The following is a 57,671-nucleotide window of genomic DNA, read 5'->3' as shown; positions in this document are numbered from 1 at the left end:
TCGAGAATGCGCAGGCCAAACTTGTCCTGCCATATCTGGCGCGTGCTCTCCTGCAGTTTTTCCGCGCCAGCCACCACATACCGCACACGATAAAAATCATACGGATTGGCGAAGCGCGCATAGTTCCCCAGGAAGGTTGAGGTCCCGAACAGAACGGTACAGTTACGGTCATACACCAGCTCCGGCACAATGCGGTAATGCAGCGGGCTCGGGTAGAGGAACACTTCTGCGCCGGTCAGGAGCGGCGTGAACAGCCCCACCGTCAGGCCAAAGGAGTGGAACAGCGGCAGCGCCGACATAAAGCGGTCGTTCGCGGTAAAGTCGGCGATGCTTTTAATCTGCTCAACGTTCGCCAGAATGCTCTTGTGGCTGTGGACGACGCCTTTCGGGTTGCCCTCTGAGCCTGACGTGAAGAGGATAATGGCGTCATCTTCCGGCTGCTGTTTGACTTGCGCCAGACGCGGCACCAGCAGATGCGCAAATATCCACAGCTTGTCGCCGGTGGTCACGTCCGCTTTCAGATCCTCCAGGAAGACCCAGCGCACCTGGGTGAGCTGCTCGGGAAGGTGCCAGAGTTTGCCTTTGTCCAGAAACTGACGGGAGGTAAAGACGGTATTAATCTGAGCGGCAGTAATGGCGCTGGTCAGCCCCTTCACGCCCGCCGTGTAGTTCATCATCGCCGGGATCCGGCCCCGGGAAACCGCGCCGAAAATGACCGCCGCGCTGATGCCCGCGTTAGGCAGCATCAGGCCAATCTTTTCGCCCTTTTTGCTGTACTTCTCCAGAATACGGCCCACAAACAGGGTCTTGGTCAGCAGTTTGCGATAGGTATCCGGGGTAAAGTTGATGTCTTCGATGCAGTTTTTCTTCGCGCCATAGCGGTACTGCGCGGAAAGCAGGGATTCGTACAGCGTTTCGCGCGGGCGCACGGCCATACGCGCTTCCATCATAATCTGATGCAGCATTTCCCCGGCGATTTTACGGCGATCGCGGGCACGCGGCGCGTCGGGCATCGGTAACGACGTTGGCGGCAGGATATGCAGCGTGATTTTGGGGAACAGACGCTGCTTCACCAGCCCCTTGAGACGGCTGAAATGGGTCAGCTCCGCGCCTTCAATACGCAGCGGCACCACGGTCGCTTTTGACTTCGCCGCGACAAACCCCGCGCCGTCGTAGATTTTCATCAGCGAACCGGTCACGGAGATACGCCCTTCCGGGAAAATGACCACCGGGCGCCCCTGCTCGACCAGGCGTACCAGATGTTTAATCATCATCGGTTTTGTCGGGTCGAGCGGGACAAAATCAATCAACGGCGTGAGCCAGCGCATGTACCACTGCTGGCTGATGGAGGTATACACCGCAAACACCGGGCGCACGGGCAAAAACAGCGCCAGCAGAATGCCGTCTATAAAGGAAACATGGTTTGGTGTGATGAGAACGCGTTCGCCGCGAAGCGCCCGGGCATCGCCGGTGATGCGGATGCGAAACAGAATACGGAAAAGCGTACGGAAGAACCCAAATAGCATCTCAACTCCCTTTGCCAGCCAGTGTGGAGGGTCGATAGTAAATGGTGGCAGATTACACGAGAAGTGGTAAGGGAGCGACAGCAAAAGTGGAGGCGAAAAAAAACCTGCGCATCCGCGCAGGTTGGTGCAAGAGATGAGTACGAAACCGTACTAAGAATTCTCACCAATCAATACCTCTGGGATCTCAACTGTATCAACCTCTTTAACACCCTTGCTATCGGACAATCGCAACAGCCTGAGGCAAAGTGTAACTAAAGGTTCAGATTCACATTCTTCAGACATGACTGGGCGTGTAACGATTACACCGCCAGGGGTGTGCTGCGTCACGTTTGTGGAGCGCGAAAATCCACTCCCCTTGAATGCACGCCGCTTTTCCGCAACACTATTTGGTGTGTAAACGCTTACCCCCAATAAGAAGGTAATGAATGGCGACAATAAAGGATGTGGCCCGTCTGGCAGGCGTGTCGGTGGCAACCGTCTCGCGCGTAATTAATGATTCACCAAAAGCCAGTGACGCATCACGTCAGGCGGTACAAAGCGCCATGGAATCCCTGAATTATCATCCCAATGCCAATGCCCGCGCGCTCGCCCAGCAGTCGACAGAAACCATCGGGCTGGTGGTGGGGGATGTTTCCGATCCCTTTTTCGGCGCCATGGTGAAAGCGGTTGAACAGGTTTCTTATCAGACAGGCAATTTTTTGCTGATCGGCAATGGCTATCATAACGAACAAAAGGAACGCCAGGCCATTGAACAGCTGATCCGCCACCGCTGTGCGGCGCTGGTGGTTCACGCCAAAATGATCCCGGATGCCGAACTGATTCATCTGATGAAGCAGATGCCGGGCATGGTGATTATCAACCGTATCATTCCCGGTTTTGAGAAACGCTGTGTGGCCCTCGACGACCGCTACGGCGCCTGGCTTGCCACGCGGCACCTGATTCAGCAGGGCCATACCCGAATTGGTTATCTCTGTTCCAATCACCCGATTTCCGATGCGGAGGATCGCCTGCAGGGCTACTACGACGCCCTGCGTGAAAACGGGCTGCCGTGTAATGACCGTCTGGTGGCCTACGGCGAACCGGATGAGAGCGGCGGAGAACAGGCCATGACCGAGCTGCTGGGTCGCGGAAGGAATTTCACGGCGGTTGCCAGCTATAACGACTCCATGGCCGCAGGGGCGATGGGGGTGTTGAATGACAACGGGATTGAGGTACCGGCCGAAATTTCGCTGATTGGCTTCGACGACGTGCTGGTCTCCCGCTACGTTCGCCCGCGGCTGACTACCGTGCGCTACCCTATCATCACCATGGCAACGCAGGCCGCCGAGCTGGCACTCGCGCTGGCTGAACAGCGTCAGCCGCCGGAAATAACGCATCTGTTTAGCCCGACGCTGGTCCGTCGTCACTCCGTTGCGTCGCCTGCAGAAGCGCAGAGCGAATAACGGTAGAGGTGAACCCGCGTGTTGGGGTATTCCAGCCCATCACCGATATACTGCCAGCCGTAACGTTCGTAGAAGTCGCGGCAGGCAGACCAGAGATGGAGTTCCTCATACCCGGACTGCGCGGCGTAAGCGATAACATGCCGCTGAAGTTCTCCCGCCAGCCCCTTGCCTCGCGCCGCGTCGTCAACGTACAGCGCCGCCAGCCACGGACAGAGATCCTGTCGGGTGATCAAATCGCAGCGCCAGAGCCCCACCGTACCAAGAAGCTTTTCGTCCTCAACGGCAATAAACGTCAGCGGTAATGCCCCCGGCGTCTGGCTGTGCTCAACAATACTGTGGAAAAATTCCCGGGGAAGCCCTTCGCCAAAGGCCTGCCAGATCCAGTCGGTAACCTGCTCAGCATACTGCGGTGCATCGTAGAGCGGGAGGATAACTGTCTTTTTCACGTTTCACCTGCGTATTCTCATTAATGGGCTGGCCTGACGTCTCCAGCTCGATTGGCGATTATTTTACCAGAGCCAGACTATTTAGTTTGACTTCAGGCAGGCCTGACGAATCGTTACCAAAAAGCGTGATCGTGGCGGAATTTTTGCGCTTCCCGCATCGCTTATACGGCGTAAGCTCTGTGTTAAACTGCAGATCATTACGTGGAAGCAGGAATGTAGAATGGCAACAATGCTGGATGTCTCACTGCGCGCGGGCGTGTCGAAGGCCACGGTATCGCGCGTGCTGAACGGCACGGGTCAGGTTAAAGAGAGTACGCGTCAGCAGGTGTTTGCTGCGATGGAAGAGCTGGGCTATCGGCCGAACTTTCTCGCACGCTCGCTGGCTAACCAGACCAGCAACAGCATTGGTCTGGTCGTCTCGACCTTCGACGGCTTTTACTTTGGCCGCCTTCTCCAGCAGGCGTCGCGGCAGACTGAAACCCACGGGAAACAGCTGATCGTCACCGACGGTCACGACGCGCCGGAACAGGAAGAACAGGCGGTGCAGATGCTGGCCGATCGCCAGTGCGATGCCATCGTGCTTTATACGCGCTATATGAGCGAAAAAGCGATCATCAAACTGATGAACACCGTAAAAACACCGCTGGTGGTCATTAACCGTGAAGTGAGCCAGGCGCCGGATCGCTGCGTGTTCTTCGAACAGCAGGATGCCGCATTTAAGGCTGTGGATTATCTGATCGAACAGGGGCATCGGGAGATCGCCTGTATCACCGTCCCTATCCATACCCCAACCGGGAAAGCGAGGCTGATGGGCTATCGCAAGGCGCTGGAAAAGCACGGCATCCGTCTGGACGAGCGTCGGATTAAGTACGGCGATGCGGGAATGACCGGGGGATATGAGCTTTGCAAGGAATTGATTGCCGACGGTGTATCGTTTAGCGCCCTGTTTGCCTGTAACGACGACATGGCGCTGGGCGCGTCCAAAGCGTTGCACCAGGCGGGGCTTAAAATACCGCAGGATATTTCACTGTTCGGCTTTGACGATGCCCCTAGCGCGAAATGGCTGGAGCCTGCGCTCTCATCGGTTTATCTGCCCATCGACAATATGATTGTCACCGCCATCGTTCAGGCGATCCGGCTGGCAAGAAACCAGCCGGTCGATGCCATCCCGCCGTTTACCGGCACGCTGGTATTACGCGATTCGGTCACCACCGGGCCCTACTTTACTCAGATGAGTTCTAAAGCCAGCAGTTCCTGAATGGTCTGGCGACGGCGGATCAGCCGCGCCTTGCCGTTATCAAACAGCACTTCCGGCAGCAGCGGGCGGCTATTGTAGTTAGAGGACATAGACGCCCCGTACGCGCCGGTGTCGTGCAGCACAAGGTAATCACCCGGCTTGACCTCTGGCAGCGCGCGGGTTTCTACTTTACCGCCCTCCTGCTGGGTAAACACGTCACCCGATTCGCACAGCGGCCCCGCAACGACCGTCTCAACGCGCGGCGCCTGCGTTAAATCGCGGCCGTCAGCAGCCAGGGCGGTAATGTGGTGATAGCTGCCGTACATGGACGGACGCATCAGGTCGTTAAAGCCCGCGTCAATCAGTACGAAGTGGCGAGACCCCATCTCCTTCACGCTGCGCACCTGCGAAACCAGCACACCGGCTTCCGCCACCAGGAAACGGCCCGGCTCAATTTCCAGTTTTACCGCGTGGCCAAGATGCGCGGCGATTTGATCGCGCGCGGCGCTCCACAGACCGTAATAGTGATCGGTATCGATCGCCTCTTCCCCTTCGCGATAAGGAATGGAGAGACCGCCGCCCGCAGAGATCGCCTCCAGATCCTGACCGAAGTCGACAACCTGACGCACCATCGCGCCGCACACCTGCCCCAGGTGGCCGTAATCCACCCCTGAGCCAATGTGCATATGAATGCCCACCAGCTTCAGGCTGTAGCGCTGTAACACCTCCAGCGCGGCAGGCATATCGGCATACCAGATCCCGTGCTTGCTGTTTTCGCCGCCGGTATTGGTTTTTTGGCTGTGGCCATGACCAAAGCCCGGGTTCACGCGCAGCCAGACGCGATGGCCGGGAGAAACCTGACCCAGCTGTTCCAGCATATCCACAGAACCGGCATTCACCGGGATCTGCAGCTCGTGAACGCGCTCAAGCGTCGCATCGTCGATCACATCGGCGGTAAAGACGATCGCGTCGCTGTCGGCTTTCGGATCGTATCCGGCCGCCAGCGCGCGCTCGATTTCGCCGAGTGACACGGAGTCCACCTTCACGCCCTGCTCGCGCATCAGGCGCAGAATATGAATATTGGAGCAGGCCTTCTGGGCAAAACGCACCACGTCGAACTGATGCAGGGCGGCGATCTTCTCGCGGACGATCTGCGCGTCGTAGACCCACACCGGGCAGCCAAACTCGGCAGGCAGGCGCAGCAGGTTGTCGGCGTTCAAATCTGTATCAGTCTGGTTCAGCGGGCGTGGCATGGTCTTCTCCGGATAAATGCGTTTTGATGATTACGCCACAGCGCAAAGAGAATAAAAAATATCGTTTTATCGCGAGTCTATGCAAAAATGATATGGATAGTTCTCTGCTTTCAGGTGCCCTATGCCCGCCGTCAATTTACGCCATATCGAGATTTTCCACGCCGTGATGACCACCGGCAATCTCACCGAAGCCGCACAGATGTTGCATACCTCGCAACCGACGGTAAGCCGCGAGCTGGCCCGCTTCGAGAAAGTGCTGGGGCTGAAGCTGTTCGAACGCACCCGGGGCAGGCTTCACCCGACGGTACAGGGGTTACGTCTGTTTGAGGAAGTCCAGCGCTCATGGTACGGGCTGGACAGAATAGTGAGTGCCGCGGAAAGCCTGCGCGAGTTTCGCCAGGGCGAGCTGTCGATTGTCTGCCTGCCCGTCTTCTCCCAATCCTTTTTGCCGATGTTGCTCCAGCCCTTTCTGGCCCGCTATCCGGAGGTCAGCCTCACCATCGTGCCGCAGGAGTCTCCCCTGCTTGAAGAGTGGCTTTCGGCTCAGCGTCATGATTTAGGGATAACCGAGACCCTCTCCTCCCCAGCGGGCACGACGCGCACGGAATTGCTCTTATTAGATGAAGTGTGCGTTCTGCCCGCCGGACATCGGCTTGCCGGTAAGGCGGTGCTCACGCCGGAAGATTTCCATGGGGAAAACTACATTAGCCTGTCGCAGACCGACAGTTATCGACAGCTGCTGGATACCCTGTTTGCCGAGCATCAGGTAAAACGGCGAATGGTGGTAGAAACGCACAGCGCGGCCTCGATTTGTGCGATGGTGCGCGCAGGCGTCGGCGTCGCGGTGGTGAATCCGCTTACGGCGCTGGACTATGCGGAAAGTGGAATTGTTGTGCGTCGGTTTAGCGTCTCGGTTCCTTTTACCGTGAGCCTAATCCGCCCATTGCATCGCCCGGCGTCGGCGCTGGTGGAGGCGTTCAGTGAGCATCTGCAAGGAGGGCTAAGTATGTTGACCGACCGGCTGAATAAGATGTTGAATCAGACGCCCCACTAAACAGCGGGCGCCTGAACACTCAGTTAAAACGTTTCGCAATAGCCGCTACACGCTCGCCGAATTTCACCGCGGTTTGCAGATCGCCGCTGGCAATGGCGCCAGCATCAGCATCTGAAGGAGACTGCACCAGTAAACCAACAGAACCGCCCAGATTATTAATGTCCTGACGGGTAGCGGCAAGCGTATTTGACGGCGGTAGCCCCAGACTCACCCAAATCCCACCGTGTTGAGAGGCCAGCGTTTGCAGGTATTGTAACGACACCTGCTTATCACCGTTCAGGCTGGCGCTGTTGCTGAAGCCCGCGAACACTTTGTCCTGCCAGCTACGCACGAACCAGGCTTTAGAGGTCGCATCAGCGAATTTCTTAAACTGCCACGGTACGCTTCCCATGTAGGTTGGCGCGCCAAAAATAATCGCTTTAGCATCGTTGAGTTTTTGCCAGTCGCTTTCCTGAATATCGCCATTGCTGTCAATGGCGATCAGCTCAGCCTGCGCGCCCTCGGCGACTGTTTCTGCAACGCGTTTAGTATGACCGTAGCCAGAATAATAGATAACTACAACGCTCATGATTTATCTCCTGATGCAATATTGCCTTGTGAGTCAAACGATTAAGACGATTTTAAAATTGCTCTGCGAGCCCGTTGCCATTTTCGGTTCCCTGGTATCAAATAGAAACCTTACGTCGTTTTATACACGCAAATATTCACGGGCGTAAGAAGGCACTTTTATCTCACCTGGTTACCTCGAGGGAACCACCATGACCCCTACAGCAGTATTGAAAAAGGAGATGCCTCCTTACAACGTGTTCGATGAGCGCTGCCCGACACGCGGCGTGCTGACGCGTATCGCCGATAAGTGGGCACTGTTAATCCTTGCGCGCCTTGAGAATGGACCGATGCGCTTTAATCATCTTCAACGCGATATTCAGCGAATCACCAAAAAGGTGCTGACCCAGTCTTTACGCAAGCTGGAACGAGATGGGCTGGTATCGCGAAAGATATTCGCCACGGTACCTGTCACAGTCGAGTACAGCCTGACACCGCTTGGCCAGACGTTAACTGAAACGGTGACGGTGCTGGCGCACTGGGTGGAAAATAATATTGATGCTATTGTGGCGGCGCAATCCGCTTATGACGCCGCCAACACGTAAACCAGAACCGGATGCTCAGGACAGCATAAACGCCACGGCATCCGCAGCATGGATAGCGGTGGTATCAAATACCGGAAGAGGGCTTCGCTCAACGGGTACCAGCAAACCGATCTCCGTGCAGCCAAAGATCACCCCTTCGGCCCCCTGCTGCGCAAGTTTTTCGATGACGCTGACGTAGAAGGCGCGAGAGCTTTCGCTGAAGGTGCCAAGGCAGAGCTCGTCAAAGATAATCTGATTGATGCGCGCCCGGTCTTCTTCTTCCGGGATCAGACTTTCGATCCCAAACTCGCTGCGCAAGCGCCCGCGGTAGAAATCCTGCTCCATGGTGTAGCGTGTGCCCAGCAGCGCTACGCGGCGCATCCCGGATGCCGCAATTGCGCGCCCGGTCGCGTCAGCGATATGCAGGAACGGCAGCGAGCAGCGGTTCTCAATATGCGACGCCACCTTGTGCATGGTATTGGTACACAGCACTATCCCCTCGGCGCCGCCCCGCTCAAGCCCGAGCGCCGCCTGGGCCAGGATCTCCCCGGCTTTATCCCACTCGCCGCTCGACTGGCAGGCTTCGATTTCATGGAAATCCACGCTGTGCAGGAGCAGGCTTGCGGAGTGCAGACCACCCAGACGCTGCTTCACCCCTTCGTTAATCAGGCGATAATAAGGGATTGTCGATTCCCAGCTCATTCCACCTAACAGGCCGATCGTTTTCATCATCCCTCCTTTTCGTTGATTTCTTCTTTTAACATAACCGATGCCAATAAAAAAAGGCGCTCTGTTCAGCGCCTTGTTAAACCAATATCGGTTATCGCCTGCATACGCTGGAATACGTAGACAGGCAATACGATCACACGCCGATGTTTCGCAGCTTCTCCCCGGCCATCAGCTTGCGCTCGATGTGTTCCAGCGTCACGCCTTTAGTCTCCGGGATCAGCCAGAACGTGATGCCAATAAACGCCACGTTCAGCACCGTATAGAGCCAGAACGTTCCCGCTGCACCAATCGCGTCCAGCAGCGTCAGGAACGTCGCGCCGATGATCATGTTCGACACCCAGTTGGTGGTCGTGGAGCAGGTGATGCCAAAGTCACGGCATTTAAGCGGCTGGATTTCGGAGCACAGGATCCACACTACGGGCGCGGCGCTCATCGCGTAGCCTGCGATACACATCATGGTCATCCCGACAGAAAGCCAGGAAAGTCCACTGGAGGCCGTGCCGTTATCAAACTGCATCAGGCAGTAACCGAGGATCAGCGTGCCGAGCGCCATCACGCTGAAGCCAATTTTCAGCGCCGGTTTGCGGCCCGCCTTGTCCACGGTGAATACGGCAATAAAGGTGGCGAACATGAAGGTCAGCCCGACCACCAGGGTGGCGATCATCTGCTGTTCCGTGGTGGTGAACCCGGCCATTTTGAATATGCGCGGCGCGTAGTACATGATGATGTTCATGCCGGTGAACTGCTGCATCGCCTGCAGCAGCATGCCGAGGAAGACCGCCCGGCGCACGTTGCGGTTGATTTTAAACAGCGCCCAGCCCCCCTGCTTGAGCTTCAGGCTTTCGCGGATCTCGTTCAGTTCTTCGCGGGCTTTTTCGGAGGTATCGCGCAGCATGCGCAGCACCTCTTCTGCCTCCACGTGGCGCCCTTTTTGCGCCAGCCAACGCGGGCTGTTCGGCAGGAAGATCACTAAGACAATCAGCACCACCGCTGGCAGCGCCAGCACACCGAGCATTGCGCGCCAGTTGCCGCTGTAGCTGAAGTACGTATCAGACAGGAACGCCAGCACAATACCCAGCGTGACCATCAGCTGATACATGCTGATCATCTTCCCGCGCACGTTCTCACTCGCCATTTCGGAGAGATAAAGCGGTGCCGTATAGGAGGCAATCCCCACCGCCACGCCCAGCAGCACGCGGGAAAGCAGCAGAACCTCAACGTTTGCGGCAAACGCGGAGCCAATGGAGCCGGCGACAAACAGAATCGCCCCGGCCATCAGGCTGTATTTGCGTCCCAGGCGAAACGAGAGCCAGCCGTTAAACAGCGCGCCGATGGCCGCGCCGAGCATCATGCTGCTCACCACCCACTCCTGCAGGCGGCTGCTCAGGGTAAAGTGATCGGTAATAAACGGTAATGCACCGGCAATGACGCCAATATCCAGTCCAAATAACAGGCCCGCCACGGCAGCGGCAATGGAGACAAACTGATTCATGCGCCGGGTATCGCGCAGCGCAGCGGGCATAAGGGTAGAGTCATTTATAGATGTCATATTTTTCCTGCCTCAACAGCAAAATTCGTTAAATGAAATTACGAGATAGTGAAGAAAAGTGTCAGGCGGGAATTCGTGAAGATATGGATTATTTCGCTATGGCATCACGATCTGTGATGGACATTACAATTTCAACTAATGCTGAAATCGCACCGTTTTTTATTAATTACCTAATATTTAAGCAATAAAACTGTGATACGCATCATTTATGAATTTTCAGTATGGATTTTTCATCTTATGTCATATGGATAATGGCAATTTTTAGCCAAAAAAAAACCTCCACCCGAGGGCAGAGGTTCGTCATGCAGGTGGAATTAACGTGCCAGCCAGCCGCCATCAACCGCCACGGTGTAGCCGTTGATATAGTCCGATGCCGACGAGGCCAGAAAGACCACCGGCCCCATCAGATCGCGCGGAAGCCCCCAGCGCCCCGCCGGAATGCGGTCGAGGATTTCCGCGCTGCGCTGCTCGTCTGCACGCAGCTGCTGGGTGTTGTTGGTCGCCATGTAACCCGGCGCAATGGCATTCACATTAATATTATGCTTCGCCCACTCGTTTGCCAGCAGGCGGGTCACGCCCATCACGGCGCTTTTAGACGCGGTGTAAGACGGCACGCGGATACCGCCCTGGAACGAGAGCATGGAGGCAATATTCACGATCTTGCCGCCGTTCCCCTGGGCGATAAAGTGCTTTGCCGCCGCCTGGGACATGAAAAATACGCTCTTGATGTTCAAATCCATCACGTCATCCCAGTCACGTTCGCTGAAGTTGATCGCATCTTCACGGCGAATCAGCCCGGCGTTGTTGACCAGAATGTCGATATGGCCGAATTCCGCCACCGCGCGATCCAGCAGTTCAGGAATGGCATCGATTTTACGCAGGTCGGCGGTCAGGCTCAGGAAACGGCGACCCAGCGCCGTCACGCGTTCGATGGTTTCCGTCGGTTCAACGATATTAATCCCGACGATATCGCAGCCCGCTTCCGCCAGGCCTAACGCCATCCCCTGACCCAGCCCGGTGTCACATCCGGAAACCACCGCCACTTTCCCCTGCAGAGAGAATGCATCCAGAATCATGTTTATTCCTTACTCTTTCAGAGCCTGTCACTCACAGGCAGGTTTATGCTTCACTGCCCGCGACTAGCGCAGATCGCTGACCGCAACATGGTCCATATCATCAAAGACCTGGTTTTCGCCCACCATTCCCCAGATAAAGGTGTAGGCTTTTGTCCCAACGCCGGAGTGAATAGACCAGCTCGGCGAAATAACCGCCTGCTCGTTGTGCATCACGATATGGCGCGTTTCCTGCGGCTGTCCCATCATGTGGAACACACAGGCGTCCTCATCCATGTTGAAGTAGAAGTAGACTTCCATGCGGCGCTCGTGGGTATGGCACGGCATGGTGTTCCACAGGTTCCCTGGCGCAAGCTCGGTCAACCCCATGCTGAGCTGACAGGTCTCCAGCACGTCCGGCACGAAGTATTTATTGATGGTGCGGCGGTTGCTGGTGAGGTTGTCGCCCAGCGTCACGGGCGCGACGTCTGCCGTGGTCACTTTTTTGGTTGGACAGGTGGTGTGAGCCGGCGCGCAGTTGTAGTAAAACTTCGCAGGCTTGCTGGCGTCGATGCTGGCAAAGACCACGTCTTTCGCCCCTTTACCTACGTACAGTGCCTCGCGATGGCCAATCTCATAGCACTGTCCGTCTACGGTGATGGTGCCCGGTCCGCCAATGTTAATCACCCCCAGCTCGCGACGCTCGAGGAAATAATTCACGCCCAGCTGTTTACCGACCTCGCCGCCCACGGAGACGGTTTTCGTGACGGGCATAATGCCACCCACAATAATGCGGTCGATATGGCTGTAAACCATGGTGTACCTGTCGGCCTCGAATATCTGCTCGACTAAAAATGCCTTGCGCAGCCCCTGAGTATCCAGCGTTTTGGCGTGCGCGCTGTGGATGCTTTCTCTGACGTCCACGGTAACCTCCAGATGTGGTCATGCCCGAAGGCGGGAAGTAAAACGAAACAGCGTTCCGTTTTTCATAATAAACACATACTATCGGCATAAAGTGAGCTTTTCAATTACATTTAAAACAACGTTTCATTTTTTATTTTTGTTTATAACGGAAATGATGTTCGGATCACAATTAAACCGACGGGAGAAAAAGGGCACAAAAAAACCTCCCGGAGGAGGTCTTTTCAATGAGGAAAAGGTTAGCGTTCGATGGCCAGCGCCACCCCTTGCCCGCCGCCGATACAGAGCGTGGCAATCCCCTTGCGGACATTGCGCTTTTTCATTTCGTGGACCAGCGAAACCAGGATGCGGCAGCCGGACGCCCCGATCGGGTGCCCCAGCGCGATCGCCCCACCGTTCACGTTAACCCGCAGCGGATCCCACTCCAGCATTTTTCCGACGGAGATCGCCTGTGCGGCATAGGCTTCGTTCACTTCGATCAGATCCACATCAGAAAGCTGCCACCCCGCACGCTCCAGACAGCGACGGGTGGCGTAGACCGGCGCGATCCCCATTAGCGCAGGATCAACCCCCACGCTGGCGAATGCCTTAATGCGGGCCAGCACTGGAAGATCGAGTTCGAGGGCTTTGCTTTCGCTCATCATCATGACGGCGGCAGCGCCGTCGTTGATGGAAGAGGCGTTTCCCGCCGTCACCGAGCCCTGCATTTCAAAAGCAGGATTCAGCCTGGCCAGCCCTTCAGCGCTGGCGTCGGTGCGCGGCTGTTCATCGGTATCCACAACCATCACCTCGCCGTTCTGACGCAGCGCGCTGACCGGGACAATTTCGTCGCGAAAACGACCGGAATCAATCGCCGCACGCGCTTTTTGCTGCGAGCTCAGCGCATAGGCATCCTGCACCTCACGGCTGATACCGTACTCGCGCGCCAGATTTTCCGCCGTCACGCCCATATGATAGTCATTGAAGGCATCCCACAGGCCGTCATGCACCAGGCTGTCGAGCAGCTGACTGTTGCCCAGCTGTGCGCCGGTGCGGCTGTCGGTCAACACGTGCGGCGCGCGGCTCATATTCTCCTGCCCGCCCGCAATGATCACGTCCGCCTCACCACACTGAATGGCCTGCGTCGCGAGATGCAGCGCTTTTAATCCTGAACCACAGACGTCGTTAATGGTGATAGCGGAGACGGTATTGGGCAGCCCGCCCTTCAGCGCCGCCTGACGCGCAGGGTTTTGCCCGGCACCGGCCGTGAGGACCTGTCCCAGAATCACCTCGTCAACTTCATGTGCTGCGATCCCGCTACGTTCCACCAGCGCTTTCACCACCACGCTCCCCAGGTCAACCGCCGAGTGACGCGCAAGCGCTCCCTGAAAACAGCCGATAGCTGTACGCAACGCACCCACTATTACGACATCTTTCATCACGACCTCTGTGTTAAATGACATGACGATAGTAGAGGATTGTTACTGGCAATTATCTTAATTGTTTAAAAATAGTGAGTTTAATCACAAGGATCAGCGTGCATCCTGCAGATACTGCCGCAGCCAGCTTCCGGCAACGCCGGGAGGGGATCGTTTATTCCACAGCAGATCGATGCCGATCGCCCGCGGCCAGCCGGGAACATTGAGCTGTACCAGGGATTTCGCGGCGGCAAACTCATCCACCAGCGCGCACGGCAAGACGCACCAGCCAAATCCCTGTACCGCCATACTCAAGAGTAACAGGTAATTCGGGGCTGACCAGACGGGCCCGCGCGCGATCTCCGCCTCGCGCTCAAGATAGGTGCTCAGCCGCAGCTCTCGCCAGCCGTGCAGCTCGTCACGCTGAACGTCATGTTGTCCGGCGAGCGGATGCGTAGTCGCGACATAGATCGCCATGCGGGTCTGCATCGGCAGCCGGATAGCGCCGATATCCGTAGGATAACCGTCTCGCGCCTCGGTGAGGCCAATCTGCGCGCGCTCCTTTTGCAGCAGATCGATCACGTCCTCCTCCTCGCCAATCAGACATTCGAATTCCGTATGGGGAAAGCGCGCGTCAAACTGTTTCATCATCTCTTCCAGCACGTCCGGGTTGAGGGTATCGGAAAGGACAAACGTCAGACGTGCCTCCGTTTGCGCCGATAGCGACACCGCCAGCTCATCCAGCCGCGTGCTGGCGGCGAGAATAGCCTGCACATAGCCCAGCACCTGTTCTCCCTGGGCCGTTAACACCGGCTGGCGTGCCGAGCGGTCAAACAGCTCGAAGCCCAGATCAGCTTCAAGATGGGCAATGGACGTGCTGACCGTCGACTGGCTTTTACGCAGCCGGCGTGCGGCCGCAGAGAAAGAGCCTGCCGCAACGGTCTCGACAAACGCGGTAAGGGCTTCGGGTGAATAGCGCATAACCTATCTACTTTAGCGATGGATACTATCTTTAATATATCAGCTTTAGCGATGAAAATAGGCCGCATCAACGCCCATACCGGCGAATTAACGAGGTCTATCGCTATGCAACATCAGGATGCACTCCAACGTAAACTGCCGGAGCGGATCTTTCATGCAGTCTGTTTTGAAGGAATTGCGACGGCGATCCTCGCCCCTACGGCGGCGTGGCTCATGCAGCGTTCCGTGGTGGAAATGGGTGGGTTGACCATTATTCTGGCGACCACCGCCATGCTGTGGAACATTATTTATAACTTCGGCTTCGACCGTTTCTGGCCCGTTCAGCGCGTCAAACGTACGGCAAAAGTGCGTGCATTGCATGCGCTGGGTTTCGAATGCGGGTTTATTGTGATTGGCGTGTCGATTGTCGCCGCCGTACTGGGCGTCACCCTGCTGCAGGCATTCACACTGGAAATAGGTTTCTTCCTGTTCTTCCTGCCGTACACCATGTTCTATAACTGGGCGTACGATTGCCTTCGCGAGAAATTTCTTAAGCGCCGCCAGCAACGACGCGCCCTGGCAGGCTGAACGCCTTCTGGCCGGACGTCCGTTCCGGCCAAACGCCTTCGAAGCAACTGCGCTCTCCGTGCATAACTATGGTAAATTGCACTCCATTCCGATGGTTTGATAGTTGATACGTTGCTCTAATGTCGAAAATTTGGTCAAAAGATGAGACTCTCTGGAGTTTCGCTCTCTACGGCACGGCCGTGGGCGCAGGAACGCTCTTCCTGCCCATTCAGCTGGGCTCCGCAGGCGCAATCGTCCTGTTTATTACTGCCCTCGTGGCCTACCCCTTAACCTACTGGCCGCACAAAGCGCTGGCGCAATTTATCCTCTCGTCGAAAACGAAAGGCAACGAAGGGATCACCGGCGCCGTTTCGCACTATTACGGCCGGAAGATCGGCAACCTGATCACCACGCTCTATTTCATCGCCTTCTTTGTGGTGGTGCAGATTTATGCGGTGGCCATCACCAACTCGTTAACCGAGCAGCTGGGAAAACACCTGACGGTGGATACCGCTGTTCGCGTGCTGGTCAGCCTTGGCGTGGTGCTGGTCCTGAATCTGATCTTCCTGATGGGACGGCATATCACGATAAAAGTGATGGGCTTCCTGGTGTTTCCGCTGATTGCCTATTTCCTGTTTGTCTCGCTCTATCTGATCGGCAGCTGGCAGCCCTCGCTGCTGACCAGCCAGATGGCCGTCGATCGCCACACGCTGCACCAGGTCTGGATTTCGATTCCGGTGATGGTGTTTGCGTTCAGCCATACGCCGATTATCTCCACGTTTGCCGTTGATCGTCGCGAGAAATTTGGCGACGGCGCCATGGATAAATGCAAGAAAATCATGAAGGTGGCGTACCTGATTATCTGCCTGAGCGTGCTGTTCTTTGTCTTCAGCTGCCTGCTCTCTATTCCGCCGTCGTACATTGTGGCCGCCAAAGAGGAAGGGGTGACGATCCTGTCCGCGCTGTCGATGATGCCCTCTTCACCGGCGTGGCTGGGAATTTCCGGGATTGTCGTGGCGATAATTGCGATGTCGAAATCGTTCCTCGGCACCTATTTTGGGGTGATTGAAGGGGCGACGGAGATCGTGAAGTCGTCGCTGAATCAGGTGGGCGTGAAAAAGAGCCGCGCCTTTAACCGCGCGATTTCCATTATGGGAGTGTCGTTAATCACCTTTGCCGTCTGCTGCATTAACCCGAACGCCATTTCGATGATTTACGCCATCAGCGGCCCGCTTATCGCCATGATCCTGTTTATCATGCCGACGCTGTCGACGTATCTGATCCCCTCCCTGAAACCGTACCGTTCCATTGGCAACCTGCTGACGCTGATCGTCGGGGTGCTGTGCGTGTCGGTAATGTTCGTCGGCTAACCCCTCTTTGATGCCCGGCGCTCTGCCGGGCATGTCATTCAGTCTCGTCCCGTAACGTCCAGCGGAAAAGGTCTGTCCTGCACCACCGTTTTCATGACAAGCGTTGAGCGAAGATGTTGCACGCCAGGCATGGCGGAAAGCTTCTCGTCATAGAGCTTCTGGAAAGCGGAGAGGTCGCGGGTCACAACGTGCATCAGATAATCGGGATCGCCAAACAGACGCTGCGCCAGCACGATCTGCGGGATTTCCTCCACCGCCTCTTCAAACGCGCTAACCGCCTTTCGGTCCCCTTCTTTCAGCGTCGCAAAGACGATTGCCAGGAAGTTAAACCCCATTTTGGCGGGATCCAGGCTGGCACGGTATCCCGTTATGGCCCCGCTTTGCTCCAGCGCCCGCACGCGACGATGGCAGGGCGAGAGGCTCAGATTGACCCGCTCAGCCAGCTCGGTAAGCGACAGGCGTCCATCAGACTGGAGCGCCGCAAGAATTTTTCGATCGATGCTGTCCATTTGGAAGATTTTCTCAATTTCACCGTGTTATGAGCATAACATTGAAAGCCTATTTCGCAGGGTTAACGATATTCTTTTTCGCAACGTTTAACGCACTGCGGGAGTTTTCAGAACGATGGAAATGAGTATTGTGGCCGGCTTTTGGGTGGTTTCGTTTCTGCTCATCATGACGCCAGGCGCCGACTGGGCCTACGCCATAAGCGCCGGGATTAACGGACGACGCGTGGTACCGGCGGTGCTGGGGCTGATGTCAGGGCATCTGTTAGCCACGCTCATTGTCGTGGCTGGCGTGGGGGTCGTGATTGCTCAACATCCGCTGGCGTTAACCGGGCTGACCCTCGCGGGGGCCGCGTATCTCCTGTGGCTCGGCATCGGACTATTGCGGCACCCTGCCGCCCCGGAAAAGGCGAGCTACCACGCGGGAAACTGGCGACAGTGGGCGGTGAAAGGGCTCTGTATTAGCGGCCTAAACCCGAAAGTGTTTTTGCTGTTTCTGGCCCTGCTCCCGCAGTTTACAGACCCGACCGGGAGCTGGTCGTTAGCAATGCAAATGTCCACGCTTGGGATGATGCACCTTATCACCTGTACGCTGGTCTATCTGCTGGTGGGGTATGGTTCGAAAGCGGTGCTGGCGACCCGGCCACAGGCGGCGCGTCGGGTGAGCATGGCATCAGGAGGGATAATGGTGCTGATCGCGATGGTATTGCTGCTTGAGCAGGTAAGATAAAAAAACACCGGCCATCGCCGGTGTTTTTTACGCCCGAATATCGTCATATTCCCGCGTTTTATCAAACTCATGTTTCGCGAACGGGCACAGCGGAATAATTTTGCGGTTCTCACCGCGCATCTTCTCCACCACTCTCGCCACCAGCTGTTTACCGACGCCCTGCCCTTTCAGGCTCTCATCCACATCGGTGTGCTCGATAATGCTCAGGTGCTCGCCGGTCGGCACGAAGACAATCTCCGCGACCTGGTTGCCGTTCGCATCATTCACGTAAAACTTGTTATGGCCTTCCAGAATATCCATGGTTCCTCGCTTATTTTTGGCGATACTTCAGCGCACCGCTCGGGCAGGTATCAATCACGCTTACAACCGTTTCAACGTCCACTTCATCGGGAATAATCCACGGTTTACGTTTCAGATTAAACAGCTTTGCGCTGCCACGCACGCAGTTACCGGAGTGTTTGCAGATCCCGGTGTTGAAGTAAACGTCAATTTTCTCGCCGGTATAGGCCCGGTAACCCGCATCCAGTAGCTCTTTATCCATGACATTGCCTCTGTAATTATTATCGTGCTGAATGAAGAATAGCCTGACGGGATCCTGATGGCTATAACGCCGAAAACGAAAAGCCAGGTCACAACTCTTTTCTTGCCAGATTGCGTCCGCTATTTGCCCATGTCAGGCTCGGCAAATGTCACTTTTACATAACATCCGCAGGTTGAATGAAACGCAGACTCTCTTTTCAGGTAAAGCTATTTTTAGCGCTGGTGTGCTTCTCCTGCCTGCTGTTAGTTCTGCTGGGAACGATCCTGTTTCATTTTATTGACCGGCAGCTCCATCACGATCTCGGCCAGCGTGCCCGGGTTCAGGCCAGCCAGATCGCGCTGATGCCGGGTCTGGCGGCAAAGGTGGCGGCCAGAGATATCCCCGGCATCGCCCGGTTAATCCAGCCGCTGCGCGCCGAAAGCGATGCCAGCTACATTGTGATTGGCGATACCGAGGAACAGCACCTCTATCATTCGGAATCCCCGGAGCGGATTAACTTACCGATGATCGGCGGAGATAATGCGGAGGTATTAAAGGGCAAAACCATTATTTCCGTGCGCCAGGGCGGGATTGGGGTTTCACTGCGCAGCAAAGCGCCGATCTTTAACGCGCAGCACCAGGTGATAGGTATTGTCTCGGTCGGCTATCTGACCTCCTATATTGCCAATATTAATGCCCGCATTCTCTGGCAGTCCGGGCTGTACGGCGCGGCTCTTCTGCTGCTGCTGTTTATGTTCTCCTGGCTGTTTACCCGCAATCTCAAAAAACAGATGTTCCGACTGGAGCCGAAAGATATCGCTCAGCTGGTTTTGCAGCAGCGCGCGCTATTAGAAGCCATGTATGAGGGGGTATTTGCCGTCAATGAAGAGAAGCAGCTGATTTTAATTAACCGCGCCGCACGAGAAATGCTGGATATTCGGCAAAGTGAGAAAGCGCTTATCGGCAAACCGCTGGAAGACGTTCTGCAGACGTCGCCGGGCTTTTTATCCCAGCGCTACGCCTCGGTGAGCGCTGGCCGCCACGACCAGATTGCCGTGCTGAACCAGCGCGAGGTGATCGTCAACCGGGTGGCGATTGAGGTCGAACCCGGCGTTGAAAGCGGCTGGGTCTACAGCTTTCGCGACAAAAATGACATCAACACCCTCAGCAGCCAGCTCAGTCAGATCAAGCGCTATGCCGATAACCTGCGCATTATGCGCCACGAGCAGCTGAACTGGACCGCCACGCTGGTGGGCTTGCTGCAGATGAAACACTATGACGAAGCGATTCGTTACATCCAGGTGCAGTCCGAAGGCGCGCAGCGGGTGCTGGACTTTGTCTCCGCCCGTTTTTCCTCTCCCGCGCTGTGTGGTCTGCTGCTTGGAAAATACGTCAGCGCGCGCGAAAAAGGCATCGAATTGCTGTTTGATCCCGCCTGCCAACTCACCCGCATGCCTGCCACGCTCAACGAAACGGAGCTGATGTCCATTATTGGTAACCTGCTGGATAACGCGGTGGACGCGACCCTTAAGGCACCGGTCCCCGCGCCGGTGGAACTCTACATTTCTGACCGTAACCAGGAGCTACTGATCGAGGTGGCCGACCGGGGCTGTGGGGTGGAGGATGCGATGAAGCCGCATATTTTCCGCCAGGGATTCAGCAGCAAACCGGAACGTGAAAACGACATTGTAGGCACCGAGCACGGTATTGGCCTGTATCTGGTGGCAGGATATATCGATAAGGCTGGCGGCAGTATTGAGATTGCCGACAACACGCCACAAGGGACTATTTTTTCTGTATTTATTCCGAATGGGCTAAAGCATGACCCGAGCACTTGATGTTGTGATTGTTGAAGATGAGCCGCACCTGGCGGAGCTGCATCGCGAGTATATCGAGCAGAACTTTCATTTACGCGTGGTGGGTATCGCCGCGTCGATTGAGCAGGCATGCAGCCTGATTCGTCAGCATCAGCCGCGGCTTATCCTGCTGGACAACTATCTTCCGGACGGTAAAGGCGTGGAGCTCATCGATAACCCGCTGCTGAAAAGCTATGAGTGTTCGGTGATCTTCATCACCGCCGCCAGTGATATGCAGACCTGCAGCCACGCCATGCGCAGCGGCGCGTTTGATTACCTCATCAAGCCCGTCTTTTTCCAGCGCCTGCACGCTTCGCTGGAGCGGTTTATGCGCTTCATCCACACCGTGAAGCAGGTGAAGGTGGTCGACCAGCATGCGCTGGATCGCCTGTTTCATCTGCCTGCCGCGGAAACCTCCGTTACGCCGTCCACGAAGGGCATTGAGCCCCAGACGCTGGAGCGGATTAAACGCCTGTTCGCCGAGCATCCCGACAGTGCGATGTCGGTTGAGGAGGTGGTGGAAAACGTGGGGATCAGCAAAACCACGGGGCGCCGCTATCTTGAATACTGCGTGGAGAGCGGGTTAATCAGCGTTGAAATGCTGTACGGCAATATTGGTCATCCTCGCCGGTTATACCGCAAAGTTCCCGATAAACCGTAATCCGCAACCGTTCGTTGGCTAACGGTCGCGGATTTTATGGTGTTAATTGCTGAAACGACGGCGACAATCACACTTCGGAATCATTGCCCTCGCCTCCCTATTGTCGGAGGCTCGCTTTACGCTATGTTGACAATTAGTTCCTCAAATGTAACTAAAAGGTTAACTATAATGTCGAACACGTTCCGAATTTCTCTGCTTACCGCTACCGTACTGTTCTCTGCTTCTGCACTGTCTTCCCTGCCGCAGGGTTATCCTGCTGAGTATCAAAAAGTGGTTGATGCCGCCACGAAAGAGGGCAAGGTTGTCATCTATTCCACCACCGACATCAAAGCTGCCGGCCCGCTGATCCAGGGCTTCGAAAAAACCTACCCGGGCATTAAAGTCGAATACAACGACATGAACAGCACCGAGCTGTACAACCGTTTCATCAGCGAACAGGCTTCCGGCGGCGTGAGCGGCGACGTGGTCTGGAGCTCCTCGATGGACACCGGCCTGAAGCTCGCCACCGACTACGCCATGGAGTACAAATCTCCGGAGCAAAGCCAGCTGCCGAAATGGGCGGTCTGGAAAGATAAGGCCTACGGCACCACCTATGAGCCGGTGGTCTTTATCTACAACAAGCGTCTGATCCCGGCTGGTGACGTGCCGGATTCTCACGCCGCGCTGGCGAAGCTGATTGCCAGCCAGACGGACAAATTCAAGAACAAAGTCACCACCTACGATATCGAAAAATCGGGTCTGGGCTTTATGCTCTCGGTGCAGGATCACAACGCCGATCCGAACTACTTTAAGACCCTGGCCGACGTCGCCAAAGGGGGCCTGTCGGTGCAGTCGTCTACCGGCACCATGATGGAGCGCGTCTCCTCCGGTGAAAACCTGATCGGCTTCAACATCCTCGGTTCCTATGCGGAAGCGCGTGCGAAGAACGATGCGTCACTCGGCATTGCCTATCCGAAAGATTACACCCTGGTGCTGTCGCGCGTGTCGTTCATCAGCCAGCAATCGCAAAACAGCAATGCCGCGAAGCTGTGGCTGGACTATGTGCTGTCTGAACAAGGGCAAAACATTCTGGCCAATCAGGCGGACATCCCCTCCATTCGTAACGATATCGAAGGCAAGAACGATATCGACGGCCTGACCAAAATCCTCGGCAACGCGCTGAAGCCGATCCCGGTTGATGAAACGCTGCTGGAATACCTGCAGCCGAAAAAACGCCTCGAGTACATCAAAGAGTGGCGTACCGCCGCCGGTAAATAAGCGTCTGAGCGCGGCGCTGGCCGCCGCGCTCCCTTATCGACTGAGTTCGTTTTTCTGGGCTGCAATACCAGGGATACCCCATGAATACATTACGCAGAAAGTGGCAAAGCCTGCCGCGAGGCATCGTCGTGCTGATAACCGCCCTGGTTATCTACACGCCGCTGTCGTTTATCGTGATCCAGAGCTTCCTGTCCGCGCCGTTCTTTTCGCCGTCAAAAGAGTGGAGCTTTGAATCATTTGATTTTATTTTCACCGACCCCGATTTTTATAAGGCCCTGAAAAGCGGCTTTATTCTCGCTTTCGGGCTGGTCTTTATCTCTATCCCGCTGGGCGGCGTGCTGGCGTTTCTGATGGTGCGTACCGACCTGCCCGGTCGCCGGTTGATTGAGCCGCTGATCCTGGTCCCGATTTTCGTTTCACCGATGGTGCTGGGCTTCGGCTACGTGGTGGCCGCCGGTCCGGTGGGTTTTCTCTCCCAGTGGGCTGAGGCGCTGATTGGCTTTGTGCCGTGGAACATCTACGACATGTCGAGCATTGTGGTCATAGCCGGCCTGACGCACGTCCCGCACGCCTATCTGTATATCTCGTCAGCGCTGCGCAGCGTGGGCTCGGACGTGGAAGAAGCCGCGCGCACCGCGGGCGCGTCGCCCTGGCAGGTGATGACCTCCGTCAGCCTGCCGATGGTGCGCCCGTCCATTCTGTACGCCACCGTGCTGCTGTTCTTCCTGGGGCTGGAGGTGTTCGGCCTGATGCTGGTCCTCGGCGACCCGGAAGGCAACATGGTGCTGGCGACCTATCTTTATAAGCTGACGAACAAGATGGGTACCCCATCCTATAACCTGATGGCGGCGGTTGCCGTGGTGCTGATCTGCATCACCATCCCGCTGGTGATGCTCCAGCGTCGCCTGATGCGCACCGCCAACCGCTTCGTCACCATGAAGGGCAAGGCCTCGCAGGCCCGCGCGCTACCGCTGGGTAAATGGCGCTGGGTGGCTGGCGGGGTGATTGCCTTCTGGCTCACCGTCACCATCGGCGTTCCGCTGCTCGGCGTGGTGCTGCGCGCGTTTATCTCCAACTGGGGCGTGGGCGTTTCGCTGTGGGACGAGCTTTCTCTGAACACCTTCCGCACCATCTGGGCGCAGCCCAACCTGCTGCGCGCCATCGTCAACTCCATGGCGATTGGCGTCATTGGCGGCGCGCTGGCCGTGGTGTGCTACCTGTTTGTCGGCATTGCCATGCACCGTAAGCCGGATAACACCACGCGTTTCCTGGACTACAGCGTGCTGGTGCCTCGCGCCGTGCCTGGCCTGCTGGCGGGTCTGGCCTTCCTGTGGGTGTTCCTGTTCCTGCCGATGTGGCTGGATAACTCGCTGAAATCAGGCTGGCTTTCCGGGTTTGCCTGGACCGACTGGATGCGTGAAAACGTCATCGTCTGGCTGCGTTCGCTGCGCAGCACCATTTTCAGCGTCTGGCTGGCCTATACCGTGGTGTGGATGGCTTACGGGCTGAGGCTTATCTCTTCCACGCTGCTGCAGGTAGGGCCGGAGCTTGAAGAAGCCGCGCGCAGCACCGGGGCGACGCGCGGGCAGATCACCCGCCACGTCACTATTCCGCTCTCCCGCTACGGTCTTATCGGTTCGTGGCTGCTGATGTTCCTGATCTTTGAACGCGAATACTCAACGGGTGTGTACCTGCTTTCACCCGGCACGGAGACCATCGGCTCGATGCTGGTTTCCCTCTGGGCCGCGGGTGCCATCGATATCGTGGCGGCGCTCTCTTTCATTAACATCCTGCTTGTCGTGGTAGGTCTGGGCATTGCCCTTCGTTTCGGAGTGAAAATACATGATTGAATTAGCGGTTGACGATCTGCACTTAACCTACGGCGACAATCCTGTTTTAAAAGGTGTCTCCATGAACCTGAAGCGCGGCGAAGTGGTCTCCCTGTTAGGCCCCTCCGGCAGCGGCAAAACCACCCTGCTCCGCGCCGTCGCGGGTCTGGAAAAACCGACCCAGGGCTCGATTGTGATTGGCAACAATAAAGTATACGACGGCACGCCGCGCAGTGAGGTCCCGGCGGAAGAGCGTAACCTGGGGCTGGTATTCCAGTCCTATGCCCTGTGGCCGCACAAAACCGTGTTTGAGAACGTGGCCTATCCGCTCAAGCTGCGCAAAGTGCCCGCCAAGGAGATCCAGCAGCGCGTGCAGGACGTGCTGGACCAGCTTGGTCTGGGCCATCTTGGCAAACGTCACCCGCACCAGCTCTCCGGTGGGCAGCAGCAGCGCGTGGCGATTGGCCGTGCGCTGGTGTACAACCCGCCGGTGATTTTGCTGGACGAGCCGCTTTCCAACCTTGACGCCAAGCTGCGCGAAGAGGCCCGCGTGTTCCTGCGCGAGCTGATTATCAAGCTCGGGCTGTCCGCGTTGATGGTGACGCACGACCAGAACGAAGCGATGTCCATTTCCGACCGTATCCTGCTGCTCAACAACGGCAAAATTGAGCAACAGGGCACGCCGCAGGAGATGTACGGCTCGCCGAAAACGCTGTTTACCGCCGAGTTTATGGGCAGCAACAATCGCCTGCACGGCAAGGTCACCGAAGTGCGCGACGGCAAAGCGCGTATCGAAGGCAAAGGCTGGGTGCTGTGGGGCCAGGCCGGTGAAGGCGTGCAGAGTGGCGCTGACGCCACGGCGGTGATCCGCGTCGAGCGCGTCGCGGTGGTTGAGGGGCCAGGGGAAAATCAGCTTGAGCTGCCGCTGCTCACCAGCATGTACCTCGGCGACCGCTGGGAATACCTGTTCCGCACGGTGGGGGATGATTTTGTCATTCGTGCGTATGGGCATGAGGTGCGGGATCCGCAGCACTGCCATCTTTCGCTGCCGGAGAAGCATGTCTGGGTGTTCCCGAAAGGGTGATGAGTCAATAATTAATCTGCCATGGCCCGGTAGCGATTCGCTTACCGGGTCTACAAAATAAAGAAATGCGCTGATGCCAGGATTGGTGGCGCTAGTTATTATTGTTAATGCATTCCGACTTAAATATTTACCTGACTCTTCTTTCCATCCCTACGCATAACGGGTTAAGGCTCCATATCAAAATGTTATTACAGAGCATATAAAGAAAATTTATGCATCATATCCAGCATTTTTGAAAACTGATTGAACATGCTCCGTCAGTCCAACAAGATCTTCATAGGCGATTGGGCCAAAATCAGGATAATGGTTTTCAATATACTCGTTAACATCTTCCATACCTTCACTGACTCTGAGATTCTTAACAAATGTAGGCAAAATACGATGATTAACACCAGTACCATACTCTTTCGGATGATGGGTCATACACCACTCAACTTTACCTTTATATGATTGAATCGCATCTTCCAGTAAGGCGATAACTTCTGGAACCTCTTTTTCAAAACGAAAACTGGTATAAGGAGGATACTTAGAGCGATCAATTTTTTCAAAATGGTCATTTATCCATTCATCTTCAATACGGCTCTGATAATGTAACCACTCCAGTTTTCCAAGAGAACCAATGAAGTCCAACAAGATTGTTTCTTTCTTACCTATCGGAAACATTATTTTAACCCCTGTAATTTATCAGAGATCGTAACACTTCCCTGATTTATAGATTTGATATGTTTTTCCCAATCTCCTTTAGGAATTGGTTTTAAGGACACTCTTGGATCGTAAACATACTGACCATCGGTATAAACCTGATGAAATGCTTGTTCATGTACAATTTTTCCATTTTCATACACATTTAAGTTGTACGGAGTCGTCGGCCTTGCTTCAATAATTTTCCCGTGCCCGCCAGCTGCATCGAGAAGTTTAGGTGCGATATCTGAGCAATCCGTACAATCTGTATTGCCTATCCAGGCAATAAACTTAGGTTCGTTCATTTTTTCAATAACACTCTGATTGGCTGGATAACCGGGATTTTCAGGGCGAACATTTTCAAGACCGGGGATCTTCTCGTTCTGATAGAAAAGATCATCCAGTGAAGGAGAATCCGGAACCGGCGTAGTTGTCGTCCAGCCATTATTGTTTGACGCTCCATCACCGTTGGTATTACCAGTATGATTTATCCCTCCGGTTGCTACACTATTCTTCCCTGTGTTGGAGGGCACATTTCCAGTTACAGTCTGGTCGCCACCAGTGTTTGATGGTCCCGGGTTGATGACCTGCGTACCACCAGTACTGGTGATCGTCTTACCTGTCAGGGACTCATAGGCCGCTTTCTGAGCATCATTTAACTGACTGAGCTGGGAAGGATCATTGAGCGAGGCCACATAGATCAGATGCAACTGCTCATCTTGTGACAATGTATCCATTGCTGATGTGGATGCACCAATGCCCAGTAAAGCACCCAGACCACTGGCAACCAGGCGATCACGGCAAGCAGAAATTTTCAGACATCCCTGTGCAGCCAGTTTACCGCCCTGTATAACGACACCCAGCGAGTTATTCTCAACCTCCACCTTCGCCGTTTCCGACGCCGTCGCCGCCATGGAGACACTGCCATCCGTCACAGCAGCGCCCGCCAGACCACCTGCAATACTCACGAGGCTACTGACCAGCCGTTTCTCCTCTGCTGTCAGGTCACTGGATTTTTTATCTCCATACAGCGCGCTGACCAGATGGTCAGTCATCGCCGAGGCCGTAATGGCTCCTATGGCACCAGCCTTCAGGCCATCAGCACTGCTCCCCCCACTCAGCTGCGTCAGCGCCGCCGCCACAATACCGTGCAGCGCGGCACGGGCTGTCGCGTCTTTCTGCTCCTTGACCAGGGTCGCCAGCAGAGGGGCCGCCCCCGCTGCCGCGCCGGCCCTCAGGTTACCGCCAAGCGCACCTGCCAGTAATCCCGCCGCTGCGCTGCCCTTCGTCCAGAAGGCACTCCCCGGACCATACTCCGTATTCTGGTATCCGGGCTGTGTCTTCAGGAATGCTTCCTGCTCCTGCGGCGTATCGCCCTGCAGTTTTCCTTCTGACGCCAGCTTCGCGCCCAGCGCCGCATTGGATTCCCGCGCTTTCTGCTCCGCATACTTGCCGTAAGCATCCAGCACAGAGGTGGCCAGCGCCGCGCCTTCGCTCTGGACCGCCAGGTTATCCCTGACCTTTTGCACATCACCGTTCACGTCCACGCCGTGGTGGGCGCCAGCCGTATCACGGCTCAGGTCAGCAATATCCTGTTTTTGTCCCGCCGGGTTGCGAATGACAATGCTACCGCCACTCACCGCTGATGAGGTCGTCCCGGTATGGCTCTCTTCTGACTGGCCTGTACCGATGGCCGGTGCCAGGTTGCGGTTTTCACCGTTTCCGCTGCCGCCCGCACTGCCGGAAAGCGCCACCGTGTAGCCGTTGCCGCTGGTCTGGCTCTCGTTGTGGAGATTACTGAAACCCAGCGTACCGGTATCGAGGCTATTTTTATCTGCAGACGCCGTGGATGCAATCACCGCGCCGTCAAGCTGGGTATGATTTCCGGTGGTGACGGCAAAGCCGCCCTTGCCTGCGAATATCCCGCTCTGTTCAGCGACGCTCTTACCATTCTGGGTGATATTCTCACCCGATGCACTGACGCTACCGGAAGAGGCACCATAACACAGTGGCGGTATGCACAGACTGAGGGACGCGCCTGACGAAGACTGCTTGCTGTTATAACTGGCTGTATCCTGCACGCTGCTGATGGTAAGATCGCGCCCGGTGTTGACCACCACACGGTTACCTTCCAGCTCCGCACCTTTCAGGGTGGTGTCGCGTCCGCTGTTCACCGTAAGCTGTTCATCAGCATGGACAACGCTGTTCGTATTGCGCTGCGACTGACTGTTTTCCTTACCCTTATGCTGTGACGCCCCCAGCTCCACCGAGATGCCGTTTTGCGCACCAATCAGGCTCATACCGACACCGACGCTGAACTGGCTGCCGCTGTTTTTACTCTCAGAGTGGGTTGTGTTCTGGGAGGAAGACAGCAGAATATCCCGCCCCGCATCCAGCGCCACGTGTTTACCCGCGATCTGTACCCCCATACCGGCAATGTCATTTCCGGCACGAACAGAGACATTCTCACCGGCATTAATGGTGGTGCCCTGCGTGTCGGTACTGTGGTAACGACTGTCCTGAGAGGACGTCCCCGCCGTTAAAGACACTTTAGCCTTGATGAGCGACGAGTCCGACATAGCGCCCTGCGCCGCGGTTGCCGCCGACTGGCCTGTTCTGATGGCGGTCAGCCGTGGATCATCGCCGTTTTCTGCGCTGCGGGCAGCCGTCTCTGCGGCTTTAGCAGCGTCAACAGCCCAGCCGCCAGCAGATGCCGTCACACCATACTGGGCGCTGCTGCTGTGGTTTTCACCGTCACGGGTATCCCGGCTCACCCCCATGAGGACATTTTCGCCACTGAGTGAGACCGATTTACCGGCACGGATATCCGTACCTGACAGGGAAAGATCGTTACCGGCCTGCGCGACAACGTTACCGTTTTTGCTGCTTAGCTGGCTGCGCAATCCGTTTTCGAGGCTGCTATCTTCCCGACTGCTGTTTTTTTCATGGCGGTAGCCTGCCGTGGCGCTGTAACCATCGCCGCCCAGCGTTCCCAGCAATTTGCTGCTGCCGCTGCTCTCACTGCGCGATGTATCGCGTCCGGCAGAAACGGAGATATCCCCATTTATGGCTGACAGCAGAAGATCGTCCGTGGCGGTCATCAGGCTGCCGTTGATATTCACGCTTCCGTCACGACTGTTAACGTAAATATCTGAGCCCTGAATAACCGACGCGTTTTGTGTGGTCCGGGTGCCGCTATTGTTGCTCTCCGCCTTGCTCATCCCGCCCGGCAGGAGCTGATTGCCGTGGGAACCCCCACCCGCGATGGCACGAACAGCACTTCCGGCGCTCAGGGCGCTCGAGAGATTCCAGCCGCTATTTTTAGTGCTGCTGCTGTATTTTTCGCTGTCTGTGGATGTGGTGATATCAACGTCACGTTTCGCATCGAGGATCACCGTTTCACCGGCCTTAGCCTGGCTCCCGGCAATCAGGATATTACCGCTGTTGCTGCCTCCCTGTTTACCGGTGGCAGTCATCTGGATATTGCCTACGGCGGCAAAATGACTGCCGCTGTTAAACTCGCCCTCGTAGTGCGACTCAGAGGAAGACCGGGTGCTTCCTGCGGAAATGGCCATCATCTGCCCTGGTCCGTCAAGCGCGAGCGCACCGCCTTCAGCCCCCAGCCCCTTCACTTTATCGACGGTGCTGTTGCCACTGTTGCCCTTACCACGAACGATATCGCGCACGTTACGCACAGTGTCTTCAAATGGCGCTTTCACACTGACCGTGACGCCAGACGATTTGGACTCCTGCTTCATGGACTCAGTGGTCGTATCCCGTCCAGGAAGGATGGCGATGCTGTCGCCAGTGATATCGATATGGCCGGTTTTGCGGGAGAAATCATCCTTCCCTCTTCCGGCAACCACATCTGCCGCACTCAACTGGACGTCATTTCCGGCGCTGATGATGACATTACCGCCAGTAGTGCCCACCGTGCTGCGGGCATCGCTCTGCGTCGTATTTGCCCCCTGCCGGGTGCTTTTTGAAGACTGCGACCCGATGGTGATACCCAATCCCGACCCGCTGGAGAAAACGCCGGATTTCTTCGTCTTCTTCATGTCGTAGTACGTGTCGGTGTTGGTTGCTGCCTCCACGGTCAGATCATTTCCAGCCTTCAGGGCCACATCGCGCTCAGCAGCAACTGACGAGCCCTGCACCGTCAGGTTGTTACCAGCCCGGAGAGCAACGTTTTCGCCCGAAAGCTGCGTACCTTTCTCACGCGTATGCGTTTCTTCGTGGATGGTGTGAGTGGTTTTCTTGCTGAGGAATCCACCGGACGTCTTTTTCTTCTCCCGGTATGCATAGTCACTTTCCGTCGCAGTGGAAAGGGTGATATCCCGCCCGGCGGCCACGGCTGTATCGCCTGCGGAATAGACATCTGCTGCCTGAGCCGTTACATCCCGTCCGGCGACAACAGTCACATTCCCGCCCGCAGTGATGTCGGTTCCCGACTGGCGAACCGACTCGTTAATCACTTTTTTATTGCCTGACTTATAGCTATCGCCCTGCGTGGTCTCTTCCGCCGCCAGATTCACGTCGCGACCCGCCTGCAGCCCGACGCTTTTCTCCGCTGCCAGCGCGGCAGCCTGAGCGTTGATATCCTGCCCGGCCTTCAGGACCAGGTTATCGCCTGCGGAAATCGTGGTGCGGTCGAGCCCGGTGCTGTGGGACTCGCTTTTCCCTTTCCGGCTGCTTTCGCTGGTTTGCTCTGCGTTCAGGTTCAGGTCGTTGCCCGCGCTCAGCCCCGCGCTGCCGCCCGCCTTCAGGTCGCTGGCGGTCACGTCAAGGTTGTGCCCGGCGTTCACCAGCAGGTTGCCGCCCGCGGTGACGTTACTGCCCTGATACGTGACGGACGAACGGCTGGTTTTCGCCCGGCTGGAGCTGAATGCGTCGTTGATCTGATTCGCGTTGACGGCAATATCACCCCACGCGTTCAGCAGCATATCGCCGCCGGAGGCCAGGTTCGCCCCGGTGACGGTAATGTTTTTCCCCGCCTCAAGCGACAGGCCATCCTGCGCGGTAATAGACGCCGTGTTGCCCAGCAGGGTGTCTTTCAGGCCGATCTTGCCGTACTTCCCTCCGGCGTTGATATCAATCTGCTCAACCTGGGTCAGGTTGTTGATGCTGCCGTCCAGGCTCTCCAGCGCGACCGTTTTGCCGCTGATGGTGGAGCTGATGTTATTGATATCGCCGATAGCGCTCAGGTTCAGGTCGCCGCCCGCTTTCATCAGGCCGTTGTTGAGGTTGCTGATACTGTTCTGGCTGTCGAGCGTCAGGCTGTTTTTCGCCAGCAGCGAGCTGCCGCTGTTGGTGATGTCGCCGCCCTTCAGGGTAACGTTGTTGCCCGCGATCACGCTGCCGTTATTGACGGTGACGTCCTTCGGCGACAGGTAGAGTTTCGGCACCATCACCGTTTCTCCGTTGACGGTGGCCTTCTCCCACCACAGCAGGCTGTGGTCGAGCGCGGCAATCTGATCGGCGGTCAGCGAGACGCCAAACTGCAGGCCCAGCGACTGCTGCGCCGCCGCCGCGTTATCCATCAGATAGCGCATCTGATCCAGATCGGAGCCGATGCCGTTCAGGTAGCGGTTACCGGTCTGGTTGAGCACCACGTTGGAGACATAGCGGGTATCGAACGCCGCATCACCGAGGAAGCGGTAATCGTAATCCGGGTTCAGGTTGAGTCGGCCGAGCATGTAAGACGAGCCGAGGAACTGCTTCTCGTCGGTAAACGCCAGCCGCGTCTCCTGCGGCGCCGTGGACGATGGTTTGACCCCGAGCATTGCGTTCAGGTCGGCAAACAGGGCGGGATCAAGCTGTCCGAGACCGTTCAGTTTCGGGTTGATGCTGATCAGGTACGGGCTTTTCGGGTTGTCGGAGAAGACAAAATAGCCGTTGTTGCCCGACGGAAGCGGGTAAGCGCTGGTATCGACGCGCTGTCCCTGATAATGCCCGACGGCTCCGCCCTGAGCGGTTCTGAGATCGGCGGTGGTGACCCCGGCGTTCGCCAGTGCGCCCAGCTGGCCGAGGTTCGCGTTGCCTTTCTGCCTGGTGCCAATGTTGTTGAGAGGCGTGCCGGACGCGCCGCCGTTTTCCAGCGCGCCGCCGCCGTTAAGCTGCTGCAGCGCACCCTTGAGCTGATCGTTCCACTGCGGCGAGTTCACCGCCACGGTGCCGGTATTGCTCAGCCCCTGTTTTTGTACGCCGCTGCCGACGCTCTGGTTGCTGAGGGTGTTCAGCGACGGCGTGGAGATAACGTTGCTAACGCCGCCCGCGTTCGCAGTGGTATTAGTGTTGCTGATATTGCTGGTAAAGTTTGCATTAACGTTACCGCCGGCTTGTATAACAGCGCGGTAAACGGGGCCATCAGGAACAGAACCTGAAGAACTCTTAGGCCTGTAAACAACCGTAGGGAAATCACCATCGGAGCCTGACATAGTGGATAATTGGTAAACAATTTCACTGGAGCTTTTACCAGACTGGTAACTTTGATTATTTAACTGATTTCCGGAAATATTGATATTGCCAGTTGCCAGCATATTACTGGCCTGATTAATAAGCTCATTGCTGGAAATATTCAAATCTTTTCCTGCAGAAAGTCTCCCTGCGGTACCTTGCGTGTGTATAGTTACATTTTCTTCCGGTCCGTTACTGAGTACAACTTCATCGGGTATAAGATCAATATGCATCTTAACTTCAATGTAAGGACCTTTACTGTCCTCCCCAAAATGGGCATTGGAAGGTAATTGTTTATTTAAGTCCCCTGAATTAGTCGGACTACTGCTTTCGGTTTTTACATCAAAAACTTCGTAATGATTAAAAAAACGATTAGTTTTAATTGTAATATCACCATTCTGCGTCTCAATATTCCCCGACGTGTTCACCACCTGGCTGTTCGCATTCCCTGCCGCATCCCGCTGCATCCACAGGTTGTTTCCCGCCATGATGTCGCCGCGCTGGTTGGTGATGCTGTCGGCAAACAGCGCCAGGTTATTCGCCGCGTACAGCAGCGCGGTGTTGACGATAGCGCCCGGCGCGCTCAGGGTCAGCGAGCCGCGCGTGCCGGTGAAGCCGTCCACGGTAATATTGCTCCGGCTGGCCACGGTGATGTCACCTCCGCCCTGCACCGAGCCCGCGCCGTTCAGCGCCACGCTGCTGCCGGAAAGCGTACTCGCGCCGCCGCCAGTGGTGATTTGTCCGTTGTTGCTGAGCTGCCCGCCCGCGTTCAGGTTGACCGCCTGCCCCTGCAGCACGCTGCGGTTATCGATGTCGCCGCCGCTGTTGATGGTGAGGGTTCTGCCTGCCGCCACGGCGGTTCGGTTGGTAAACGCGTTCGTCAGCTGCAGCGTTAAGTCCCCCAGGGACACCAGCTGGCCGGTAAGGTCCAGCCCCCGGCTCTGCAGCCACAGGTTGCCGCCGCTCAGCAGCTTGCCGCCCGCGCTCTGGGTTACCTGGTCCGCGCCAATATTCAGCTGCGTGTTGCCGAGCAGCGTGCCGCTGTTGTTCAGCTGGCTGTAGTTAACCGTTAGCTGTCCCGCCTGGGTGGTGCCCTGGCTGGCGAAATTGGTGCCGGTCAGGGTGGCGCGATCGGCCACCCACGTGCCGCCGTTGGTAGCGTTTGCCGCATTCAGGATCAGGTCGGTGGCCTGCAGCCAGCCGGTGCCCGTGAACTGCGGCGTGCCGAGCGTCAGGCGCGCGCCGGAAAGCAGCCTGCCGTCGTTACGCGCCTGCGAGGAGGCGGTCACGCGCGTCTCGCCGCCGCCCTGGATAAGGCCGTAGTTAAACAGCGCGGGCGTGGTCAGCGTCAGCGCATCGCGGCTGACGATTTCGCCTCCGCTGTTGTTGGTCAGTGTACCGCTGAGGGCCAGCGTCGCGCCGTTATCGCCCTGCAGACGTCCGTTGTTGGTGAGCGCCCCGGTGGTGATGCCGAGCGTGCCCCCCTGCATTTTGCCGTCGCTGGTGACGGAGGCCGCCGTGATGTTCAGCGCCCCGCCGGACAGCAGGGTGCCGCCAGACTGCTGGCTGACCGCGCCGGTCTGGCTGAGGGTCAGGCCATTCACGCCGCTGATGGCGCCGCTGTTGCTGAGCGTACCGCCTGTCAGCGTCAGGTTTTTCGCCGCCCACTGCCCCTGGTTCGCCAGCGTCGCGGCCTGCAGCGTCGCCGCACCCAGCGCGGTGATCCTGCTGCCTGTGGTTCCGGTGAGCGTATCGGCCAGCGTCATCTGCAGCGCGTCGGCGCTCTGCACCGCGCCGCTGTTATTGAGCGACCGGGCGTTAAGCAGAATATTCTGTGCCTGCCAGCTGCCGGCGTTGGTCACCGCGCCGGACGCAATCGTCAGAGTACCCTGGGTGAGAAGCTTACCGCCTGCGCCGTTGATCAGCTCCTGCTGAGGCGCGGCCATCGCCATGCGCGCCATCAGCCGCTGCTGCCCCTGAACGGTCAGGCTCTGCAGACCGGTTAAGGTGCCCTGGTTGTTAATGCTGTTCTGATGCAGCGCGAGGGTGTTCCCCTGCACGGTGCCGCTGTTTTTAAGCGTGCTGCCGCCGAGCGTCACATCGCCCTCGCTGAGGAGCTGCCCGCGGTTATCCAGCGTCTGTGCGGTGATATCCGTCCTACCCTGGCTCATCAGCGAGCCGGTTGAGGTCAGTGTGCCGCCGGTCGTGGCCGTCAGCGTTCCCTGGCTGAGCAGAGACCCGCCGTGCGCCCAGTCGCTGGCGCGGATGTCCGCGCCGTTCCCCTGCAGCGTGCCCTGCGTGGTCAGCTGGCCTGCATCCAGCGTCAGCATGCCGCCGGAGAGGGTGCGCGAGGCCGCGCCCGTGGTCAGCGTGGTGCCGGTGAGCGCCAGGCCGTTCGTTCCCTGCATCAGCCCGCCGTTGTTCATATCGCGGGCAGTGAGGGACAGCGTACCGCCCGTGATGCGCCCCGGGTTCGCCAGGGTGTCCGCGGTGAAGGCGGTCGTGCCGCCGCTCTGCAGCAGCCCGGTATTCGTTAACGCCCCGCTGAGCGTGCCGCTGAGTCCCGTCTGCCCGTTCACCGTGCCGCTGTTGGTGAGGGTGGTGCCGGTCATGCCCAGCGTCGCGCCCTGCAGCGTACCGGCGTTGGTCAGCTGTCCGCCCGTCAGCGTGAAGCCGCCGCCGGAGAGCCATTTACCGTTCAGCTCGTTGATAAAGCGGTCGGCGGTGGCGTTAACCGCGTTGCTGCCCTGCATCAGGCCGCTGTTGCGCAGCTCAGTACCGCCTGCTGTCAGCGTTTTGCCCGCCACCGTGCCGCTGCTGGTCAGCGTCGTCGCGTTAAGCGCGGCATCGTCGGTGGCAACGATGTTCCCCGTGTTGGTCAGGGCATTGCTCAGGCCCAAATCCAGGCTCTGCGCCTGAATATCGCCCCGGTTCGTCAGGTCGCTGCCCCGCAGGGTGAAACCGCCCTTCACCAGCAGCAGGCCGGCGTTATCGAGCGTGTCGAGGGATAAGTTCAGAGGACTGCCGCTCACCAGCTGCCCGGTGGCGCCGTTGCTCAGCGCGCGGGTGGTCAGCGTCAGCGTGTCGTTGCCCTGAAGAATCCCGGTGTTGTTCAGCTGCGCAGCCTTCACCGCGAGGGCTTTCCCGGCCAGCTGGCCGTCGTTGAACAGCTGCGCCGCCGTCAGCGTGAACAGATTCTGGCTGAGCAGGGCACCCGTGTTATCCAGCCTGCCGGTCGTGGAAAGCGTCAGGGCGTCCAGCGTCTGAACGCTGCCCTGGTTATTCAGGCTCCCGGCGTCAAGCGTCGCACTGCGCCCCTGAAGGCTGCCCGCGTTGCTGAGGGTTTGTCCGCTGAGCGTCAGGGTCTCGCCGCCCGTCACCTGGCCCTGAGGCTGGTTCGTGAAGGTGTTCCCGGACCAGGCCAGCGTGCTGCTGCCCTGAAGCAGGCCGCTGTTCTGCAGGTCGCCCCGCAGGGTCAGCACTTTCGCCAGCAACTGGCCACGGTTATCGGTCCTGTCGGCCTGGACGTCCAGCGCCTGCTGGCTGAGCACCTTACCGCTGTTGATCAGCGTGCCGGTTACCGCCGCCGTCACGCCCGTTTCCCCCAGCGCGTTACCGGTGTTCATCCACTCACCGGTGGCGAGGTTCAGGGTGTTGCCCTGCAGCAGCCCGGCGTTGTTCAGGGTGGTGTGATTCAGGGCGAGCGCGCCACCGGAGAGCAGCATGCCCGCCTGCTGGTTGCTGAGCTGTGCCCCGGTCGCCGTGAGGGAATGTGTCCCCTGCAGCGTGCCGCCGTTGGTCACCGACGCGCTGTTAAACTGCGCGTCGGTACCGGCCATTAGCCCGCTGTTCGTCAGGCTGGCGGTAGTCAGCGTCAGGCCGTTTCGGGCAATCACCCGCCCGTCGGCATCGTTGCTGGCCTGTCGGGTCAGGTTCAGCAGCAGCGCGGTGGCGCTGAGCTCGCCGCTGTTGACCAGCGTTTCACCGCCGAGCGTCAGCGTTCCGCTGCTGCGCAGCGCGCCACGGTTAGTAAGGTCTGCCACACCGAGCGTCAGCGCCGAGTCCCCCTCGACGGTGCCCTGGTTTTGCAGGCTGTTCGCCGTGATGTGCAGGTCGCTGGCTGCAATATTGCCCGCGTTCGCAAACGCAGTGCCGTTCAGGGTGAGCCGGTCGTCCGCCAGCAGGCGTCCGGTATCGGTGTTGGTCAGGCTGAGGTAGTCGCTGCTCAGGCTGACGCCGTTGATTTCACCCTGGTTTGTCAGCGTGTCGCCCCGGAGGCGCAGCGTGCCGTCGGTAGTGATAAGCCCGCGGTTAGACAGCACCGGAACGTTCAGCGTTAAATCCTGCGTGCTGTAGACCGATCCGCCCGCGAGGTTTGTGAGTGACCCGGTCTTCAGGCCGAGCAGGGTGGTCCCCTGCAGCAGTCCGCTGTTCTCCACCGAGGCAGCGTCCAGCGCCAGCGTACCGGCAACCAGCGTACCACTGCTGGTGATGCGTTCAGGAGCCGTCAGGGTCATGCGTTCCGCTTTTGCGACGCCGGACTGGAGGATGTTCTGTCCGCTGAGCGCGATGGCGCTGGCGGTAAGCTCTCCGCCGCTGGTCAGGTCGCCGGTCGCGTTAAAACTCAGCACGTTACCGGTGGATTTCCCGGCGTGCGCAATCGTGCCCGCCGTCACCGACAGCGCCCCCTTCGCCGCCTGCGTGCCATTCAGCGCGGCATTCTGCGCCTGCAGGGTAAGCCCCTGCCCGCTCTGCAGATGCGCATCCTGGCCGGTGGTCAGGTCGCCGGTACTGACGGTTAATGCCCCCGCCGCGTCCGTCTGCCCGTTCAGGCTGGCGCTGCGGGTCGCGGTAATCTGAACATTGCCCTGACTGGTGGTACGGGACGCCTGACCGCTGGTCAGGGTGCCGGTCTGCGCCGTCAGCGCCGTCGCGCCGGACAGGGTGCCATTCTGTTCAAGCGTGTCTGCCGTCACGCTCATCGCCCCGTCAGCCAGCAGGCTGCCGCTGTTACGCAGGGTCTGCTGCGCCGCGACGTTTGCATTGCCTTTCGCGCTCAGCGTGCCCATCTGCTCCAGGGTACCGGCGCTTAGCGCCAGGTTGCCGGCGCTCTGCAGGGTACCGCTGTTAGTGACCGTCTGCCCCTTCAGGGTGACGTCGTTACCCTGCACCATGCCGCCGTTTGTCAGCTCTCCTGCGTTCACGTCAAGGTGGCCTTTCGCCGCCAGCTGGCCGCTGTTGGACACCCTGTTGCCGGAGAGGGCAATGTCGCGCCCCGCATTCACCTGCCCCTGATTACTGACGGCGCTGCCCGTCAGGCGGACATCGCCCGTGGCATCGGCCCGGCTCTGGCCGTCCATCATCAGCTGTCCACCGCTCAGGGCCAGACGCTCCCCTGCCGAGACCGCACTGGCCGTGGATGACAGCGTGCCGCCGCTGCTGAGGGTCGCGCGGGTATCGCTACCGCTGCGGGTATTCGTCAACGTGATATCTTTCCCGACCGTCACGCTGAGCGCACCTTTGCTGGTGACGCTGCCGCCGCGCTGCGTCAGGCTGCCGTCGGTGGACAGCGTGGTGTCGGCCTGACCCGTCAGCGTCGCATCCGCAAGCGCCATTCCCTTTTTACTCGTGACGGTTAGCGCCCCGCCCTGTGCCGACACGCCGCCGCCGTTTACGGTCAGGGTATCTTTACTGTCCAGTGTCGCCGCGCCGCGGGAGACCAGGGAGGTATTGCTGAGCGTCATCCCCTGCCCGCTGCTCACCGACAGCGCGCCTGCGCTGTTTGTCCCGCCACCCGTCGTCTGCACTTTCCCCGCAGCGGAAAGGCGCATATCGCCCTGGCTGGCGAGCGTGCTGTTATTGAGTTTCACATCCTGCGAGCTGGTTACATTCACCGCGCCACCGGCCTGATGGCTGCCGTTGAGGACCACTCCCGCGCCATTCGCGGTAATCGAGCCGCTGGCCAGGCTGTTCGTGACCGTCAGTTTCCCGCCCGCGTCCAGCTGAATATCGCCCTGGCGCGCGGTGAGGTTGCCGAGGTTCACCCCACGCCCGTCTCGCTGGAGACCAGGCGGATACGGTTGGCATACATCCCGCCGAGCGCGCCGGTATCCACGGCCACCACGGGCGCGGCACCCTCACCGGCAATCGGCTTGACGCTGCCGTCTGCGCCCACGCGGTTCGCCCCTGCCGTTACCGTCAGGTCGTTCGCATGTATCGCGGCGTTCACTTCCGTCGCGCGCGCAATGATCGACAGCGCGTCGCTCTTGCTGGCATCCAGCCCCTGGCCTTCAACCGTGATGGCGCCTTTCGTCACCTCCAGCGCCTGCAGGTTACCGCTGGCGTCGAACTGCGGTTTCCCCGTGGTCAGGGTGACGTTCGGGGTGTTGATAAATCCGCACCCGTTACAGGTAATGCCGTACGGGTTGGCCACCATGACGTTTGCTGCTTTACCGGCGACTTCCGTGTAGCCCTGTAACTGCGAGCGGCTGGCACCCGTGACTTCGTTGATAATGCCTTTCGCTTCCCGCCCGGCCTGCAGGTTGGGGTTGTTCTGGATAAGCCCGCCCAGCTGGGTCTGGGTTAAACGGTCCGTGCCGTTATTGAGGATAAGCCCCTCTTTGCCGACGTTATACTCACCGAACTGGTTATGCGAGATACCCGCCCCGTTGGGCGTGGCAATGTTGACGACCGGCACCCCGTTCCCCGCCCGATCGACCGTGGTCTGCCCGGTCGGCGTCAGCGCCGCCGCGACGGCAGGTGCCATCGGCTGCCAGACCATTAAGCCGCAGACAATCCAGCTGATCAGACGCTGCGAGAAACGAACGGGTGGGTGACGGGTATCCATAGTCGTAGAGTCTCTTAAAGCATGAAGGCAATGCGCCAGTTAACGCTCACATGATCCGGGCCGAGCCAGTCGGGGTAGTGCAGGGGCGTGCCGACCGAAATCTGGCTGCTGTACCAGCGCCCTGCGCTGCTCAGCCCCACCGAGCCTCCCCATAACGTGCCGGAGGCAAAGCGGTCCTGACGGTCTTTTTCCAGCCAGCCGCCGTCAACGGCGACCGTTGCGCTCACCGCGCCAATCACCGGAAGGGTGAAGAGGGAATACCCCAGCTCGTTACGCCAGTAGCCGCCGTTATCCCCGGACAAGTACTGCTCTTTAAAACCGCGCACGGAGCTTTCGCCGCCGAGCGTCAGGCGCTCGGAACCGTACAGCCGATCGGGCGACCACTGGCCATAGGCGCTGGTCAGCCACCAGGCATTACGGGTAATCGGCCGCTGGAAGCTGGCGTTCAGACTCCATTTGCGGAATTCCGCACGCGGCACATCCCCGGACTTATCTTCGTCGGTTTCGGCATTGAACCACGGCATGCCGTGGCTCCAGGTCGGGTTGAAGGTCGCCACGCCGCCCAGCATTTTTTGCGTGTGCGTAATGCCCAGAATCAGGCTGGAGAGGTTGCGCGTGCTGCTCTGAAGCGGCGCGTCGTTGAGCCAGTTGCGGCTGGAGCGCTGAACCACGCCAGCCGCAATGCCGGTTTTAACCTCCCCGTTGCGGAAGACCACCCAGGACGCGTTAACGCGGTGGGTTTTGGTATCGCCCGTGGAGAGCCAGTTGAATCCCTGGTTATTGATGGTGGTCCGGTAGTTACTCCAGGCGTAGCTGTAGTCCAGTAATCCGTAGCCAAACGGCACGCTGACGCCCGCCTGGAAATTCTGCGCATCGTACGCGCTGGCAAAATCGCTGCTGCGCCCGCCGCTGACAAACCATTTATCCGCCAGCCCCAGCATATTATTGGCGGTGAGCACGCCACTCAGCTGATCTTCGCCGGTACTCTTCTGCCCGCTATTATCCAGGCTTACGGATACACTTAAGGGAAATTCCGGTTTTGCCGTGAGATTAACGATGGAATATCCGGCCTGTGTTCCCGGAAGAATTTCAATCTGAACCGGGTCGGTACGCAAACGGTTTATTTGCTCCATGCCCTGTTCAATATCGCGTAAATTAAGGATGCCGCCCACCCGTCCCGGAAACGCCATTTTCAGCATACGCGGCGTTTCGCCTTCCAGACGGATCGCTTCCAGTCTGCCTTCCAGCACAACAATATTCAGCTGACCGCCGGAGAGATCCTGCTCGGTAAGAAAAGCGCGGCTGGTGATATATCCCCGGCTGATATACCAGTCAGAAATATGGGCGAGAAGTTCCGTTATTTTCGCCATATCCAGACAGCGGCCCTGCCACGGCGCGACAAGGGCCTGCCGGTTTTTCGGGGAGATTAAGGTCGCACCGGAAAGGGTAATGGTATGAATGGTGAAACAGGGTCCGGCGCCGGTAACCGGCAGCGGTCTGGCGGGCGCGGGGCGAGGAATACTCCGCTCCAGCTCCTCACGCTGTTGCTGGTTCTTTAATAACAGTTCCTCCTGCTGTTGACGCACTGTGTCCCGGTCAGCAGGAGTAAGGGGGGCTGCATGGCTCAGAGAGCAAAAAAATAACGAGCAAAAAAAGACGGCTTTGCTGTAATAGCGCATATTAAAGGATAATATTTTTTGTTTTCCTCAGTATGCCAGCTCTGGCGCAATAGGGAATAGTCTCAAAAAGAGGGCTACTATAATTGGTAGTAATATTTGCGTTAAGTTTAAAAAACCGTTATGACGAAGAGCGTCATATCGGAATTTTTTATTATTGCCTGATTGTTTCTTCTTTCAAAAAATTCTAACCACCCCTTCCAATAGTTAGATATAAACATCAGCTAGCAGCGCAGATTAAATTATCCGTTGCATTCATCGTGCTGCAAATTCTGATGAAACCTTATAACTCAGTGCTGAATATGGAGGCATGCGTGATAACTTCGTTGAAGCGATCAAACAACAGCATGACGATACCTGGATGGAAAAGGATAGGCTGGTTAAAAAATAGACAGAGGAGGATCACATCAAGAAATTCTGGAGCGGGCGAAGGGAATCGAACCCTCGTATAGAGCTTGGGAAGCTCTCGTTCTACCATTGAACTACGCCCGCTTTGAGGTGCGTAAGGCATTATAGACTTTACGCACCTTCATACAAGCCTCTTCACAACTAACCGGCGATTAAATAATCACTTAGCACTTCGGTTTGCTGCCGGGCGCAGGAAGATAGCGCTGCGGATCGATGGCCGTCGCCTTATAGCGAATCTGGAAATGCAGCTTCACTGAATCCGTACCGGTGCTGCCCATGGTGGCAATCTTCTGCCCGGCTTTGACGTTCTGCCCGTTGTTGACCAGCATCGTGTCGTTGTGCGCATAGGCCGTGATGTAGTCTTCGCCATGCTTAATCATGATCAGGTTACCGTAGCCGCGCAGCTGGTTACCCACATAAACCACCTTCCCGGCACCGGAGGCATAAACCGGCGTACCGCGCGCAGCGGCGATATCAATACCCTTGTTGCCACCTTCAGAGAGTGAGTAAGGGGCGACCACTTTACCGCTGGCAGGCCAAATCCAGCAGCGCTGTCCAACCGGCGGCCATGACGATTGCGGCACCTGATAGGACGGCGTCACTTTTGCGGTTTTGCCTTTCGAAGAGGACTTTTTACCGGAGGACGTTCCGCCGCTAACCTTCAGCTGCTGCCCCACCTCGATGGTGTAGGGCGGCGAGAGGTTATTCAGCCGCGCCAGATCCTTCACGCTGGTCCCCGTTGCGCGCGAAATCCGGTACAGGGTGTCCCCGCGTTTGACGGTGTAGACCGAACCGGAATAGCTTCCCGTATCCGAAGATTTGCTCCCTGAACAACCCGCCAGTAATAGCGTCAGCGTCAGGCAAAAAATAGCGGTAAGGGGTTTTCTCGTCAGGCTTCCTGCAAACAAAACAGATCCTCGGTCAGCGTGAATGGCGCACTATGATAACAGCCAAAACGAACAGGGGTCATGCCCTTTTCCGCTCTACGAGCCAAACCGTTCGTATAAGAATGCAGTATAATGCTTCGGCTGATGGTGCTGAACCACTCGGCATTTTGGCACTGGAGCATCAATGAGTATTCAAGAACACGTTATTTTGGTAAACGACCAGGGAATGGTGATTGGCACTCAGGAAAAGTATGCCGCGCACACGTTACATACCCCGCTGCATCTGGCGTTCTCTTCCTGGCTTTTTAACGCAAAAGGCGAATGTCTAATCACCCGACGCGCCTTAAGCAAAAAAGCCTGGCCCGGCGTCTGGACCAACTCCGTGTGCGGCCACCCGCAGTCGGGTGAAGAGACAGTCCAGGCGATAATCCGCCGCTGCCGCTTTGAAGTGGGCGCAGAACTGACCGATATCACCGCCGTCGCCCCTGAATTTCGCTATCGGGAAACCGACCCATCCGGGATCGTGGAAAACGAAATTTGCCCGGTGTTCGCCGCCCGCATCACCAATGACGTGACGATAAACGAAGATGAAGTGATGGACTATCAGTGGGTTGAGCTGGACGCGCTATTCCGCGCGCTGGACGCGACGCCCTGGGCCTTTAGCCCGTGGATGGTCATGGAAGCGACAACCGCCCGCGAAAAACTCAAAGCCTTCGCGGCGCAATAAAAAAGCCCCTTTCGGGGCTTTTTTTACATCTTAACGCCTTACTTCACCGGGCGCATCGCCGGGAACAGGATCACGTCGCGGATGGTGTGGCTGTTGGTGAACAGCATCACCATACGGTCGATACCAATCCCCAGACCCGCCGTTGGTGGCAGGCCGTGCTCCAGCGCGGTCACGTAGTCTTCGTCGAAGAACATCGCTTCGTCGTCGCCTGCCGCCTTCGCGTCAACCTGATCCTGGAAGCGCTGAGCCTGGTCTTCTGCATCGTTCAGCTCGCTAAAGCCGTTGCCGATTTCACGGCCGCCGATGAAGAATTCGAAGCGGTCAGTGATTTCCGGGTTCTGGTCATTACGACGCGCCAGCGGAGAGACTTCAGCCGGGTACTCGGTAATGAAGGTCGGCTGAATCAGGTGCGCTTCGGCCACTTCTTCGAAGATCTCGGTCACGATACGGCCCAGACCCCAGCTCTTCTCAACCTTGATACCGATGCTTTCGGCGATCGCTTTCGCAGAATCGAAGTTATCCAGATCGGCCATGTTGGTTTCCGGACGGTACTTCTTGATCGCTTCGCGCATGGTCAGTTTTTCGAACGGCTTGCCGAAGTCGAAGACTTCTTCACCGTAAGGAACCTGCGTGGTGCCCAGAATATCCTGCGCCAGCGTACGGAACAGGGATTCGGTCAGCTCGATCAGATCTTTGTAATCCGCATACGCCATATAGAGTTCCATCATGGTGAACTCTGGGTTATGACGAACGGAGATCCCTTCGTTACGGAAGTTACGGTTGATTTCGAACACGCGGTCAAAACCACCAACCACCAGACGCTTCAGGTACAGTTCCGGCGCGATACGCAGGTACATGTCCAGGTCCAGGGCGTTGTGATGGGTGATGAACGGACGCGCAGACGCGCCACCAGGGATCACCTGCATCATCGGGGTTTCCACTTCCATAAAGTCGCGGTTCACCATGAACTGGCGGATACCGGCCATAATCTGGGAGCGAATTTTGAAGGTCTTGCGGGATTCATCGTTAGAGATGAGATCCAGGTAGCGCTGACGGTAGCGCGCTTCCTGATCCTGCAGGCCGTGGAATTTGTCCGGCAGCGGGCGCAGGGCTTTGGTCAGCAGACGCAGCTCGGTGCAGTGGATAGACAGTTCACCGGTTTTGGTTTTGAACAGTTTACCTTTTGCGCCCAGGATATCGCCCAGGTCCCACTTCTTGAACTGCTCGTTGTAGATGCCTTCCGGCAGATCGTCACGGGAAACGTACAGCTGGATACGGCCGCCAACGTCCTGCAGGGTCACGAAGGAGGCTTTACCCATGATACGACGGGTCATCATGCGGCCCGCAACGGCCACTTCAACGTTCAGCGCTTCCAGCTCTTCGTTCTCTTTCGCGTCGAAGTCAGCGTGCAGTTGGTCTGAGGTGTGGTCACGACGAAAATCGTTCGGGAACGGCACGCCCTGCTCGCGCAGCGCTGCCAGCTTCTCGCGGCGGGTTTTCAGTTCGTTGTTAAGATCGACTACCGCGTCAGCGCCCTGTGCTTGTTGTTCAGACATGTTGGTTCCTCATAACCCTGCTTTCAAACTTGCTTCGATAAATTGGTCCAGGCTGCCGTCCAGCACCGCCTGCGTGTTACGGGTTTCAACCCCGGTACGCAGGTCTTTGATGCGGGAGTCATCAAGGACGTAAGAACGGATCTGGCTGCCCCAGCCGATGTCAGACTTGTTGTCTTCCATCGCCTGTTTCTCAGCATTTTTCTTCTGCATCTCCAGCTCATAAAGCTTCGCTTTCATCTGCTTCATGGCCTGGTCTTTGTTCTTATGCTGGGAACGGTCGTTCTGGCATTGCGTTACCAGCCCGGTTGGAATGTGGGTAATACGCACCGCCGATTCCGTACGGTTAACGTGCTGGCCGCCCGCGCCGGATGCGCGATAAACGTCGATACGCAGGTCCGCCGGGTTAATTTCGATATCGATATCTTCATCAACTTCCGGGTAAACAAACGCGGAGCTGAAGGAGGTATGACGACGGCCGCCGGAGTCGAACGGGCTCTTACGCACCAGGCGGTGAACGCCGGTTTCAGTGCGCAGCCAGCCGTAGGCGTAATCACCGATGATCTTGATGGTGACGGATTTAATACCGGCCACTTCACCTTCAGACTCTTCGATAATTTCAGTTTTAAAGCCGCGCGCTTCGGCCCAGCGCAGATACATACGCATCAGCATGCTGGCCCAGTCCTGCGCTTCGGTACCGCCAGAACCTGCCTGAATATCGAGATAGCAGTCAGCGCTGTCGTATTCGCCGGAGAACATGCGACGGAATTCAAGCTGCGCCAGCTTCTCTTCCAGCACGTCGAGTTCTGCTACGGCTTCGTTAAAGGTTTCTTCGTCGTCGGCTTCGACGGCCAGCTCCAGCAAACCGGAAACATCTTCCAGCCCCTGGGCCATTTGATCCAGCGTATCTACGATAGCTTCGAGAGAGGAACGCTCTTTACCCAGCGCCTGTGCGCGTTCAGGTTCGTTCCAGACGTCCGGCTGTTCCAGCTCGGCGTTTACTTCTTCAAGACGCTCTTTCTTGGCATCGTAGTCAAAGATACCCCCTAAGAACGTCAGAGCGCTCCGTGAGGTCCTGAATACGGTTTTTTACCGGATTAATTTCAAACATGGTCTGTTTTCTTTTATGGACTTGTCAAAATGCGGTGATAAGAGCGGGATTGTACCGAATCCACGCCCTTTTTTATAGAGATTACTGCCGCTAAATTGGCCAGATATTGTCGATGATGATCTGAAGGGTGCGGTTACCGCGAAACTCGTTGATGTCCAGTTTGTACGCCAGCTCGACCTCGCGCACGCCGTTGTCCGGCCATACCGCCGTGTCAACGTTAAAGGCAATGCCGTCCAGCAGCGGGCCGCCGCCGACCGGTTCAACCATCACCTTCAGATGACGCTCGCCGACGATGCGCTGCTGCAGCAGGCGGAAACGGCCGTCGAACAGCGGCTCCGGGAACATCTGCCCCCATGGACCGGCATCGCGGAGCATTTGCGCCACGTCCATCGTCATCTCAAGCGGTGAAAGCTCGCCATCGGACACCACTTCACCCTGCAGCAGGGCCGGGTCAATCCAGTCGGTGACCAGCTCGCCGAAGAGGCGCTGGAACTCGTCGAATTTCGCCTCTTCCAGCGACAGGCCTGCCGCCATCGCATGGCCGCCGAACTTGATCATCAGGCCCGGATACAGCGTATCGAGACGCTCCAGTGCGTCGCGCATATGCAGGCCCTGAATCGAGCGGCCAGAGCCTTTCAGCGTGCCGTCGCCCGCGGGGGCGAAGGCGATCACCGGGCGGTGGAAGCGCTCTTTGATGCGCGACGCCAGAATGCCGACCACGCCCTGATGCCACTCGGGATGGTACATCGCCAGGCCGCCCGGCAGCGTATCGCCGCTGCGCTCCAGTTTTTCACACAGGGTCAGCGCTTCGGCCTGCATCCCCTGCTCAATCTCTTTACGCGTCTGGTTCAGGGCGTCCAGCTCGTTGGCCAGCACGCGCGCTTCACCGATGTTGTCACACAGCAGCAGCGCGACGCCAACGGACATATCGTCCAGTCTTCCGGCCGCGTTCAAGCGTGGCCCAAGGGCAAAGCCCAAATCGCTTGCCGCTAGCTTGAGCGGGTCGCGGTTGGCGATTTCCAGCAGCGCCTTGATCCCCGGGCGGCACTTGCCTGCCCGGATACGGCTTAAGCCCTGCCAGGTCAAAATACGGTTATTGGTATCGAGCGGGACCACGTCAGCGACGGTACCCAGTGCCACCAGATCGAGATATTCGGCCAGGTTTGGTACGGCAATACCGCGGGATTCGAACCAGCCCTTGTCGCGTAACAGGGTACGCAACGCCAGCATCAGATAAAACGCCACGCCTACGCCCGCAAGGGATTTCGACGGAAAATCACAGTCGCGCAGGTTGGGGTTAATAATCGCCTCGGCGGCAGGCAGCGTTTCACCGGGGAGATGGTGATCGGTAACCAGCACCGGGATCCCCAGCGCGTGGGCATGATCGACCCCCGCATGGGAAGAGATCCCGTTATCGACGGTCATGATCATCTGCGCCCCGCGGGCGTGGGCCTGATCAACCACTTCCGGGCTGAGGCCGTAGCCGTCTTCAAAACGGTTCGGCACCAGATACGTGACGTTATCGCAGCCCAGCGCGCGCAGGCTGAGCACGCTCAGCGCGGTGCTGGTGGCGCCGTCGGCGTCGAAATCCCCTACTACCACGATGCGCGTGCCCTCACGCAGGGCGTGGTAGAGCATTTCAGTGGCTTTTTCGATGCCGTTCAGCTGCTGCCAGGGCAGCATCCCTTTCACGCTGCGTTCAAGATCTTCAGCGCGACGCACGCCGCGGCTGGCGTAGAGGCGCTTCAGCAGCGGCGGGAGATCGTCCGGTAAATCAACCGGTTCAACCGCCTCGCGGCGGCGCAATTTTATCGGGGCTTTCACGCGGATTATTTACCACTAACCTGTTTCTGGTGCGCGTCGAGGAACTCTTTCATCTCTTTTGGTCCCTGATAACCCGGAACGACATACCCGTTGCTCAGGACAATCGCTGGCGTACCGCTCACGCCAAACTGCACGCCCAGCGCGTAGTGATTAGCAATGTCGATATCGCAGGAGGCTGGCTTAACCTCTTTTCCGCTCATCGCATCATCAAAGGCTTTGTTGCGGTCTTTCGCACACCAGATGGCCTTCATGTCCTGCTCTGGCTGGCTCTGCACGCCCGCGCGCGGGAAGGCCAGATAGCGCACGGTAATACCCAGCGCGTTGTAATCTTTCATCTCTTCATGCAGCTTGTGACAGTAGCCGCAGGTGATGTCGGTGAAGACGGTAATGACGTGTTTTTCCTGCGCCGCCTTATAGACGATCATCTCTTTTTCGAGCGCGTTCAGGTTTTTCATCAGCAGCTGGTTGGTCACGTTGACCGGCTGCGCGCCGCTCACGTCGTACATTGGCCCCTGAATAATGTGTTTTCCGTCTTCGGTGACGTACAGCACGCCGCTGTTGGTCAGTACCGTTTTCATCCCAGCGACCGGTGCTGGCTGAATATCGCTGCCGGTGACGCCAAGCTTAGCGAGCGACTGTTTGATAGCGGCATCGTCCGCATGGGCGAAACCGGTAAAGGAGGCTGCCAGCAGGGTGAACAGCGCGAAACTCTTTTTCATAGTTGATCCTGTTACAATTCGTCGGCACTCACGCACGAGGGTGGTGCTGTTGGTGTAGCTGCCGCAGGCGTTCCGTCGCGACATGGGTGTAAATTTGCGTCGTGGAAAGATCGCTATGTCCCAGCAGCATCTGCACCACGCGTAAATCCGCGCCGTGGTTGAGCAGATGCGTCGCGAAGGCATGACGCAATACGTGCGGCGAAAGCTTTTCACTGTCGATACCGGCCAGTGTGGCGTAATGCTTGATGCGATGCCAGAACGTTTGCCGCGTCATCTGCTGTGCGCGCTGGCTCGGAAACAGAACGTCGATAGATGCGCCGTTGAGCAGCCACGGGCGACCGTGCTCCAGATACGTTTCCAGCCAGTAAACCGCCTCTTCGCCCAGCGGAACCAGCCTTTCCTTGTTTCCTTTACCGATGACGCGCACCACGCCCTGACGCAGGCTGATGTCGCTCATCGTCAGGCCAACCAGTTCCGAAACGCGCAGGCCGGTAGCATACAATAGCTCAAGCATGGCTTTATCGCGTAACTCCAGCGGCAGGTCAACTGCCGGTGACTGTAATAATCTCTCAACTTGTGCTTCGCTGAGATCTTTCGGCAGCCGCTGCGGAAGTTTTGGGGATGCCAGCAGCGCGCTGGGATCGTCTTCGCGGATCTTCTCACGGTAGAGATGCTGGAACAGCCGACGCATGGCGCTGAGCAAGCGCGCAGAACTGGTCGCTTTGTAGCCCCCTTCTACACGTTCACCGAGCAGCGCCTGCAGGTCGTCGCTTTGCGCGCTCGCCAGCGAGAGCTGCCGACGGGCCAGCCACTCCACCAGCATGGTAAGATCGCGCCGATAGGCGCTGAGCGTATTCTCGGCCAGATTTTTTTCCAGCCACAGCGCGTCGAGAAACTGTTCAACGAGTGCGAGATCCTTTTCCACATCAGCCCCTTTGATTCTGCAGTCAGGTCATTATGCCTGATTGTGACCTGTTTCTGGTACACTACGCGCAAAGTCAACGCAAGAATTGAGATAATTACGCGATGAATATTGGTCTGTTCTATGGTTCCAGCACCTGCTACACCGAAATGGCGGCAGAGAAAATTCGCGACATCATTGGCCCGGAACTGGTGACGTTGCATAACCTGAAAGATGACGCGGTCGCGCTGATGGAACAGTACGATGTGCTGATCCTCGGCATCCCAACCTGGGACTTTGGTGAGATACAGGAAGACTGGGAAGCCATCTGGGATCAACTCGATTCAGTCAATCTCGACGGCAAGATTGTTGCCATGTACGGGATGGGAGATCAGCTGGGTTACGGGGAGTGGTTCCTGGACGCGCTCGGCATGCTGCACGACAAGCTGGCGCCGAAAGGGGTGTCGTTCATCGGCTACTGGCCAACCGAAGGTTACGAGTTCACCAGTAAAAAGCCGATTATTGCCGACGGCGAGCTGTTTGTTGGGCTCGCGCTGGATGAAACCAACCAGTACGATCTTAGCGATGAACGCCTGCAAAACTGGTGCGAGCAGATTCTGGGCGAAATGGCAGAAAAGTTTAGCTAACGCCTATTACCCCTGCGTCGTCTGTTGCAACAGCATCCGGCGCAGGTCTCGCCACTCGGCAGCATCCATACTGTCAGCCGCCAGCCAAAGATGCTGGCAACGCCCGCCGTCCACCTTGCGTAACCGTAACATCATGCCGCAGTTGAGCATCCAGGGCATACCGAGAATATCCCACTCTTTTCCCTGCCAGCGCAGGCGGGAATCCATCAGTAGCTTGATCTCTCCCTGACGGGCATTAATGCGACGCTGGCTGCGTACGCTGTCAAACACGACAAACGAGAGTAACAGCAGCCACAGCGGCGTATAGCTCAGCGGCCACGGCATCAGTAACACAAAGGCCGCAACCAGGCCGTGGAGCAACAAAGACATCCACTGCGAGCGCCACGAGACGCGAAGATCAGATTGCCACAGGACCACGTTCCCGATTCCGTGTTTGAATTAATTGCACCATCCGTTGCAACTCGGTGTCGGCGGGTTTGCCGTGGTTCATCAGCCAGTTGAATAAATCCGGATCGTCAGACTCAAGCAGGCGAACAAACAGACGCTTATCATCGTCGCTTAAGGTGTCATACTCATATTCGAAGAAAGGCATGATGGAAATATCAAGTTCACGCATGCCGCGACGGCACGCCCAGTGAATACGGGCCTTGTTGTTAATATCCATGTTCAGTTTCCTGCATTACGTTTGGCACAGTCGGTACCCCATTCAGTGTTCTTTATTTCTCTACGGGGACACCAGCTAGTGTAACGTGTTTTTGAGCGTTTCATTACTGGAATATTGCGATCGACGAGCAGGCTTCCAGAATAACCCCTACAAAGACAGCGGATTACATTATTTTGCGTGGTGTTACGCACAACCGGTTTATGGCACAAATGGCCTGTTGAAAGCGCTTGCATTGCCTGCAGGCTCTTTTACCATTAGGCATTATTAAAGCGTTAAGCAATTCAGGATATCGTTATGGCCTTTACACCATTTTCTCCTCGCCAGCCCGCCGCCTCTGCGCGTCTGCCGCTGACGCTTATTTCTCTTGATGACTGGGCGCTGGCGACGCTCACCGGTGCCGACGCCGAAAAATATCTGCAGGGCCAGGTGACCGCCGACGTCAGTCAGATGACAGAACACCAGCACCTGCTGGCCGCCCATTGCGACCCAAAAGGTAAAATGTGGAGCAACCTGCGTCTGTTCCGCCGTCAGGACGGTTTTGCCTTTATTGAGCGCCGCAGCCTGCGTGACGCCCAGCTCAAAGAGCTGAAAAAATACGCGGTCTTCTCCAAAGTCACTATCGCCCCGGACGACGAACAGGTCCTGCTGGGTGTGGCCGGCTTCCAGGCGCGTGCGGCGCTGAAAAATCTGTTCAGCGAACTGCCGGATGCCGAAAAGCAGCTCGTCAGCGAAGGCGCTACCTCTATCCTGTGGTTTGAACACCCGGCAGAGCGTTTTCTGTTAGTCACCGATGCTGAAACCGCCGAGCGCGTCACCGAGGCGCTGCGCGGCGAAGCGCAGCTTAACAACAGTCAGCAGTGGCTGGCGCTGAACATCGAAGCGGGTCTGCCGATCATTGACGCCGCAAACAGCGCGCAGTTTATTCCTCAGGCAACGAACCTGCAGGCGCTGGGCGGCATCAGCTTTAAAAAAGGCTGCTACACCGGCCAGGAGATGGTCGCACGAGCAAAATTCCGCGGGGCAAACAAACGCGCGCTATGGACACTCGCGGGCCATGCCAGCCGGGTACCTGAAGCAGGGGAAGATTTAGAACTGAAGATGGGTGAAAACTGGCGCCGTACCGGCACCGTATTAGCCGCCGTACAGCTGGATGATGGACGTCTTCTGGTGCAGGCCGTTATGAACAACGACATGGAAGCGGACAGCGTGTTCCGCGTGCGTGACGATGTGAACACACTGAGCATCGAGCCTCTGCCCTATTCACTGGAAGAGTGATGCTGTATCGCCCGGTGGCCCTGCGCTTACCGGGCCTACTAATCCCGTAGGTCGGGTAAGGCGAAGCCGCCACCCGACAAAAAACTACGCCTGCCCCACATACAAATAAATCGCCAAAAAGTGGCACACGCTGCCGCCCAGCACAAAGCCGTGCCAGATGGCATGGTTGTACGGAATACGCTTGCAGACGTAGAAAATGACGCCGAGCGAATACACCACGCCGCCTAAGGCCAGAAGCGTTACGCCCCCTATCGACAGTTTGATTGCCAGCTGGTACACCACGATCAGCGACAGCCAGCCCATGGTCAGATAGGTGACCAGCGACAGCACCTTAAACCGGTGCGCGATGGTGAGCTTAAACAGGATCCCGAGCAGCGCCAGGCTCCAGATAACAATCATCAGGCCGCGCGACAGCGGTGAGTTGAGCCCCACCAGCAGAAACGGCGTGTAGGTGCCTGCAATAAGAAGGTAGATAGCGCAGTGGTCAAACTTCTTGAGCCACATCTTTGCCCGCTGATGCGGGATCGCGTGATACAGCGTCGAGGCCAGAAACAGCAGGATCATGCTCCCGCCATACAGGCTGTAGCTGGTAATAGCCATTGCGCTGGCATTGGCATCGACCGCCTGCACCAGCAATAACACTAAACCGACAATCCCAAACACCAGGCCAATGCCGTGGCTGATGCTGTTGGCTATTTCCTCAGCCAGCGAATATCCCTGTGCGATTAATGGTCTACTCACCATACAAAACTCCGGGAAAACAAAAGATGATTATTCATCGCATCACTATGCTAACTGAGAATGATTCCAGTGAACACCTGTTAGCTAAAATAATTTAATTTCAGGATTTATACCTAAAAAATCATAGACATAAATGAATTTTTCACCTAACATTTGTTCACATTAAAATTTAACCATTAAGAATCAAGAGCATAAAAATGGATCCTGCCGTCTGGCCGCATGTTATGATGGATACATGAGGTCTGAATAAGAGTTATGCCATTGTGAGTATGTTTACCCACTCCGCCATTGCCAGTCTCAATAACCTGGAGATGATGGTCTACAACTATGTCATTAAAAACCGTGACAAAGTCATGTACATGACCATCCGCGAGCTGGCGGATGCGGCGGGTGTCTCGACGACCACTATCCTGCGCTTTTGCCGCAAGCTTAACTGCGAAGGCTACTCGGAGTTTCGCGTACGCTTTAAGCTTTATCTTGAACAGAACGAGCCCCAGCAGGCGAATTTCGGCGCCAGCGAAATTATCAGCTTCTTTAAAAGCGTAAATAATGAAGAGTTCGACGCGTTATTAGATAGTGCGGTCGATATTATTTTATCGTCGGAACGCATTATATTTGTCGGCGCAGGAACGTCAGGCTCGCTGGCAAAATATGGCGCACGTTTCTTTTCTAATATCGGAAAATTCAGTAACCATATTGATGACCCTTATTTCCCGGTCACCAATGACATGGCGAAAAATGCGCTGGCGATTGTGCTCTCCGTCTCGGGTGAGACCGAGGAGATCCTGCGCTTCGCCAGCCAGTTTAGCCTGCATCACTGCAAGGTGCTCTCCATTACCAGCCACGAGCACTCGCGTCTCGCAAAACTGGCCGACTTTAATCTCTCCTGGCACGTTCCCCAGACGCGTATTGCAGGTGTCTACGATATCACCACGCAAATTCCCGTCATCTATATTCTGGAATCTCTCGGCCGTAAGCTGGCGAAGAAACTTACAGAATAAAACATCCTGTTTTTTTGATGTAACAAATCACATTATGCCCAATTTGTTATATCGTGACATTTAATTTCGCTTTGCTAGACTCGATGCCAATAAGCCATTTATTGAGAATAGCAGCGATGAAAAAATTGACCTTACCAAAAGATTTTTTATGGGGTGGCGCGGTTGCCGCTCACCAGGTTGAAGGCGGCTGGAACAAAGGCGGCAAAGGGCCAAGCATTTGCGACGTATTAACCGGCGGCGCACACGGCGTACCGCGCGAAATCACGCAGGACGTGGTGCCGGGGAAATATTATCCCAATCATGAGGCGATTGATTTCCACGGCCATTACAAAGAAGACATCAAGCTGTTTGCCGAGATGGGCTTCAAGTGTTTCCGCACCTCGATTGCCTGGACGCGTATCTTCCCGAACGGTGACGAAACGCAGCCAAACGAAGAAGGGCTGAAGTTTTACGACGACATGTTCGATGAGCTGCTGAAATACAACATCGAACCGGTGATCACCCTCTCCCACTTCGAAATGCCGCTGCACCTGGTGAAGGAGTACGGTAGCTGGACCAACCGTAAAGTGGTCGATTTCTTTGTGCGCTTCGCGGAAGTGGTCTTCGAGCGCTACAAAAACAAGGTCAAATACTGGATGACCTTCAACGAAATCAACAACCAGCGTAACTGGCGCGCGCCGCTGTTCGGCTACTGCTGCTCGGGCGTGGTCTATACCGAACATGAAAATCCGGAAGAGACCATGTATCAGGTCCTGCACCACCAGTTTGTGGCCAGCGCCCTGGCGGTGAAGGCTGCACGCCGCATCAACCCGGAGATGAAAGTCGGCTGCATGCTGGCGATGGTGGCGCTCTATCCGTTCTCCTGCAAGCCGGAAGACGTGATGTTCGCCCAGGAATCAATGCGCGAGCGCTACGTCTTTACCGATGTCCAGCTGCGCGGCTACTACCCGTCCTACGTGTTGAACGAATGGGAGCGCCGCGGGTTCTCCATCAAAATGGAAGCGGATGACGAGCAGATCCTGCGTGAAGGCACCTGCGACTACCTGGGCTTCAGCTATTACATGACCAACGCGGTGAAAGCGGAAGGCGGTACCGGCGATGCCATTTCCGGTTTCGAAGGCAGCGTACCGAACCCGCACGTGAAGGCCTCCGACTGGGGCTGGCAGATTGACCCGGTAGGCCTGCGCTATTCCCTGTGCGAACTGTACGAGCGTTACCAGAAACCGCTGTTTATCGTGGAAAACGGCTTCGGCGCCTACGACAAGGTGGAAGAAGACGGCAGCATTAACGATGACTATCGCATCGACTACCTGCGTGCCCACGTGGAAGAGATGATCAAGGCCGTTACCCACGATGGCGTGGATCTGATGGGCTATACGCCATGGGGCTGTATCGACTGCGTGTCGTTTACCACCGGCCAGTACAGCAAGCGCTACGGCTTTATCTACGTGAACAAGCACGACGACGGCACGGGCGACATGTCGCGTTCCCGTAAGAAGAGCTTCGAGTGGTATAAAGGCGTGATTGCCAGCAACGGCGAGGCGCTGTGATTTTTTGCCCGGTGGCGCTGCGCTTACCGGGCCTACACGAACAGTAGGCCGGGTAAGGCGAAGCCGCCACCCGGCTTTTATTTCCCGCCCGCCAGCTCTATAAAACTGCCCGTGACGTACGACGCCTTTTCGCTCAGCAGCCAGACAATCGCCTGGGCGACCTCTTCCGGCTGGCCGCCGCGCTGCATCGGCAGTAACGATTTTACGCGATCCACTCGCCCCGGCTCTCCGCCGGAGGCATGGATATCGGTATAGATCAGACCCGGACGGACGCAGTTAACGCGAATGCCCTGCGCTGCGACCTCAAGCGATAAACCCGTTGTCAGCGAATCCACCGCCCCCTTGGACGCGGCGTAATCCACATATTCACCCGGCGCGCCCAGACGGGACGCTGCGGAAGAGACATTCACTATCGCCCCGCCCTTGCCGCCATGTTTGAAGGACATGCGTTTTACCGCTTCCCGGCAGCAGAGGAAGTAGCCCGTGACATTGGTCGCCAGGACGCGGTTAATGCGCTCGGCCGAAAGATTCTCGATGGTGGATTGCTCAAACAGGATCCCCGCATTATTGACCAGCGCGGTCAGCGGCTCACCTTCGCGATCGAGGCTGTTAAACATCGCCAGCACCTGAGCTTCATCGCTGATGTCTGCACGTACAGCAAAGGCTTGACCACCCGCATCCACAATCTGCCTGATGACGTCCTGCGCGGCGTTAATGTTGTGATGATAGTTCACCGCCACGGTGTAGCCTTCGCGAGCCAGCTGCAGCGCGGTGGCCTTCCCTATGCCCCGGCTGGCGCCGGTGACCAGTGCAATTGCCATTATCTTCTCCCAATAAAAAAGCCGGGTGGCGGCTTCGCCTTACCCGGCCTACGTTACTACATCAGCAATGTTACTGGTATTCGCTCATCGGCACGCAGGAGCAGAACAGATTACGGTCGCCGTAGACGTCATCGAGACGCTTCACGGTCGGCCAGTACTTGTTCGCCACACCTGCCGGGAAGACCGCCAGCTCGCGGGAATAACCGTGGTTCCACTCAGCCACCATCTCGTGCTGGGTGTGCGGGGCGTTAACCAGCGGGTTATCTTCCAGCGTCCACTCACCGTCCTGTACGCGGTCGATCTCCATGCGGATAGCCAGCATCGCGTCGATAAAGCGGTCCAGCTCGGCTTTGCTTTCGGACTCCGTTGGCTCCACCATCAGCGTGCCCGCAACCGGGAACGACATGGTAGGCGCGTGGAAGCCGTAGTCGATCAGACGCTTAGCAATATCCAGCTCGCTAATGCCGGTCTGCTCTTTCAGCGGACGAATATCGAGGATGCACTCGTGCGCCACGCGACCGTCGCGGCCGGTATAGAGCACCGGGAAGGCAGACTTCAGGCGCGTCGCAATATAGTTGGCGTTCAGAATGGCCACCTGGCTCGCCTGCTTCAGCCCTTCCGCGCCCATCATGCGGATATACATCCAGCTGATTGGCAGGATAGAGGCGCTACCGAACGGTGCCGCAGAAACCGCGCCCTGACGGGTCAGCATGCCTTCAATCTGAACCACGCTGTGGCCCGGCACAAACGGCGCCAGGTGCGCTTTCACGCCGATAGGCCCCATGCCCGGGCCGCCACCGCCATGCGGAATACAGAAGGTTTTGTGCAGGTTGAGGTGCGATACGTCCGCGCCGATAAAGCCCGGCGAGGTAATGCCCACCTGCGCGTTCATGTTTGCGCCGTCGAGGTATACCTGACCGCCGAACTGGTGCACCACGTCGCACACTTCACGGATGGTCTCTTCATACACGCCGTGGGTGGACGGATAGGTCACCATGATGCAGGAGAGTCTGTCGCCCGCCTGCTCGGCTTTCGCGCGCAGGTCAGCCAGGTCGATGTTGCCGTTCTTATCGCACGCCACCACCACCACTTCCATGCCCGCCATCTGGGCAGAGGCCGGGTTGGTGCCGTGGGCTGAGCTTGGGATCAGGCAGATATCGCGATGGCCTTCGTTGCGGCTTTCGTGATAGTGACGGATTGCCAGCAGGCCCGCATATTCACCCTGCGCGCCGGAGTTCGGCTGCATGCAGAGCGCGTCGTAACCGGTCAGCTTCACCAGCCAGTCGGAAAGCTGGTTGATCATCACGTGATAACCTTCCGCCTGCTCTGGCGGGCAGAACGGGTGCAGCTCGGAGAATTCAGGCCAGGTGATCGGGATCATCTCTGCTGCGGCGTTCAGCTTCATGGTGCAGGATCCCAGCGGGATCATCGCCTGGTTCAGCGCCAGATCCTTGCGCTCCAGAGAGTGCATGTAACGCATCATCTCGGTTTCGCTGTGGTAGCGATTAAAGACCGGGTGCGTCAGGATGGCGTCGTTACGCAGCATGCTGTCCTGAATGGAGCGGCTGTCGAGCGCAACTTCTTTGTCGAGCGCATCAATGTCCAGACCGTGCGCGTCACCCAGCAGCACGCTGAACAGGTTCAGGATATCGTCGCGGGTGGTGCTTTCATCCAGCGTAATGCCGACGGCGTTGTGGATGTCGCTGCGCAGGTTGATCTTTGCCGCGTCCGCGCGGGCCAGCACGGCGGCTTTGTCCGCCACGTCCACGCACAGGGTGTCGAAGTAGTGGGCATGGCGCAGCTTAAGACCTTTTTGCTGCAGGCCGCAGGCCAGGATATCGGCCAGGCGGTGAATGCGGCTGGCAATGCGTTTCAGACCAGCCGGGCCGTGGAACACGGCGTACAGGCTGGCGATGTTAGCCAGCAGCACCTGTGAGGTACAGATGTTGGAGTTCGCTTTCTCGCGGCGGATATGCTGCTCGCGGGTCTGCATCGCCATGCGCAGCGCGGTATTACCGGCAGCATCTTTGGAGACGCCGATAATACGGCCAGGCATGGAACGTTTGAATTCATCCTTCGCGCCGAAGAACGCCGCGTGCGGGCCGC

43 protein-coding genes, 1 tRNA gene and 2 pseudogenes (2 of these 46 cut by a window edge) are annotated in these 57,671 nt (G+C 57.3%); 17 read left to right on the top strand and 29 right to left on the bottom strand.

Features of this window, described 5'->3' with window-relative positions:
* On the bottom strand, window positions 1–1,526 hold the 5' portion of the coding sequence (aas, locus tag ACMGGE_RS21090; protein ID WP_045909892.1) for a bifunctional acyl-ACP--phospholipid O-acyltransferase/long-chain-fatty-acid--ACP ligase. The gene continues 634 nt to the left of window position 1, outside the view; the window shows 1,526 of its 2,160 coding nt (coding positions 1–1,526); its start codon is at window positions 1,524–1,526; its stop codon lies off the left edge, out of view.
* A gap of 425 nt (window positions 1,527–1,951) precedes the next feature.
* On the opposite strand from aas, the gene galR reads away from it, so the two are divergent.
* Entirely contained in the window at window positions 1,952–2,968 is a 1,017-nt protein-coding gene (gene galR / locus ACMGGE_RS21085; RefSeq protein ID WP_021242019.1) for an HTH-type transcriptional regulator GalR, read from the top strand.
* Here the strand turns inward: galR and ACMGGE_RS21080 are convergent.
* A complete protein-coding gene (locus ACMGGE_RS21080; RefSeq protein ID WP_048224712.1) occupies window positions 2,929–3,414 on the bottom strand; it encodes a GNAT family N-acetyltransferase in 486 nt (161 codons plus the stop codon). The genes galR and ACMGGE_RS21080 overlap by 40 nt on opposite strands.
* A gap of 220 nt (window positions 3,415–3,634) precedes the next feature.
* Here ACMGGE_RS21080 and ACMGGE_RS21075 point away from each other — a divergent pair, with 220 nt between their 5' ends.
* Entirely contained in the window at window positions 3,635–4,672 is a 1,038-nt protein-coding gene (locus tag ACMGGE_RS21075) for a LacI family DNA-binding transcriptional regulator (RefSeq protein WP_420294117.1), read from the top strand.
* Here the strand turns inward: ACMGGE_RS21075 and lysA are convergent.
* The gene (gene lysA, locus ACMGGE_RS21070; RefSeq protein ID WP_420294116.1) at window positions 4,642–5,904 is read right to left on the bottom strand and encodes a diaminopimelate decarboxylase; all 1,263 of its coding nucleotides are present in this window, start codon (window positions 5,902–5,904) and stop codon (window positions 4,642–4,644) included. The genes ACMGGE_RS21075 and lysA overlap by 31 nt on opposite strands.
* A gap of 121 nt (window positions 5,905–6,025) precedes the next feature.
* On the opposite strand from lysA, the gene ACMGGE_RS21065 reads away from it, so the two are divergent.
* Window positions 6,026–6,958 carry a LysR family transcriptional regulator gene (locus ACMGGE_RS21065; RefSeq protein ID WP_420294115.1) on the top strand — a complete coding sequence of 311 codons (933 nt, stop codon included), beginning with the start codon at window positions 6,026–6,028 and terminating at the stop codon, window positions 6,956–6,958.
* A gap of 19 nt (window positions 6,959–6,977) precedes the next feature.
* Here the strand turns inward: ACMGGE_RS21065 and ACMGGE_RS21060 are convergent, their stop codons facing one another.
* Window positions 6,978–7,526 (bottom strand): flavodoxin family protein, encoded by a 549-nt coding sequence (locus ACMGGE_RS21060; RefSeq protein ID WP_045909897.1) that lies wholly within the window; start codon window positions 7,524–7,526, stop codon window positions 6,978–6,980.
* A gap of 190 nt (window positions 7,527–7,716) precedes the next feature.
* Here ACMGGE_RS21060 and ACMGGE_RS21055 point away from each other — a divergent pair, with 190 nt between their 5' ends.
* Window positions 7,717–8,109, top strand: a complete 393-nt coding sequence (locus tag ACMGGE_RS21055; protein ID WP_074180413.1) for a winged helix-turn-helix transcriptional regulator — start codon at window positions 7,717–7,719, stop codon at window positions 8,107–8,109.
* 15 nt (window positions 8,110–8,124) lie between these two features.
* Here ACMGGE_RS21055 and ACMGGE_RS21050 read toward each other — a convergent pair whose 3' ends face one another.
* From ACMGGE_RS21050 to ACMGGE_RS21025, 6 genes are all read right to left on the bottom strand, one after another.
* Window positions 8,125–8,817 carry an aspartate/glutamate racemase gene (locus ACMGGE_RS21050; protein WP_420294198.1) on the bottom strand — a complete coding sequence of 231 codons (693 nt, stop codon included), beginning with the start codon at window positions 8,815–8,817 and terminating at the stop codon, window positions 8,125–8,127.
* Window positions 8,818–8,950: 133 nt separating this feature from the next.
* Window positions 8,951–10,366 carry a sugar porter family MFS transporter gene (locus ACMGGE_RS21045; protein ID WP_045909900.1) on the bottom strand — a complete coding sequence of 472 codons (1,416 nt, stop codon included), beginning with the start codon at window positions 10,364–10,366 and terminating at the stop codon, window positions 8,951–8,953.
* Between the two features lie 314 nt (window positions 10,367–10,680).
* Window positions 10,681–11,442, bottom strand: a complete 762-nt coding sequence (kduD, locus tag ACMGGE_RS21040) for a 2-dehydro-3-deoxy-D-gluconate 5-dehydrogenase KduD (RefSeq protein WP_048224726.1) — start codon at window positions 11,440–11,442, stop codon at window positions 10,681–10,683.
* A 63-nt stretch (window positions 11,443–11,505) separates the two neighbouring features.
* Window positions 11,506–12,342: a 5-dehydro-4-deoxy-D-glucuronate isomerase gene (gene kduI / locus ACMGGE_RS21035; protein ID WP_045909902.1), complete on the bottom strand. Its 837-nt coding sequence runs from the start codon at window positions 12,340–12,342 to the stop codon at window positions 11,506–11,508.
* Window positions 12,343–12,578: 236 nt separating this feature from the next.
* Window positions 12,579–13,757, bottom strand: a complete 1,179-nt coding sequence (locus tag ACMGGE_RS21030; protein ID WP_235404737.1) for an acetyl-CoA C-acetyltransferase — start codon at window positions 13,755–13,757, stop codon at window positions 12,579–12,581.
* Window positions 13,758–13,850: 93 nt separating this feature from the next.
* A complete protein-coding gene (locus tag ACMGGE_RS21025) occupies window positions 13,851–14,717 on the bottom strand; it encodes a LysR family transcriptional regulator (RefSeq protein ID WP_045909903.1) in 867 nt (288 codons plus the stop codon).
* Window positions 14,718–14,822: 105 nt separating this feature from the next.
* Between ACMGGE_RS21025 and ACMGGE_RS21020 the strand changes: the two genes are divergently transcribed.
* Together ACMGGE_RS21020 and ACMGGE_RS21015 are read left to right on the top strand one after the other, a co-directional pair.
* Window positions 14,823–15,284: a multidrug/biocide efflux PACE transporter gene (locus tag ACMGGE_RS21020; RefSeq protein WP_023333288.1), complete on the top strand. Its 462-nt coding sequence runs from the start codon at window positions 14,823–14,825 to the stop codon at window positions 15,282–15,284.
* 119 nt (window positions 15,285–15,403) lie between these two features.
* Window positions 15,404–16,633 (top strand): amino acid permease, encoded by a 1,230-nt coding sequence (locus ACMGGE_RS21015; protein WP_045909904.1) that lies wholly within the window; start codon window positions 15,404–15,406, stop codon window positions 16,631–16,633.
* 38 nt (window positions 16,634–16,671) lie between these two features.
* On the opposite strand, the gene ACMGGE_RS21010 is transcribed toward ACMGGE_RS21015, so the two are convergent.
* Window positions 16,672–17,142 carry an Lrp/AsnC family transcriptional regulator gene (locus tag ACMGGE_RS21010; RefSeq protein WP_008499685.1) on the bottom strand — a complete coding sequence of 157 codons (471 nt, stop codon included), beginning with the start codon at window positions 17,140–17,142 and terminating at the stop codon, window positions 16,672–16,674.
* 115 nt (window positions 17,143–17,257) lie between these two features.
* Here ACMGGE_RS21010 and ACMGGE_RS21005 point away from each other — a divergent pair, with 115 nt between their 5' ends.
* Window positions 17,258–17,869 (top strand): LysE family translocator, encoded by a 612-nt coding sequence (locus tag ACMGGE_RS21005; RefSeq protein WP_008499686.1) that lies wholly within the window; start codon window positions 17,258–17,260, stop codon window positions 17,867–17,869.
* Between the two features lie 27 nt (window positions 17,870–17,896).
* Here the strand turns inward: ACMGGE_RS21005 and ACMGGE_RS21000 are convergent, their stop codons facing one another.
* Together ACMGGE_RS21000 and yjdI are read right to left on the bottom strand one after the other, a co-directional pair.
* Window positions 17,897–18,169: a GNAT family N-acetyltransferase gene (locus ACMGGE_RS21000; RefSeq protein ID WP_214538928.1), complete on the bottom strand. Its 273-nt coding sequence runs from the start codon at window positions 18,167–18,169 to the stop codon at window positions 17,897–17,899.
* Window positions 18,170–18,179: 10 nt separating this feature from the next.
* Complete coding sequence (gene yjdI, locus ACMGGE_RS20995; RefSeq protein ID WP_253543231.1) at window positions 18,180–18,410, bottom strand: 4Fe-4S mono-cluster protein YjdI; 231 nt, start codon at window positions 18,408–18,410, stop codon at window positions 18,180–18,182.
* A gap of 176 nt (window positions 18,411–18,586) precedes the next feature.
* Here yjdI and ACMGGE_RS20990 point away from each other — a divergent pair, with 176 nt between their 5' ends.
* The 5 genes from ACMGGE_RS20990 (at window position 18,587) to ACMGGE_RS20970 (ending at window position 25,076) form a co-directional block, all read left to right on the top strand.
* Window positions 18,587–20,227, top strand: coding sequence for an ATP-binding protein (locus tag ACMGGE_RS20990; protein ID WP_167213615.1), 1,641 nt, complete (start codon window positions 18,587–18,589; stop codon window positions 20,225–20,227).
* Window positions 20,211–20,906 (top strand): response regulator, encoded by a 696-nt coding sequence (locus ACMGGE_RS20985; RefSeq protein WP_420294114.1) that lies wholly within the window; start codon window positions 20,211–20,213, stop codon window positions 20,904–20,906. Before ACMGGE_RS20990 ends, ACMGGE_RS20985 begins: the two co-directional genes overlap by 17 nt.
* A 168-nt stretch (window positions 20,907–21,074) precedes the next feature.
* The gene (locus ACMGGE_RS20980; protein ID WP_420294113.1) at window positions 21,075–22,163 is read left to right on the top strand and encodes an ABC transporter substrate-binding protein; all 1,089 of its coding nucleotides are present in this window, start codon (window positions 21,075–21,077) and stop codon (window positions 22,161–22,163) included.
* 80 nt (window positions 22,164–22,243) lie between these two features.
* On the top strand, window positions 22,244–24,013 hold the full coding sequence (locus tag ACMGGE_RS20975) for an ABC transporter permease (protein WP_008499693.1): 1,770 nt from the start codon (window positions 22,244–22,246) through the stop codon (window positions 24,011–24,013).
* Window positions 24,006–25,076 (top strand): ABC transporter ATP-binding protein, encoded by a 1,071-nt coding sequence (locus ACMGGE_RS20970; RefSeq protein WP_048029132.1) that lies wholly within the window; start codon window positions 24,006–24,008, stop codon window positions 25,074–25,076. The genes ACMGGE_RS20975 and ACMGGE_RS20970 overlap by 8 nt, the downstream gene beginning before the upstream one ends.
* A 210-nt stretch (window positions 25,077–25,286) precedes the next feature.
* Here ACMGGE_RS20970 and ACMGGE_RS20965 read toward each other — a convergent pair whose 3' ends face one another.
* The 6 genes and pseudogenes from ACMGGE_RS20965 to actS form a co-directional block, all read right to left on the bottom strand.
* On the bottom strand, window positions 25,287–25,739 hold the full coding sequence (locus ACMGGE_RS20965; protein WP_008499695.1) for a hypothetical protein: 453 nt from the start codon (window positions 25,737–25,739) through the stop codon (window positions 25,287–25,289).
* Window positions 25,739–28,969 (bottom strand): annotated as a pseudogene (locus ACMGGE_RS20960) (hemagglutinin repeat-containing protein); the annotation flags it as partial. The pseudogene ACMGGE_RS20960 and the gene ACMGGE_RS20965, both read right to left, overlap by 1 nt.
* Before the next feature lie 51 nt (window positions 28,970–29,020).
* Window positions 29,021–39,060: pseudogene (locus ACMGGE_RS20955) on the bottom strand (hemagglutinin repeat-containing protein); the annotation flags it as partial.
* A 14-nt stretch (window positions 39,061–39,074) separates the two neighbouring features.
* On the bottom strand, window positions 39,075–40,739 hold the full coding sequence (locus ACMGGE_RS20950; protein ID WP_420294112.1) for a ShlB/FhaC/HecB family hemolysin secretion/activation protein: 1,665 nt from the start codon (window positions 40,737–40,739) through the stop codon (window positions 39,075–39,077).
* A gap of 415 nt (window positions 40,740–41,154) precedes the next feature.
* Window positions 41,155–41,228, bottom strand: a tRNA-Gly gene (locus ACMGGE_RS20945).
* An 80-nt stretch (window positions 41,229–41,308) separates the two neighbouring features.
* A complete protein-coding gene (gene actS, locus ACMGGE_RS20940; protein ID WP_048224745.1) occupies window positions 41,309–42,052 on the bottom strand; it encodes an amidase activator ActS in 744 nt (247 codons plus the stop codon).
* A gap of 163 nt (window positions 42,053–42,215) precedes the next feature.
* On the opposite strand from actS, the gene idi reads away from it, so the two are divergent.
* A complete protein-coding gene (idi, locus tag ACMGGE_RS20935; protein ID WP_039265495.1) occupies window positions 42,216–42,758 on the top strand; it encodes an isopentenyl-diphosphate Delta-isomerase in 543 nt (180 codons plus the stop codon).
* Window positions 42,759–42,796: 38 nt separating this feature from the next.
* Here idi and lysS read toward each other — a convergent pair whose 3' ends face one another.
* The 5 genes from lysS to xerD form a co-directional block, all read right to left on the bottom strand.
* Window positions 42,797–44,314: a lysine--tRNA ligase gene (lysS, locus tag ACMGGE_RS20930; protein WP_021242046.1), complete on the bottom strand. Its 1,518-nt coding sequence runs from the start codon at window positions 44,312–44,314 to the stop codon at window positions 42,797–42,799.
* Window positions 44,315–44,323: 9 nt separating this feature from the next.
* A protein-coding gene (gene prfB / locus ACMGGE_RS20925; protein WP_095908218.1) for a peptide chain release factor 2 occupies window positions 44,324–45,422 on the bottom strand; the annotation gives its coding sequence in 2 pieces (ribosomal slippage) (window positions 44,324–45,346 and window positions 45,348–45,422; 1,098 coding nt in all).
* A 90-nt stretch (window positions 45,423–45,512) separates the two neighbouring features.
* Window positions 45,513–47,246 carry a single-stranded-DNA-specific exonuclease RecJ gene (gene recJ / locus ACMGGE_RS20920; RefSeq protein ID WP_048029122.1) on the bottom strand — a complete coding sequence of 578 codons (1,734 nt, stop codon included), beginning with the start codon at window positions 47,244–47,246 and terminating at the stop codon, window positions 45,513–45,515.
* Between the two features lie 5 nt (window positions 47,247–47,251).
* Window positions 47,252–47,965: a bifunctional protein-disulfide isomerase/oxidoreductase DsbC gene (gene dsbC / locus ACMGGE_RS20915; protein ID WP_023333302.1), complete on the bottom strand. Its 714-nt coding sequence runs from the start codon at window positions 47,963–47,965 to the stop codon at window positions 47,252–47,254.
* 28 nt (window positions 47,966–47,993) lie between these two features.
* On the bottom strand, window positions 47,994–48,890 hold the full coding sequence (gene xerD, locus ACMGGE_RS20910) for a site-specific tyrosine recombinase XerD (RefSeq protein ID WP_008499709.1): 897 nt from the start codon (window positions 48,888–48,890) through the stop codon (window positions 47,994–47,996).
* A gap of 101 nt (window positions 48,891–48,991) precedes the next feature.
* Here xerD and fldB point away from each other — a divergent pair, with 101 nt between their 5' ends.
* The gene (gene fldB, locus ACMGGE_RS20905; protein WP_045909912.1) at window positions 48,992–49,513 is read left to right on the top strand and encodes a flavodoxin FldB; all 522 of its coding nucleotides are present in this window, start codon (window positions 48,992–48,994) and stop codon (window positions 49,511–49,513) included.
* Between the two features lie 6 nt (window positions 49,514–49,519).
* Here fldB and ACMGGE_RS20900 read toward each other — a convergent pair whose 3' ends face one another.
* Together ACMGGE_RS20900 and sdhE are read right to left on the bottom strand one after the other, a co-directional pair.
* Window positions 49,520–49,930: a protein YgfX gene (locus ACMGGE_RS20900; RefSeq protein ID WP_021242050.1), complete on the bottom strand. Its 411-nt coding sequence runs from the start codon at window positions 49,928–49,930 to the stop codon at window positions 49,520–49,522.
* Complete coding sequence (gene sdhE, locus ACMGGE_RS20895) at window positions 49,911–50,177, bottom strand: FAD assembly factor SdhE (protein WP_006178375.1); 267 nt, start codon at window positions 50,175–50,177, stop codon at window positions 49,911–49,913. Before sdhE ends, ACMGGE_RS20900 begins: the two co-directional genes overlap by 20 nt.
* Before the next feature lie 294 nt (window positions 50,178–50,471).
* Here sdhE and ygfZ point away from each other — a divergent pair, with 294 nt between their 5' ends.
* Entirely contained in the window at window positions 50,472–51,452 is a 981-nt protein-coding gene (ygfZ, locus tag ACMGGE_RS20890; protein WP_126534020.1) for a tRNA-modifying protein YgfZ, read from the top strand.
* Window positions 51,453–51,536: 84 nt separating this feature from the next.
* On the opposite strand, the gene trhA is transcribed toward ygfZ, so the two are convergent.
* Window positions 51,537–52,196: a PAQR family membrane homeostasis protein TrhA gene (trhA, locus tag ACMGGE_RS20885; protein WP_045335239.1), complete on the bottom strand. Its 660-nt coding sequence runs from the start codon at window positions 52,194–52,196 to the stop codon at window positions 51,537–51,539.
* 266 nt (window positions 52,197–52,462) lie between these two features.
* On the opposite strand from trhA, the gene ACMGGE_RS20880 reads away from it, so the two are divergent.
* Entirely contained in the window at window positions 52,463–53,194 is a 732-nt protein-coding gene (locus tag ACMGGE_RS20880) for a MurR/RpiR family transcriptional regulator (protein ID WP_208763929.1), read from the top strand.
* Window positions 53,195–53,310: 116 nt separating this feature from the next.
* A complete protein-coding gene (locus ACMGGE_RS20875) occupies window positions 53,311–54,744 on the top strand; it encodes a 6-phospho-beta-glucosidase (RefSeq protein WP_048224765.1) in 1,434 nt (477 codons plus the stop codon).
* A gap of 77 nt (window positions 54,745–54,821) precedes the next feature.
* Here the strand turns inward: ACMGGE_RS20875 and ACMGGE_RS20870 are convergent, their stop codons facing one another.
* Together ACMGGE_RS20870 and gcvP are read right to left on the bottom strand one after the other, a co-directional pair.
* Window positions 54,822–55,565, bottom strand: coding sequence for an SDR family oxidoreductase (locus tag ACMGGE_RS20870; RefSeq protein ID WP_045909915.1), 744 nt, complete (start codon window positions 55,563–55,565; stop codon window positions 54,822–54,824).
* Between the two features lie 70 nt (window positions 55,566–55,635).
* Window positions 55,636–57,671: the 3' portion of an aminomethyl-transferring glycine dehydrogenase gene (gene gcvP / locus ACMGGE_RS20865; protein WP_048029111.1), read on the bottom strand. The gene runs 838 nt beyond the window's last position; only the last 2,036 of its 2,874 coding nucleotides appear in the window; its start codon lies beyond the right edge, outside the window; it ends in the stop codon at window positions 55,636–55,638.

The sequence above is a fragment of the Enterobacter sp. BNK-22 genome, assembly GCF_048684805.1.
Taxonomy (GTDB): Bacteria; Pseudomonadota; Gammaproteobacteria; order Enterobacterales; family Enterobacteriaceae; genus Enterobacter; species Enterobacter quasiroggenkampii.
Note: the sequence above shows the minus strand (reverse complement) of the source record. Positions and strands in the feature narration are given on the sequence as shown.

Coding starts and splice junctions, on each gene's coding strand:
- sdhE (WP_006178375.1), bottom strand. CDS start 50,177: ATGGATATTAACAACAAGGCCCGTATTCACTGGGCGTGCCGTCGCGGC.
- ygfZ (WP_126534020.1), top strand. CDS start 50,472: ATGGCCTTTACACCATTTTCTCCTCGCCAGCCCGCCGCCTCTGCGCGT.
- ACMGGE_RS21005 (WP_008499686.1), top strand. CDS start 17,258: ATGGAAATGAGTATTGTGGCCGGCTTTTGGGTGGTTTCGTTTCTGCTC.
- ACMGGE_RS21025 (WP_045909903.1), bottom strand. CDS start 14,717: ATGCGCTATTCACCCGAAGCCCTTACCGCGTTTGTCGAGACCGTTGCG.
- ACMGGE_RS21045 (WP_045909900.1), bottom strand. CDS start 10,366: ATGACATCTATAAATGACTCTACCCTTATGCCCGCTGCGCTGCGCGAT.
- ACMGGE_RS21050 (WP_420294198.1), bottom strand. CDS start 8,817: ATGAAAACGATCGGCCTGTTAGGTGGAATGAGCTGGGAATCGACAATC.
- kduD (WP_048224726.1), bottom strand. CDS start 11,442: ATGATTCTGGATGCATTCTCTCTGCAGGGGAAAGTGGCGGTGGTTTCC.
- ACMGGE_RS21060 (WP_045909897.1), bottom strand. CDS start 7,526: ATGAGCGTTGTAGTTATCTATTATTCTGGCTACGGTCATACTAAACGC.
- yjdI (WP_253543231.1), bottom strand. CDS start 18,410: ATGGATAAAGAGCTACTGGATGCGGGTTACCGGGCCTATACCGGCGAG.
- ACMGGE_RS21075 (WP_420294117.1), top strand. CDS start 3,635: ATGGCAACAATGCTGGATGTCTCACTGCGCGCGGGCGTGTCGAAGGCC.
- ACMGGE_RS20985 (WP_420294114.1), top strand. CDS start 20,211: ATGACCCGAGCACTTGATGTTGTGATTGTTGAAGATGAGCCGCACCTG.
- ACMGGE_RS21055 (WP_074180413.1), top strand. CDS start 7,717: ATGACCCCTACAGCAGTATTGAAAAAGGAGATGCCTCCTTACAACGTG.
- ACMGGE_RS21020 (WP_023333288.1), top strand. CDS start 14,823: ATGCAACATCAGGATGCACTCCAACGTAAACTGCCGGAGCGGATCTTT.
- fldB (WP_045909912.1), top strand. CDS start 48,992: ATGAATATTGGTCTGTTCTATGGTTCCAGCACCTGCTACACCGAAATG.
- ACMGGE_RS20980 (WP_420294113.1), top strand. CDS start 21,075: ATGTCGAACACGTTCCGAATTTCTCTGCTTACCGCTACCGTACTGTTC.
- ACMGGE_RS21000 (WP_214538928.1), bottom strand. CDS start 18,169: ATGGATATTCTGGAAGGCCATAACAAGTTTTACGTGAATGATGCGAAC.
- dsbC (WP_023333302.1), bottom strand. CDS start 47,965: ATGAAAAAGAGTTTCGCGCTGTTCACCCTGCTGGCAGCCTCCTTTACC.
- ACMGGE_RS20870 (WP_045909915.1), bottom strand. CDS start 55,565: ATGGCAATTGCACTGGTCACCGGCGCCAGCCGGGGCATAGGGAAGGCC.
- ACMGGE_RS21065 (WP_420294115.1), top strand. CDS start 6,026: ATGCCCGCCGTCAATTTACGCCATATCGAGATTTTCCACGCCGTGATG.
- ACMGGE_RS21010 (WP_008499685.1), bottom strand. CDS start 17,142: ATGGACAGCATCGATCGAAAAATTCTTGCGGCGCTCCAGTCTGATGGA.
- idi (WP_039265495.1), top strand. CDS start 42,216: ATGAGTATTCAAGAACACGTTATTTTGGTAAACGACCAGGGAATGGTG.
- galR (WP_021242019.1), top strand. CDS start 1,952: ATGGCGACAATAAAGGATGTGGCCCGTCTGGCAGGCGTGTCGGTGGCA.
- ACMGGE_RS21015 (WP_045909904.1), top strand. CDS start 15,404: ATGTCGAAAATTTGGTCAAAAGATGAGACTCTCTGGAGTTTCGCTCTC.
- lysA (WP_420294116.1), bottom strand. CDS start 5,904: ATGCCACGCCCGCTGAACCAGACTGATACAGATTTGAACGCCGACAAC.
- ACMGGE_RS20990 (WP_167213615.1), top strand. CDS start 18,587: ATGAAACGCAGACTCTCTTTTCAGGTAAAGCTATTTTTAGCGCTGGTG.
- ACMGGE_RS21030 (WP_235404737.1), bottom strand. CDS start 13,757: ATGAAAGATGTCGTAATAGTGGGTGCGTTGCGTACAGCTATCGGCTGT.
- ACMGGE_RS20880 (WP_208763929.1), top strand. CDS start 52,463: ATGTTTACCCACTCCGCCATTGCCAGTCTCAATAACCTGGAGATGATG.
- ACMGGE_RS20950 (WP_420294112.1), bottom strand. CDS start 40,739: ATGCGCTATTACAGCAAAGCCGTCTTTTTTTGCTCGTTATTTTTTTGC.
- lysS (WP_021242046.1), bottom strand. CDS start 44,314: ATGTCTGAACAACAAGCACAGGGCGCTGACGCGGTAGTCGATCTTAAC.
- ACMGGE_RS20875 (WP_048224765.1), top strand. CDS start 53,311: ATGAAAAAATTGACCTTACCAAAAGATTTTTTATGGGGTGGCGCGGTT.
- ACMGGE_RS20970 (WP_048029132.1), top strand. CDS start 24,006: ATGATTGAATTAGCGGTTGACGATCTGCACTTAACCTACGGCGACAAT.
- ACMGGE_RS20975 (WP_008499693.1), top strand. CDS start 22,244: ATGAATACATTACGCAGAAAGTGGCAAAGCCTGCCGCGAGGCATCGTC.
- ACMGGE_RS20965 (WP_008499695.1), bottom strand. CDS start 25,739: ATGTTTCCGATAGGTAAGAAAGAAACAATCTTGTTGGACTTCATTGGT.
- trhA (WP_045335239.1), bottom strand. CDS start 52,196: ATGGTGAGTAGACCATTAATCGCACAGGGATATTCGCTGGCTGAGGAA.